The following is a 56,113-nucleotide window of genomic DNA, read 5'->3' as shown; positions in this document are numbered from 1 at the left end:
GCCGAGCGCGTCGAGCAGCGGACCGTAGAAGTCGACGACGTGGCCGCTCGCGTCGAGGCCGAGCACCTCGAGCTCGGCCCGGACCTGCTCTGGACCGGTCATCTCGGGCAGCCCGCTCGTCGCGGACAGCCGTGGCGTGTCGCCGAGGTCCAGCGTCAGCTGCGTCGCGATGTGCCCGGGCGCTCCCGCGGAGGCCTGGGACTGCGCGGCCGCGAGCGCCCGGATGTCGCCGGTGGCCGAGACGGACGTGACCCGCCCCCGTGTCGAGGCCGGTCCCGAGGACCGGCTCGCGGCCGAGACCCGCCGGGAGGACCGGCGCGACGAGCGCTGTGACGATGACCACCGGTCGAGCTCGGCGACGTGGAGCAGCAGGTCGCGCCGGGTGACCCGTCCGCGACGGCCGAGACCGCCCCGGGTGCGGCCCACGACGCCGGACCCGCTCTCGTCGAGCCGTGACGGCCCCCCGAGGTCGATGTCGTGCAGGGAGTCGAATCCCCCTGCCAGCACGAGCTTCTCGGCGATCGGGCGGGACACGTGAGCGCGCTGCCAGAAGTCGGAGAGGCTGGAGTAGGGCTGGCCGGCGACGATCTGCGCGACCTCGGCCTCGCTGATGCCGTGGACGTCCGCGAGCGAGAGCCGGATGGCCTCGCCGCCGTCGTCGGTGCGTTCGAAGCGGTAGGAGCCGGTCGAGACGTTGACGTCGAGGCCGAGGATCGCGATGCCGAAGGTACGGGCGTCGTCGAGGATGAGCCGCTTGGGGTACATCCCGGGATCGTGGGTCAGCACCCCGGCGAGGAAGGCGGCCGGGTGGTGCGTCTTGAGCCAGGCCGACTGGTAGGTCGGCAGGGCGAACGCTGCGGCGTGGGCCTTGCAGAAGCCGAACGACGCGAAGGCCTTGAGGACCTCCCAGATCTTGTCGGCGACGTCGGGGGCGTAGCCGCGGGCCCGGGCCGCTGGGCGCCACCACGCCTCGATCCGCTTCTGTCCGTCGGGGGTGCCGAGCGCACGGCGCACCTCGTCGGCCTGGGCCAGGGTCACGCCGGTCGTCTCGGCGACGATCATCAGCACCTGCTCGTGGAAGACGACGACACCCTCGGTCTCCTCGAGTGCGGGCACGAGCGTCGGGTGGAGGTAGGAGGGGTCCTTCCACCCCTGCCTCGCGTTGAGGAAGGGGATGATCATGTCGCTCTTGACCGGGCCGGGCCGGAAGAGCGAGATGTCGATGATGAGGTCGTCGAAGCTGCGCGGCCCGAACTTGCCGATGAGCTCGCGCTGCCCGGGGCTCTCGATCTGGAAGCAGCCGAGGGTCTTCGTCGACCGGACGAGCTCGAAGGTCGGCTCGTCGTCGAAGGGCACCTGCGACTCGTCGTCGAGGTCGATGTGGTCGCCGTCGACACGCTCGACCTCGTCGATCGCGTGGGCCATCGCCGACTGCATCCGGATGCCGAGGACGTCGAGCTTGAGCAGGCCCATCTCCTCGACGTCGTCCTTGTCGAACTGGCTCATCGGGAAGCCGAGCCAGCTCGCCTCGACCGGGGTGCGGTCGAGCAGGACGGAGTCGGACAGCACGACCCCGCAGGGGTGCAGGGCGATGTGCCGGGGCAGCCCGTCGAGCCGCTCGACGATGTCGAACATCAGCTGCAGGCGCGGCACGTCGAGACCGCTCGCCCGCAGCTCGGGCAGCTCGGCGAGGGCATGGCGCACGTTGCGTGCCGCGATGTGCGGGAAGGCCTTGGCCATGGCGTCGACCTCGGACGGCGGCAGCCCGAGCGCGGCGCCGGCGTCGCGGATCGCGTGCCGCACCCGGTAGGTGTCCATCATCGACACGCACGTGACGCGGTCGCCGCCGAAGTGGTCGAGGATGCGCTCGTAGATCTCGGTGCGGCGGGCGGACTCCACGTCGATGTCGATGTCGGGCAGCTCGGCGCGCAGCGGTGAGCAGAAGCGCTCCATGAGCAGGCCGTGCCGCATGGGGTCGACGCCGGAGATGCCGAGGAGGTAGTTGACGAGCGACCCTGCGCCTGACCCCCGGGCCGCGACCCGCACCCCCATCTCACGGATGAGGTCGCAGACCTGGGCGACGGTGAGGAAGTAGGTCGCGTAGCCGAGCGTCTCGATGACGCCGAGCTCGTCCTCGAGCCGGTCGCTGACCGCGACGAGCTCGCTCTCGGAGCGGCCGGGATAGCGGGTCGGGATGGACTCGCGGCACCGGCGCGCGAGGACGCGGTGCGGGTTGGTGCCGGGCCGGATGCCGAGGATGCCCGGCTCGGGCAGGTGCACCGAGCCGATGCCGAGGTCGGCTCGTGGGTCCTGGACGCACTCGGCGGCGAGCGCCGTGGTGCGGGCGAGCAGCTCGCGTGCCTGCTCGCGGGCACGTGACCCGCCGCCGACGAGACCGGGCCCGGAGACCTGCACGATGTCGAGGGCGAGGGCGTGCATCAGGGGGGTCGGCGAGAGGTGCCCGGCCGTCGTGACGCGGTCGAGGTGGCGGGCGTCGAGGGCGACGAGCCGGCGGGCGGCGTCGAGGACATCGACGATGGCGGCGTCCTGGGGGTCGGTGTGGCGCACCGCTGCCGTGATGACGCTCGGCACGCCGACCTCTCGGGCCAGCGCCAGCATGCGTGCAGCCTGGCCGAGGCTGCCGGGCTGGTGTTCCGGTCCGCCGTGGCACACGACCTCGACGACGACGGCGCCCCGCGGGAGCAGCGCCATCCAGCGTTCGAGGGCCGCTCGGGCGCGGTCCCGACGCTTGGCGAGCACCGCCCGACCGACGTCGGAGTCGGGTCCGAGGAGCACGACGAGGCGAGAGGGGCCGCCGTCCGCCACCGGTGACGTATGCCGTCTGCCACGGCCGCCGGGTCCGTCGTCCTCCGTCGTGGGCGACGTGGGCGAGGAGGGCGAGGAGGGCGACGTGCGCGCGTGCTCGGCGACGAGGCTCGCGGTCGTGACGGGGTTGCCGCGCTCACCGCGCAGGTGGGTCGCGGTGACGAGCCGGCAGAGCGCTGCCCATCCCGCGCCCGGCGCGAGGCCGCTGCCGCTGCCACGCGCCAGCACCGTGACGCGAGGCAGCCGCGGGTCGACGAGCGCGCCACCCCGCACCGGGGTGCGCGCGGGACGCTGGCGTTCAGGCTGCTCGGGCCCGATGGCGAGGTCGACACCGAGGATCGGGGCGATGTCGTGCTCCATGCACGCACGCACGAACTTGACCGCGCCGTAGAGTCCGTCGCGGTCGGTCAGGGCGAGAGCCGGCTGGCCGAAGGCGGCCGCCCGTTCGACGAGCTGGTGGGGCCTGGCCGTGCCGTAGCGCATGGAGTAGCCCGAGGCGACGTGCAGGTGCACGAAGCTCTCGCCCGCGGCGCCGCTGGTCATGGTGGTGGTCATGCTGGTGGTCATGCTGGTCGTCACGCCCCGCTCGCCCGGCTTCTCGAGACGGGCGTGATCGACTGCGGCAGGGGGACCGTGAGCGGGACACCGAGCAGGTCCTGCACGATCTCGAGGAACATCTCGGCCTGGCGCAGCAGGTCGTCGGACTCGCGCGCGCTGATGTGGCCGCCCCGGTCGATGACCGACCGGTGGGCCGAGCAGGCCGCGAAGAAGGCGGCCCACTCCCCCAGCTCGGGCGCGACGCCGGGCAGCACCTGCCAGACGCTGCGGGGGCGCGCTCGCGGCGTGGGGACGGTCCGGGCCGCGACGAGGGCGGCAGCGGCGCGCAGTGCACCGAGGTGGGCGTCGCGGTAGCGCTCGGAAGCCTCGGTGGTGCGGCACGCGGACTCGAGCGTCACACGGGCCCGCTCGAGCAGGTCGAGCACGGCGACCGAGATGGGTGGGCGGCGCAGGTGGGCGGCGGTCACGGTGGTCTCCTCTTTCTCCGAACCGGGAATGGTCAGTCGGCAACCCGGACGAGCGACCACCGGTCGCCGTGCGGGGACTCGTCATGGGCGAGGTCATAGACCCCGGGCGTGAACGACCAGCCGGGGCTCGCTTCGACGCGCCAGACGTGCTGCTCGCTCGCTGCTGCGACGAGCGTCTCGCCGGGACGCACCTGCGCCTCGTCGGCCTCGAGCGCGTCGCGCCACCACGCCCGTCGTTCGCGCCAGTGCGCCAGGACGCCACGCACGACGTAGAGGCGTCCGCGCCAGATGAACGCCTCGGGCGACGACTCGAGGGACCCGGCCTGGAGGGGTCCCGGGACCGACTCGGACCTCCCCGCAGTCCGAGCCTGCCGAACCGCCCCTGACTGAACCGCCCCTGACCGCTCCCGCTCGCGCACTCTCACCTGCACGGAGTCACTGAACCTACGCACCACGACACGTCTCCCTCGGACACGTCGAGGCCGACATCACGACCCGAACCACCCGCGCCCCACACGAGCGGTCCGACACCAACCGACGACTGAACTGACAACCTGACTGATCATTGCTGTTCGAACACTTGTTCGACACTCGAAGCCTAACCCCTGCCGCCGACAGGCTGTCAAGACGGTCCACGGGCCGTTGCCGACCTTGGCGCGAAGGCCCGCACCCGGGCCCGTTCCGTCACGATCCGGACCAATCTGAGTAGTTGTGCTCAGGTCCGCGCGTCTCGGCCGTCGGCAGAGTGGGGCCAGCGGGTCCGGTCCGCGAACGGAGAGGTGCAGGGGTCCTGTCCGCTCATGGATCGGGCCCCTTCCGCTGCCTGCCGGCTGCGCGCGTCCCGTTGCGCGGTCTTCGGGAATGCGGGAGCGTCGGGGACGTTGGACCTGTGCTCGGCCGTCCGGCCCAGCAGCAGACGCACCGGCGCACAGCGACCGGCGCACGACCGAAGGGGTGTCGTGGGCGCCGAGCTCATCCCCATGGCCTTCACCACCGGGTGGGGCAGCGGGATCAACGCGTACGCGGTCGTGCTCGTCCTCGGGCTCGCCGACAAGATCTGGGGTCTCAGCCAGATCCCCAACGCCCTCGCCCGCACCGACGTGCTCATCGGCGCGGGGATCCTCTTCGCGGTCGAGATGCTCGCCGACAAGATCCCCTACGTCGACTCCGTCTGGGACTCGGTGCACACGGTCGTCAGACCGGCGGTCGGGGCCACGATCGGCTACCTCATCGGCCACGACACGGCCTCCCTCGACGCGGCCGTCGGTGCCGCCACTGGCGGCGTCACCGCCCTCATCTCGCACGGCATCAAGGCCGGGCTGCGGGCCGCCGTCAACACCTCCCCCGAGCCCGCCAGCAACGTCCTCGTCAGCACCACCGAGGACGTCACGGTCACCGGGGTCACGGCCCTCGCCATCGCGCACCCGTGGTGGGCTGCGGCCATCGCCCTGCTCCTGCTCCTGCTCGGCGCCTTCCTCGTCTACAAGCTGGCCGCCCGCATCCGCCGCTACAAGCGTCGCTACGACGCCTGGGGTGAGCGGGTGGGGATCGCCGCGCCGTCCGAGCACCGAGGACGCGACGCACCGACGGTCCAACGGCGCGCCCTGCGTTCTCGAAGGACGCGCGCCGACGAACGGCTCGAGCAGCCCTTCGACCAGCAGACCTGACCCCGGCCCCCTTCGCGGTGGCCCCGGGGGCCGTGCCGTTCACAGGTCGGCGCCCGGCTCACAGGACGTCCCCACGCGGGCGAGGGGGTGACCACAGCGCTGCCGCCGACGGTGGACACAGCTGGCACGAGGCCAGCCCATCGAAGGAGTGGAACGGATGAAGAACAAGACCATCGCGCTGGCAGGCGCCGGGATCGTGGCCGCGTCAGCCCTCGCGCTCGGCGGGGCGGCTCTCGCCAGCGCGAACGAGACGGGCAGCACCGGCACCACGACGAGCGGCGCCTACGGGCAGGCCGGCGAGGGTGCACGCACCCCGGGCATGACCGGCAACGGCAACACCGACCCCAGCAAGCCCATGCGCTCGGACGAGAAGCTGCTCACGGGCGACACGGCCGCCAAGGTGACGGCGGCCGCCAAGGCCAAGGAGCCGACCGCGACGATCGAGCGGGTCGAGACCGACTCGGACGGGGTCTACGAGGCGCACATGGTGCGCGCCGACGGCACCCACATCACGGTGCAGGTCAACGCGTCCTTCGCGGTGACGGCCGTCCAGGAGGGCGGCCCGGGCGGGCCCGGCGGGCATGGCGGCGACCACGACGGCGACGGCCCCCAGGGCCAGCAGGGACTCCAGGGACTCCAGGGACTCCAGGGCGAGGTACCGGCATCCCCCGGCGGCACGGCGACGACCACCCCGTCCAGCAGCTGACCACCCGGCGCCACCGAACCGGACGGCCGGCCTTTCCGGGGGTCGGCCGTTCGGTCGTCCCCGGCCACCACCGGGCTCGCCCGGTGCCTCAGAGGTTGCCGAAGACCTCGAGCGTCGCTGACGAGCGGTTCATCGTGATGAAGTGGATGCCGGGTGCTCCCTCGTCGAGCAGCCGGCGTGACGACTCGGTCGCGATGGCCATGCCCTCGGCGCGCACGCCGGCGGCGTCGTCGCCGTGGCGCTCGAGGCGGTCGGTGACCGTGGCCGGCATCGGCTGGCCCGCGAGCTGCGCCATGCGCACCACCTGGCGCGCGTTGGTGATCGGCATGATCGCCGGGACGACGGGGAGCCGGGAGCCGCGTCGCGCGAGCTCGTCCCGCAGCCGGAGGTAGTTGTCGACGTCGAAGACCATCTGCGTGATGGCGAACTCCGCACCCGCGCGCTCCTTGCGGACGAGGGTCTCGGCGTCCTCACTGATGTCGCCCGACTCGGGGTGGCCGTCGGGGAAGGCCGCGACGCCCACGGTGAAGTCGCCGAGGCTGCGCACGAGGGAGACGAGCTCGTCGGCGTGGTCGAGGCCCTCGGGATGCGCGACCCAGGGCTGGCCGAGCCCGCCCTGGGGGTCACCGCGCAGGGCCAGGATGTTGCGGACCCCGGCGGCGGCATACGACCCGACGATGCTGCGCAGCTCGGCGACCGAGTGGCCGACACACGTCAGGTGAGCCATGGGCGTCAGCGAGGTCGCCTCGAGGACGCGCTGGGTGAGGCGCACGGTGCGGTCGCGTGTGCCGCCCCCGGCGCCGTAGGTGATCGAGACGAAGCTCGGCGAGACCTTCTCGAGGCGGCGGATGGCGTCCCAGAGCTGCGCCTCGGAGGCGTCGTCCTTGGGCGGGAAGAACTCGAAGCTGAACGTCGGGGTGTCGGCCTCGATCATCGCCGGGATGGATCGCGTGAACCGCTCCGCCCGCGCCATCGAGGATGCCGTGCCGTGTGCCATGCCGCACACCCTAGGCCGAGCGGGTCCAGGTCGTGTGGGCTGTTCACGGTGCGACCGGCGCGCCGCGTAGGCTGACCACCATTTCCGCGACTCGATGGAGGACCCCGTGCAGACCCCCACCGACCTCGACGTGCTGCGCCGTCGGGTGCAGCACGCGATCGACGGGCAGATCGCCGGGGCCACGCAGTCGCTCGCCGCGATCGGTGACGAGACGGCCCCGCTCGTGTCGGCCGTGTCCGGCCTGCTGACCGGCGGCAAGGGCCTGCGCGCCGGGTTCCTCTACTGGGGCTACCGCGCCGCCGGCGGAGCCGACTCCGACGCGCTCGTCCGCCTCGCCGCGAGCATGGAGTTCTTCCAGGGCGCCGCGCTGCTCCACGACGACGTCATGGACCGCAGCGACACGAGACGGGGTATGCCGTCCGCCCACCGCGCCGTCGCCTCGCTGCACCAGCAGCGCGGCTGGGCAGGTGACGCCGACCGGTTCGGCGAGGGCACCGCGATCCTGGCCGGTGACCTGTGCCTCACGTGGTGCGACGAGATGTATGCGACGTGCGGCCTGCCCGGCGAGGAGCTGGCACGCGGACGTCAGCTCTTCGACACGATGCGCACGCAGCTGATGGGCGGCCAGTTCCTCGACCTCCTCGAGTCGGCTCGAGGCTGGGACGGCCTCGACCTCGAGGCCCGGGTCGCCTCGGCCCGCCAGGTGATCCGTTTCAAGAGCGCGAAGTACACCATCGAGCACCCCCTCCTCATCGGTGCGCTCGTCGGCGGCGCTCCGGACGGCGCTCTCGCACCCCTGTCCGACTACGGCCTGGCGCTGGGCGAGGCGTTCCAGCTGCGTGACGACCTCCTGGGGGTCTTCGGCGACCCCGAGGCCACCGGCAAGCCGGCCGGCGACGACCTGCGTGAGGGCAAGCGCACGGTCCTCGTCGCGCACGCCCTCGACGCGGCGTCAGACTCCCAGCGCGAGATCGTCGAGGGCCTCCTCGGCCGTGACGACCTCGAGCTCGAGGGCGTCGAGGCCATCCGGCGGGTGCTCGTCGACACCGGCGCCGTCGACCGGGTCGAGGACCTCATCACCGCACTAGCCGACGACGCGTGCCGCGCCCTCGACCGGGCCCGCCACACCGGCTCCTACGACGCGCCCGCCCTCGACGTGCTCGAGGCCCTCGTCGCGGTCTCGACGGCCCGGCGGTCCTGACACCCGATCCGGCGCTCGCCCTGACGACCGCTGGGACCGCGCCACACGGCATACCCCATCGGTCGCCTGGCCCGGGTCACCCAGGCAGGGGCAGCGTCGTCGGAGGTCTCAGAAGGCGAGCTCCTGCGCGCGGCGCCGGATCTCGGTCTTGTGTCCGGCCATCATCGCGTCGATGGGCGCGCCCTCGACGGGCAGCGTCTCGTCCGGGGTGTGCAGCCACTCGATGATCTCGTCGTCGTTCATGCCGCCGTCGGCGAGGACGGTGAAGGTGCCGCGCAGCTCGGGGCGGGGGCCGGTCTCGCCGAAGAACTTGGCGGGGATGGCGACGACGCGGCGGTCGCCGATGCGTGCGGCGAGGACCTCCCGGTCCGCGATGAGCTGGCGCACGCGGGACAGCGGCACGCCGAGCCGCCCAGCGGCGTCGGGCACGGTCAACCACGCCCCGACGAGCGACTCGAGGTCGCGGGTGGAGGACTCGACGGGCTGCAATTCAGGGGTCTCGCTCACGGTGCAAGAGTCTGCCACCGTGGGCGCCCGGCTCGCGAACTCCCTCGATCACCCCGCGGGCATCCACCCGTCCGGAACCGCCGACGCAGGTGGGCGGGGAACGACCAGGACGACGAATTACACTGGTGTATTTACGCTTTAGTTCACAACCGTGCGCTATGGTCACAGACGCCACATGGCTCACAAGCGTCACATTCCGCCCTAGAGCAAGCCCGCGGCTCCCGTGGAACCAGACCATCCCCGCCCTCGAATGCACCCTTCCGACCGCCCCTCCACGTCTCTCACTCAGCTCGGGCCCCAGGAAAGGACTCCCCCTCATGCCCTTCGCCGACGTCGCCGCGCTCGCGCTGCCCGCCCACGCCACCGTCGCTCCCGTGGCCGCCACGCCGTGGGAGACCGTCACGGTCCGCCCGGGCGACACGCTCTGGGACCTCGCCATCGCCCACCGTTCGACGATCCAGGCGATCGTCGAGAAGAACCAGCTCAGCGGCGGCGGCGCCCTGATCCAGCCCGGGCAGAAGCTGCTCGTCCCCGGCCCCGCGTCCTCCGCGTCCACGACGACTCCCGGTCCCGCCAAGCCGTCCGCGGGGGACGCCACCTACGTCGTGCGCGCCGGTGACACGATGGGCGCGCTCGCGCAGCGCTACGGGGTCTCCCTGACGAAACTGCTCTCGGCCAACAAGCTGGGCAGCTCCTCCTTCATCTACGTCGGGCAGAAGATCACCGTCCCGGGTGCGGGGTCCTCGGCCGAGAACACCCCGGCCCCGACTCCCCCGTCGGGCTACCAGTACCCCAGCAAGACGGCGCAGGCCGTCGCGGAGAGCACCGCGAAGCTCGCCGCCATGGACGTCCCCGGCCGCAGCGACATCACGGCCATGATCCGGGCGACGGCGACTCGCCACGGCGTGGACCCCAAGCTGGCGCTCGCCATCGCCTCGCTCGAGTCCGGATGCTCCCAGCGCGCCGTGTCCTACACCGACGCCGTCGGCGTCATGCAGCTCATGCCCGTCGCCGAGACGTGGGCCTCCGAGCTCGCGGGTCGCTCGCTCGACCGCTACGACACGCAGGACAACATCACCGGCGGCGTCCTGATCATCCGGGCCCTCCAGGCCAGCGCCGACTCGCGAGAGCAGGCCATCGCCGGTTACTACCAGGGCATCTACTCGGTCCGCACCAAGGGCCTGTACGACGACACGAAGAGCTACGTGGCCAACGTGCTCGCCATCTACGACCGCCTCTGAGCAGCGCGACCGCGGGCTCCTGGCCGTCCCGCCGCGGCCGGCCTGCACGGGATGAGTTGCGTCTGCCCGTAAACTGCCCTCCGTGACGTCCAGCGTGGCGGACGCCCTCGTCGGTCGGGTGATCGACGGCAGGTACCGCATCCTCTCCCACCTCGCAGACGGAGGCATGGCCTCCGTCTACGTGGCGCTCGACGGGCGCCTGGACCGCGAGGTGGCCCTGAAGATCATGCGGCCGGGCCTGGCCACCGACGCCGTCTTCGTGGAGCGGTTCCGCGCCGAGGCCCGGTCCGCCGCCCGCCTCAACCACCCCAACGTGGTGGCGGTCTTCGACCAGGGGGAGGACGCCGGCGAGGTCTTCCTGGCGATGGAGCTCATCGAGGGCAAGACCCTGCGCGACGTCATCCACGAGGAGTCGCCGCTGACGGCCCGAGAGTCGCTCGCCATCCTCGAGCCGATCCTGCTGGCGCTGCGGGCCGCGCACGCGGCCGGCATGATCCACCGCGACGTCAAGCCCGAGAACGTCATCGTGCGCCGTGACGGCGAGGTCAAGGTCGCCGACTTCGGCCTGGCCCGTGCCATCACCAACCAGGCCACGACCAGCCAGACCGGCGTCCTGCTGGGCACCGTCTCCTACCTCTCCCCCGAGCAGGTCGAGCGTGGCGTGGCCGACACGCGAAGCGACGTGTATGCCGCGGGCCTGCTGCTCTTCGAGATGCTCACCGGGCGCAAGGCCGTCACCGGCGGGACGCCGATCCAGATCGCGTACAACCACGTCCACGGCGGGGTGGTCGCCCCGTCGACGCTCGTGCCCGAGATCCCGGCTGCGCTCGACGACCTCGTGGCACGCGCCACGGCCGTCGAACCCGACGACCGCTTCGAGTCGGCGACGGCCTTCGTCACGGCCCTGCGCGAGGTCCGGCGCGGCCTGTCCCCCTCCGAGCTCGACCACCGCGGCGCCGCGGTGCCCGACCCCGACAGCACCGCGGCGCTGGCGCCCACCTCCGCGACGACGCGGCTGTCGACCGCCGACCGGTCATCCCGCTCCGGCGCGGCCGATGCTCGCCCGGAGACCCACCGCACGCACCCCACCGAGCTCGGTCGTTCCGCACTTGCTGGTCTGTCCCTCCACGACGATGACGACGGCCCACTCCTCGAGCACACCGCAGCCATGCCGATCGACCGCCACCACGGCCACGGCGCTCGACGCCGCTTGCCACTGTGGATCGCGGCGGCCCTCGTCGTTGCGGGCGCCGCGTTCGGCGGCTGGTGGTTCACGGCCGGCCCGGGCGGCTCGACCGTCGTGCCGGCGGTCGTCGGCCAGCAGATCTCGCAGGCTGAAGGCGCGATGCGGCAGGCCTCCCTCTCGGTCGACACCACCGGCGAGTTCTCCGAGGTCAAGGCCAAGGGCGTCGTGCTGCGGGTCGAGCCGACCGCAGGCAGCGAGCTCGGCAAGCGCTCGACCGTGCGCCTCGTGGTGTCCAAGGGCCAGGAACGGTATGCCGTCCCCAACCTCGTCGGGCTCAAGGCCGGAGACCTCGGGTCTGCGCTCTCGCCACTGACGCTCCGGCTCGGGGAGCAGTCGCAGGCCTGGAGCGAGACGGTACCCGCAGGGGTCGTCGTCTCCCAGGACCCGCCCTCGAACGCGTCGGTCAAGCGCGCCACCGCCGTGTCCGTGGTCGTCTCCAAGGGACGAGAGCCGATCGAGGTGCCCACCGTCACCCGCACGGCATTGGACGCAGCGTCGGCGGCCATCACCAAGGCCGGCCTCACGGTCCAGCGCGGCCAGGACGTCAACAGCGACACCGTCCCCGCCGGGCAGGTCGTCTCGCAGTCACCCGAGAGCGGCACGCTGCACCGAGGCGACGCCGTGAAGCTCGTCGTGTCCAAGGGGCCGGTCATGGTGCAGGTGCCCAACGTCGTCGCCCGCTCGTCCGGAGACGCGGAGAAGGTGCTGACCGACCTCGGCTTCACGGTCAAGAGGGAGACGGGGCTGCTCGGAGCCGTTCTCGACCTCGTCCAGAGCCAGAGCGTCAAGGGCGGCCAGTCCGCGCCCAAGGGCAGCACGATCGTCCTGACCATCGTCTGAGCCCGCCTCGTGACACCGTCGGCGCGCACGCGTCTCGCCACGCTGCTGCTCGTAGCCCTGACGGCGGTCTGGGGCTCGACGTTCTTCCTCATCCGCGACCTCGTCCAGGCCGTCCCACCGGTCGACTTCCTCGCGGTCCGCTTCACCCTCTCCGCCGTCGTCATGCTGATGATCTTCTGGCGACCGGTTCGCGCCCTCAGTCGTCGGCAGGTCCTCGTCGGTATGGGACTCGGCGCTCTCTACGGACTGGCCCAGATCTTCCAGACCCAGGGACTCGCGACGACACCAGCCTCCGTGTCGGGCTTCGTCACGGGAACCTACGTCGTGCTCACACCCGTCTTCACCGCCGTGCTGCTGCGCGAGCGCGTGCCTGGGTCGACCTGGGCCGCGGTGGGACTCGCGACCGGGGGTCTCGCACTCCTGTCCCTCAACGGCCTGTCGGTCGGTGTCGGCGAGGCGATCACCCTCCTGGCGGCCGCCCTCTACGCGCTGCACATCGTGGGACTGGGCCGTCACAGCGCCTCCGAGATCGCGACCGGGCTGTCCGTCGTGCAGATGCTCGTCATCGCGGTGCTCTGCATCGTCGGGGCCCTCCCCGGCGGTGTCGTCCTGCCGAGCACCCCCGCACAGTGGGGCACGGTGCTCTACATGGTGGTCTTCGCGAGCATCCTCGCCCTGTGGGTGCAGACGTGGGCGCAGGCGCACATGCCGGCCACCCGGGCCGCGATCATCATGACGGTCGAACCGGTCTTCGCCGCGTCCTTCGCCGTGACGCTCGGCGACGAGACCGCAACCTTGCGCATGGTCCTCGGTGGAGCCCTCGTGCTCACGGCGATGTTTGCCGTCGAGCTCCTGGCTCGCAGACGCCCGGGCGAGCTGCCCGCCGAGGTCCTCCACCACGAGGTCTGACCGGCCCCACGCACAACAACTCCACCCGGGCGGAGCCAGCGCAGCCCGAACCTCCCCCTACCGCACCACAACTCCACCCGGGCGGAGCTGGCGTCGTGTGTTCAGGCGGCGGGTGCCGAACGCAGGAGCGCGGTGAGGACGTCGACCGCGACGTCGGTGCCGGCGTCGTCGACGTCGAGGTGCCAGACGAGGCGCACGGCACCCGGCCCCACGGCATACGTCCTCACCCCGGCGGCGAGGGCGGCGTCGACGAAAGCTGCGGCGGTCCAACCCACCGCGGCCACGTCGACGATGACGATGTTGGTCTCGACCGTCGCGAGGTCGACGGAGCCGGGAGCCGCCTCGGCCATCGCCTGGGCCGCCCGTCGGGCACGGGCGTGGTCGTCGGCGAGGCGGTCGACATTGTGGTCGAGCGCGAAAAGACCTGCGGCAGCAAGGATCCCGGCCTGGCGCATGCCACCGCCGAAGCGCTTGCGCCAGATCCGCGACTCGGCCATGGCGTCGGCCGAGCCGACGAGGACGCTCCCCACCGGGGCGCCGAGGCCCTTGCTGAGGCAGATCGAGACGGTGTCGAACTCCCGTCCGTAGTCGCTGACCGGCACGCCCGAGGCGACGTGGGCGTTGAAGAGCCGCGCACCGTCGAGGTGCATCGCGACGCCACGCTCACGCGTCAGCTCGCGCGCCCGACGGATCTCTTCGAGGGACTGCACCGTGCCGCCGCCGAAGTTGTGGGTGTTCTCGACGATCACGAGCGACGTGCACACCTGGTAGGGGCCGACGCCGGTGATCATGAGCGATGCGGCGTCATCGGCACGGAACCGCCCGCGCTCGGACACCCAGGTGCGCGACGAGATGCCCGAGAGGACGGCGGCCGCGCCGAGCTCGGCCCGGACGACATGGGCGAGGGAGTCGCCGATGAGCTCCTCCCCCGGCTTCACGTGCAGCCGCACCCCGAGCTGGTTGGCCATCGAGCCGGACGGGGTGAAGAGCCCGGCTTCGTGTCCGAGCATCGCGGCAACGCGTTCCTCGAGGGCGCGCAGCGTCGGGTCCTCACCGAAGACGTCGTCACCGACCTCGGCCCGCGCCATCGCCTCGCGCATGGCCTCGCTCGGCCGGGTCAGGGTGTCGCTGAGCAGGTCCGCCTTGAACGGGCTCGTCGCCACCACCGGTCAGGCCTGGCCGAGCATCTCGGCAACGAGGAAGGCGAGCTCGAGCGACTGCTGGTGGTTCAGCCGCGGGTCGCAGACCGACTCGTAGCGCTTCTCGAGGTCGGAGTCGATGATCTTCTCCGCGCCGCCGAGGCACTCGGTGACGTCGTTGCCGGTCAGCTCCACGTGGATGCCGCCGGGGATCGTGCCGAGTGACTGGTGCACCTCGAAGAAGCCACGGACCTCCTCGACGATGTCCTCGAAGTCACGCGTCTTGTAGCCCGAGGGGCTCTCGAACGTGTTGCCGTGCATGGGGTCGCAGATCCACGTGACCGTGGCACCGGAGGACGTGACCTTGTCGACGAGAGCCGGCAGGGCGTCCCGGATCGTGCCGGCCCCCATCCGCGTGATGAAGGTGAGGCGCCCCGGTGTGCGGTTGGGGTCGACCTTGTCGATGAGCCGCAGGACCTCGTCGATGTCGGCCTTGGGGCCGAGCTTCACACCGATCGGGTTGCTGATCCGCGAGACGAAGTCGACGTGCGCGCCGTCGAGCTGGCGGGTGCGCTCCCCGACCCACACGAAGTGGCCCGAGGTGTCGTAGAGGCGACCGGAACGGGAGTCGATGCGCGTCAGCGGGCGCTCGTAGTCGAGCAGCAGCGCCTCGTGCGCGGCGTAGAACTCCACCGTGCGCATGGCGTCGAAGTCGGCCCCACAGGCCCACATGAAGCGCATCGCCTTGTCGATGTCCTTGGCGATCTTCTCGTAGCGCTGGTTGGCCGAGTTCGCGACGAAGCCGCGGTTCCAGTCGTGGACGTGCCGCAGGTCGGCGAATCCACCTGTCGTGAAGGCACGCACGAGGTTCAGCGTCGCCGAGCTCGCGTGGTAGGCGCGGACGAGCCGCTGCGGGTCGGGGATGCGGGCGGTCTCGTGGAAGGCGAAGTCGTTGACCATGTCGCCACGGAAGGCGGGCAACGTGACGCCCTCACGGGTCTCGACGGTCGAGCTGCGGGGCTTGGCGTACTGCCCCGCCATGCGCCCGATCTTGATGACGGGCACGGACGCGCCGTAGGTCAGCACCGCGGCCATCTGCAAGATCGTCTTGATGCGGTCGCGGATGTTGTCGGCGGTGGCGGACGCGAAGGTCTCGGCGCAGTCGCCACCCTGGAGGACGAAGGCCTCGCCGACGGCGGCCTTGGCCATGCGGTCGGTGAGGATGTCGCACTCGCCCGCGAAGACGAGCGGCGGATACGAGGCGAGGGTCTCGATCACCTCGGCCAGGGCAGCCGTGTCGGGCCAGGCAGGCTGCTGCTGGGCCTCGAGCTCGGCGGCCGCGGCCGTGAGGGCAGCGAGGGCCTCGGACCCGTCATCGGGTTCGAGGCCGGCATCGGCGGAGACGGTCCTCGTGTTCACCCCGTCAGCGTAGACGTCGCTGTGGGGCGCCCCCGTCCGGGTCCGCATCCCGAAACCTTCCGCTCCCTGGGTGGTCACGTGGGAGATCACCGACGACGTATGCCGTCCGCCGCGGTCACGGGTCAGGTCGGGTCCGCGAGGTCGAGGCCACGCTCCATCGCGAAACGCACGAGCTCCACGCGGTTGTGCATCTGCAGCTTGCCGAAGATGTTCTGCACGTGGTTCTGCACGGTGCGGTGCGACAGGAAGAGCATCGCGGCGATCTCCTTGTAGCCCATGCCTGTCGCGACGTACTTGAGGATCTCGGTCTCGCGGTCGGTGAGCTGGGGAACCGGTCGCTCGGAGCCGCCACCGCCGGCGGCCTTGACGCGCCGGAACTCGCCGAGCACGAGTCCGGCCAGACCCGCGGCGAAGACCGGCTCGCCGGCGGCGGTCGCACGCACGGCTTCGAGGAACTCCTCGCGGCCGGCCGACTTCACGAGGTAGCCGAGGGCTCCCGCCTTGACCGCGTCGAGGACGTCCTGGTGGTCGCCGCTCGCCGAGAGGATGAGGATCCGCGTCGGGACCTGCGCGGCCGCGAGGGCCGCGCACACCTGGGCGCCGGTGAGCCCCGGCAAGTTGAGGTCGAGGACGAGCACGTCCGGTGCAGTGGCTCGGGTGCGGGCCACGGCCGAACGGCCGTCGTCTGCCGTCGCCAGGACCTCGAACCCGGCGTCGGCGAGGTCGCGCGCCACGGCGTCGCGCCACATCGGGTGGTCGTCCGCGACGACGACGCGGATGTGCTCGGGCGGCACGCCGGTCCCCCGCTGCGGCATGGCGTCCTGCTGCTCCGTCACGATGCTCCTCGTCCCTGGGTCCGGACGCCCGCATCGCTGGCGGCGCGAACCTCCGGTTGCCGACCATGGTGTCGGCTGGTCAGCCGCGCCACCCGGGGATGCGGGATCCTCAGCTCCACGGTCGTGCCGCCGCCGGGACCGGAAGCGACCGTCGCCGTGCCGCCGAGATCCGCGAGTCGACCGAGGATGCTCGACGAGACCCCGAGGCGACCCTGGGTGACCGCCTCGTCGAGGCGACCGGCCGGCACGCCCCGCCCGGAGTCGCGAATCGTCACCGCCACCTCGTCGCCGGCGTCGTCGAGCAGAACCCAGGCGCGGGCGTCGTCACCGGCGTGCTGGCGCACGTTGTCGAGGGCCGCCTCCACGGCGGCGACGACCTCGTCGGCCACCCGTCGCGGCAGGAGGACCGCGTCGGCGGGCGAGACGAGCTGCACCCCTTCGCCCTCGACATGGCGCAGCAGTCCCCGCAGGTCCGCGTCGCCGCTGATGGCGCGACCGACCTCCTCGAGGTCGGCCATGCTCACGAGCGTGCGCAGGATCCGCTCCTGCTCGCCGGCCATGGCGCCGAGCCGGGCCGTCTCACCCCCGAGGTCACTGGCCCGACGGTGGATGAACGCGAGCGTCTGCAGCACGCCGTCGTGGACGGTCCGGGCCAGACGGTCACGCTCGGCGCGAGCGGCGTCGAGCCGCATTGCCTCGGCGAGCGCCGCGTGGCTCGAGCGGGCGAGGTCGACGCAGTGGCCGATGCACCCACCGAGCAGGAGCCCGAAGATCGAGTTCGTGACCGTGTTGGGGGTCGGCTCGACCACCTCGACGAAGGAGCACGCCGCGACGATCGACGCAGCAGCGACTCCACCGCGCCAGCCGCGGAGCACCGCGAACCCGACAATGGCGGCCGTCGGCCAGATCGAGGGAATGGTCTTGGCGCCCGCCGTGATGACCCCGGGGTCGTCGACGAGGCGGGTGGCGAGAATCGCGGAACACCCGATGACGAGCTCGACCGTGTAGGCCCGGACCGTGCGCATCGGCCGGAGGGTCACCGTCAGGGTCCAGGCGGCCAGGACACCGAGGACCGCGACGCCCAGGGCGAGGTGCGCGATCTGGCCGTGGCGCTCCCACACCGACCATGCGGCATACGCGAGGGCGAGCCAGCGGAAGACGTCGATGCCACGCCACAGTCCGCGGACGATGACGTGCTCGTCGTCCAGGACCGCGTTCGTCGACGCGGGGACGGCCGCCATGACGTCAGGACGCCGCCACGACAGGCGCGTCGCCGTCGTCGTCCTCGTCGGTCCGTTCCGTGCCGACGGACCCGTCACCCTCGGCCGCGGCCGTCGACGAGCGGGCCCTGCCCTCGGCGGCGTCGAGCGCCGCCTCGAGCTCGGGTGCAGCGCTACCGGGCTTGGCTGCCTCCTGCAGCTCGCGGGCCTTGGCCCGAGCCGCGGAGACGAGACGGTCCTTCATCGAGGTGGCGTACATGTCGACGTACTCCTGGCCCGACAGGAGCATCAGCTCGTACATGATCTCGTCGGTGATCGACCGCAGGACGAACCGGTCGTCCTCCATGCCCTCGTAGCGGGAGAAGTCGAGCGGCTTGCCCATCCGGACACCGACCCGCATGACCCGCGGGATGACCTTGCCCGTCGGTTGGGCCTTGTCGGTGCCGATCATGGCGACCGGGATGACCTTCACCTTGCCCTCGAGGGCCATCCGGGCGACGCCGGTGCGGCCGCGGTAGAGGCGGCCGTCGGGCGAGCGCGTGCCCTCGGGGTAGATGCCGAGCAGGTCGCCGCGCCGGAGGACCTTGAGCCCGGAGCTCAGCGCGGCATTGCTCGCCTTGCCGCCCGACCGGTCGACGGGCAGCTGCCCGACCCCGCGGAAGAAGGCAGCAGTCAGCCGGCCCTTGATGCCACGTCCCGTGAAGTAGTCGCTCTTGGCGAGGAACGTGACGCGTCGGGAGACCACGAGCGGCAGGAAGATCGAGTCGGAGAAGGACAGGTGGTTGCTCGCGAAGATCGCGGCCCCCTCCTCGGGGATGTGCTCCTCGCCCTCCACCCACGGACGGAAGACGAGCCTGACGATCGGCCCGATGACGATCGTCTTGAGGAACCAGTAGAACAACCGTGTCCGCCTTCCGCTTGTGACGGCTCGAACTCTACGACACTCGCGCCCGCACAGCGGGGCATGCGAGGATCAAGGGATTCAGTCGCCTCCCGTGAGGAGCCCATCGTGACGGTCCTTCCCGGCGCCGCAGTCGGCTCCGGTCTGCGCGCGCGACGGACCCGGACGCCCCGGCCATGAGCGACCGCGACCTCGACGCGGAGTTCGCGCGCATCATCGCAGGCTGGGACGACGAGGCCCCCGACCCGCAGTCCCAGGGCGTCGGCGGCGCGGTGCGGACGGACAACCAGGAGCCGCCGGACGAGGCAGTCACGCCGCACGGTCCGGACGCCTCGTCGCCCGGTGCTGAACCAGAGGGCTCTCAGTCGGAGCGACCTGAACTCGACCCTGGGCTCGAGCGCCCTGAGCCCGAGCAGCCTCACCCTGAGCATTCCGAGCTTGAGCAGCCCGAGCGCCCGGAGGGCGTGACCGGCAGCGACCCCGCGGCGCCGCCCCAGCACCCCGCTGCCGGGGCAGCCGGGCCGTCCAGCGCGTCCGGCCTGCTGGAGGTGCCGATCGCGCCGACGACGTCACACGCCTGGCGTGGCAGCACTCCCCCGCGCGACGAGGTCCACGACGTGGCGGACGACGACCACTTCGTCCCGCCGTCGGAGATCGACCTCCCCTCGGCCGAGACCGACCCGATGTTCTGGGCCATCGTCGGCGGCCTCGCCGGCGGCCCGCTGCTGCTGCTCTACGTCCTCTTCTTCGACCGCGACGGCAGTGGCTGGTGGGTCGTGACCGCCGTGACGATGCTCGTCGTCGGCTTCGTGCTGCTCGTCCTGCGCGGCGGCAACGAGCGCGACCCCTTCGACGACGGCACCCGGGTCTAGGGCGGCGTCTTCCGGGGGCGGGTCAGCCGGCGCGTGGTGTCAGGTCGAGGTCGACCCAGACCGGGCGGTGGTCCGATCCCGCCCTGAGGTCGGCCTCGGCGACACGGACCTCGGGTCCCCGGGCGAGCCTGAGACCCCGTCCTGCGAATACCGCGTCCAGGGCGACGGTCGGGAGCCGAGCCGGGAAGGTCGGCACGCCGTTCGACGCCAGGGGCAGGCGGCCGGCGATGAGGTCGTAGGCCGCTGCCCCGGCCTCCTCGTTGAGGTCCCCTGCCACGATGGCCCGGTCGCCCAGACCCTCGAGCACCACCGATGCGTGGCGCAGCCGTTCAGGCGCCCGCAGTCCGAGGTGCACGCTGACGACGGTGACGGGAGGCAGGCCGGGGCCGTCGCCCGCGAGCGAGACGGTCGCGGCGGCATACCCCCGCGTCCGATCGGGGAAGCGGACCGGAAGGCGACACCGGTGCACGCCGTGGACGACCACTCTCGGCGCGGTCAGGACCGCCGTCCCGCCGGTGCCGAGACGGCCACGGTTCCAGCGCAGGCGACAGGCGCGGGCGAAGGGCGGCAGCCGGAACTCGGTCGTGAGCCGGCGCGGCACCTCCTGCAGGCACAGCACGTCGGGGTCCACGGCGCGCACCACCCTGGCGGCTGCGGCGCGGTCGTCCAGCAGGTCGTGCAGGTTGTACGTCATGACCCGCAGCACGTGCCGAGGGCGCGCCGCGCACACGACTCAGCGGCCGGCGCGCGCCAGCTCGGCGGCCCCGATGAGGCCGGCGTCACTGCCGAGCACGGCGCGCACGATGCGCGCCTCGGGGCGGTAGCCGCGGCCGGGCAGCTGGCGCCGGAAGGCCTCGCGGGCGGGGCCGATGAGCATCTCGTCGGCTGCGCTGACACCACCGCCGATGACGAAGAGGCCGGGGTCGAAGGCGGCGGCGAGGTTCGCCAGCCCGATGCCCAGCCACTCACCGATGTCGGCGAGCAGCTCACGCGCCGTGGGATCACCCTCACGGGCGGCCTCGGTGATGAACGGGCCCGTCAGGGCGTTGGCGTCGCCGCCGAGACGGACCAGCAGGTCGGCCACGACGGGCGACCCGGCCTCGATCATCGCCCGGGCCTCGCGCACGAGGGCATTGCCGCTGGCGTACTGCTCCCAGCAGCCGCGGTTGCCGCACTCGCAGCGGATGCCCGCGGGCATGATCTGCATGTGGCCGAACTCGCCGGCGATGCCGTGCCGCCCGCGCTGGACGTCGCCATCGATGATGAGCGCGCCACCGATGCCCGTGCCGAGGGTGATGACGACGACGTGCGACTCGCCGCGAGCAGCGCCGAAGCAGGCCTCGGCCCAGGCCGCCGCGTTGGCGTCGTTGTCGACGGTGATCGGCAGCTCGATGCGCTGCGACAGGGCGTCGCGCAGCGGCTCGTTGCGCCAGGACAGGTGCGGCGCGAAGACGACGGTGGCGCGGTCCTCCGCGACGAAACCGGCGGCGCCGATCCCCACGGCGACGACGTCGTCGGGATCGACCTGGCGCAGCAGCTCCTCCACCGACTCGACGATGGTGTTCTCGACGACGCTGGGCGACGTCGAGCGGTGCGGGGTGTCACGACGGGTGCGGTGGGTGATGGTGCCCGTCTCGTCGACGACGCCGCCGGCGACCTTGGTGCCGCCGATGTCGATGCCGATGGCGAGTCGCCTGCTCATGCGGGGTCTCCGGGTGGGGGCCTGTCGGTGCTGGTGTCGCTGGTGTCGGTGGTCTCGGTGGTGTCGGTGGTGTCGCTGCCGGTGTCCGCGCCGGTGCCGGGCTCGGCCCGTCGCTCGCGCTGCGCCGTGGCCAGGTCGCGGAGCGCGGTGGCTGCGAAGCCGACGAAGTCGGCGACCTTGTCGATGGTGTCCGGGTTGACCTGCTGCACGAACGCGATGAGCTGGCAGACCGGGCACACCCGGCACGCGGCAGGCGTGGTGCCTCCGCAGGTGCACGCCCCTGGTCGTCCCTCCGACCTGCTGTCCGACCTGCTGTCCGACCTGCTGTCCGCGGGTCCGCGCGACGGCATGTCCGAAGCGCCCGACCGGCTGCGTTGCGAGAGCAGGTCGATGAGCAGCGCGGCCTCTTCGGCGACGCTGCCGAGGCGCGCGGATCCGGTCCCGGCCGCCGGCTCGGGCTGATCTGGTGCCGTGTCAGGACCGTCGCTCAGGGTCACGTCGGTCAGGCCTCGACGCGCTTCTTCAGCTCCTTGAGCGCAGTGTCGACGATGACCTTCTCCGCCTTGCGCTTGAGCAGCCCGATCATGGGGATCTTGACGTCGACCGCGAGCCGGTAGGTCACCTTCGTGCCTGCGCCGTCGGACGCCAGGGTGTACGAGCCGTTCATCGCCTTGAGGACCTGCGCCGAGACGAGCGACCACGAGACGACGCCCGTGCCGTCCTCCACGACGTCCCACTCGTAGTCGAGGACGTAGGTGTCCTTGATGGCGCCGGCGTCGAGCGTGAACTGGACCTGGTCGGCCCAGCCGTCACCCTCCTCGGCGAGCACGGCGACCTCCTTCACCTCGCCCGCCCACTCGGGGTAGGCCTCGAAGTCCGCGATGACGTCGAGGACCTCGCCGGGAGGGGCGTCGATGACGATGGAGGACTCGGTGCGATCGGGCATGCGCCGAAGGCTATCGCGTCGGGTGTGCGCTGACGCTGCTTGTCCTGGGCGGCTGCTGTCGCGCGTGGGCTGCGTGCCACGATGGAGGGGGTGGCAGTCTTGCGCAGCAGGGACGCACCCCGACCCGGGGCACGCCCGGCGCCACGTTGAGGTGGTCGGAGCGGTTACCGCTCGGTAAGGTGCAGCCCAGGTACCACCCCGCGATCAGGAGTGACAGTGAAGGACAACGTCGTCGCACCACTTGCCCCCGTCACGACGGAGGGAAGCCTTGCGGACCTCCCCGTGCGCAACGCCAGGGAGAACGCGAGCGAGACCGCGTTCTCGCGCAAGACCCCCTCCGGCGGCTGGACGCACGTGACGTGGGCGCAGTTCGCCGACGACGTCGCGGCCGTGGCCCGTGGGCTCATGGCCGCGGGCCTCACGCCCGGCGACCGGGTGGCGCTCATGTCGCGCACGCGCTACGAGTGGACCCTCGTCGACTTCGCCGCGTGGAGTGCGGGCGCCGTCGTCGTGCCGATCTACGAGACCTCCTCGGCCGAGCAGGTGCAGTGGATCCTCTCCGACTCGGACGCGCACCTCGTCATCGTCGAGACCGATGCCCACCGCTCCACCGTCGACCAGGTCCGGGGCGACCTGTCGTCACTTCGCGACGTCATCACCATCAACGACGGTGGCCTCGACGCGCTGCGCGAGAAGGGCAGGGAGATCCCGGACGCCGACCTGGCCGCCCGCCGTGCCGGCCTCGACCGGGGGTCGGTGGCAACGATCATCTACACCTCGGGAACGACGGGACGGCCCAAGGGGTGCGAGCTGACCCACGGCAACTTCCTCGACCTCGCGGAGAACGCCATCGAGAAGCTCGGCCAGGTGGTGCTGACCGACAACGCATCGACGCTGCTCTTCCTCCCGCTGGCCCACGTCTTCGCGCGCTTCATCGAGGTGCTCTGCGTCGCGGGCAAGGCACGCATGGGCCACTCGGCGGACATCAAGACCCTCCTCGACGACTTCGCCGGCTTCCAGCCGACCTTCGTGCTCGCCGTCCCGCGCGTCTTCGAGAAGATCTTCAACTCGGCCGAGGCCAAGGCGTCCGCCGAGGGCAAGGGGAAGATCTTCCTCCGCGCCGCGACCGTCGCGATCGCCTACAGCGAGGCGCTCGACTCGGGAGGCCCCGGTCCGGGGCTCCGAATCCAGCACGCCGTCTTCGACCGTCTCGTCTACGGCAAGCTGCGCGCCGCCATGGGGGGGCACGTGCGCTACGCCGTGTCGGGCGGTGCGCCACTCGGCACGCGCCTCGGCCACTTCTACCGCGGCATCGGGGTCGTCATCCTCGAGGGCTACGGCCTCACGGAGACCACGGCTCCCGTGGCCGTGAACACCCCGGACAAGATCAAGATCGGCACGGTCGGGCCGCCGCTGCCCGGCACCGGCATCCGGATCGCCGACGACGGTGAGATCCTGCTCAAGGGCGTCGGCGTCTTCACCAGCTACCACGACAACCCGACGGCGACGGCCGACGCCATCGTCGACGGCTGGTTCCACACCGGCGACCTCGGCGAGATGGACGACGACGGCTACCTGCGGATCACCGGTCGCAAGAAGGAGATCCTCGTGACGGCGGGCGGCAAGAACGTCGCCCCCGCGGTGCTGGAGGACCGCCTGCGCGCGCATCCCCTCGTCTCGCAGTGCATCGTCGTCGGCGACCAGAAGCCCTTCGTCGCCGTCCTCGTGACTCTCGACGAGGAGATGTGGCCGCTCTGGGCCAAGACCCACGGCATCGAGGGCGTCTCGCTCGAGCAGGCCCGCACCCATCCGAAGGTGCTCGAAGCGCTCCAGGAGGCCGTTGACCGGGCCAACGACGCGGTCTCCAAGGCCGAGTCCATCCGGAAGTTCGTCGTGCTCTCCGGCGACTTCACCGAGGCGAACGGCTACCTCACGCCGTCCCTCAAGCTCAAGCGCAACGTCGTCATGAAGGACTTCGGCGACGAGGTGGAGAAGCTCTACGCCTGACGACTCAGGGCAGCAGGTCTCGGCGGATGCGCGCCTGCCATGCCTGCAGCAGTGCCGACCGCGTGGAGCCCATGACGGATCCCAACGCGTCGTCGACGGCGGCCTCGCGGTCGTCGAGCTGCGAGGTCGGCAGCACCAGCCCGCCCGCGGCCGCACGGTAGAGACGGACCACGGCCGGCGTCCCGTAGCGGTCTGCCAGGGTGCGCAGCGCCAGCAGTGAGAGGCCGTATGCCGCCGGGAGCGCGTGGGTGCCGGGGTCGAAGTCCGTGTCGGCGGGCAGAGTCTCCGGCAGACCCAACGACCGGACCCGGTCGAGCGCCGGGGCGACGATGGTCGCCTCGGGAAGATGGATGGGCTGGTACGCGACGAGCTCGGCGAAACCCTCGGACAGCCAGACGGGGACGCTGCGCGTCGTCGCAGCCCTGACCGTCACATGGGTCAGCTCGTGGGTCATGACGACGTCGCGGCCGTCGGGGCGTAGCGAGCTCCACGCTCCGGGAACGAGGACGATCCGGTCCGCCCCGGCATGCTCCCCGGGGGTCAGCGGTCCGTCCGTGGCGGCCGCCACCCCCGCAAGGTCGTCGGCGGAGCGACCAAGCAGTCGTGCGGCGTCGGCGTCGGTGGCGGGGGCGACCCAGACGGCCGGTCTGGCCTCGCCCCACACGGCAGCGACACGCGACTCGGCCGTGCGCGCGCGACGCACCACTTCTTCGACACGGTCCGCGGTGCCGACCGCGAGCACGAGCGACGTGGCTTCCCTGCGGACGACGAGTCCAGGCAGGTCCCAGGGTTGCGGGCGCCCTGACGGCGCCGAGGCGGTGATGACGAGATCGGTCGGCCGCGCCGGGTCAGCCTTGAAGGTGAGGTCGAGGTCGAAGGATCGGGGAGTCGTGTCGAAGCCGAGAAGCCTGTAGGTGAGGCTTGCCTTCACATCCCACTCGACCTGGGTGCCGCGCGGGGCGGGCACGGGAGGGGTCGTCTCGCGCACCATGACAAGGCGCAGATCACCGGCCCCCATCGCTCCCATGCGCTCGAAGACAGCGGCCTGGGTGGTGCGCAGGCGGCCTGACGCGGGCCCGCTGAGCGCTGCAAGCCAGCCGGTCTCGTCCCGGCGGCCGAGGTCGGCGACACGGGCCTCGAGCACCGCCGTCACCGCGCGGGCCCGGGCGTCGGCCCACACCCCGGGGTCGACATCGGTCGTCGCAGGCCGGGAGGAGTACGGGCTCGACGCAGCTGGAGCGACAGGGAGGGTGGCGGGAGCCAGGGGCGCCCCGCCAGCGGTGCAGGCACCAAGGCCCACGGCGGTCGCCGTCACGAGAACCACTGCAGCGGTCACCCGACGGGAGACACGATGGTTCGGGCTGCGCACCGCGACATCGTGTCATGGGCCCCCGTGAACGGCCTTCAATGACGACGCCGGTCAGACCGCCCGGCGGCCTCGGTGGTGCGACGCGTGCTCGGCCGGCTCGAGCTGGGCCCGGGCCGCGTTGGCCGTGCCTGTCGAGACGAGCCCGGCGGCGAGAAAGGCCGACACCGCCCGTCGCTCGGCACGGTCGAGCGGTGCTGTCACGGCCTCCCCCCGGTCGACGTCACGTCCGGACACAGCCGTCCGGAGTGGTATCTCGTTCAGGGCGGTCACCATGCAGTCAGCGCAGTGGACGTCCCGCACCGGGCAGGTCTGGCAGTCGACGAGCATCATCTCGGTCCAACCCTTCGTCTCTCATGCGATCTGTCGTGAAAGACGCTAGGTGCACCCACCGACAGCGTCGGGGGACGCCGCGCCTCCCCGGCGTTGTCGGCGCACCGGCATACCGTCAGGGTCGTGCAAGCCATCCAGTCCACGTTCGACGACCTCGGCACCCCCCTCGCCGGAGTCACGTTCGTCGTCGTGGACCTCGAGACGACCGGGGGCACCCCGGCACAGTGCGGCATCACCGAGATCGGCGCCGTCAAGGTGCGCGGCGGTGAGCTGCTCGGGGAGTTCCAGACCCTCGTCAACCCTGCTGAGCCCATCCCGGCGTTCATCTCCGTCCTCACCGGCATCACCGACTCCATGGTCCGCGACGCGCCGCGCATCGACAGCGCGCTGCCCGCCTTCCTCGAGTTCGCGGCCGGCAGCGTCCTCGTGGCGCACAACGCCGGCTTCGACATCGGGTTCCTCAAGGCGGCCGCCGCACGCACGGGTCTGAGGTGGCCGGGATTCCCGGTCCTGGACACCCTCCAGCTGGCGCGCCAGCTCGTGGTGCGGGACGAGTCGCCGAACCATCGGCTGTCCTCGCTCGCCCAGGTCTTCGGTTCACCGACCACCCCCGACCACCGGGCGCTGCACGATGCCCGCGCCACCGTCGACGTGCTGCACGGCCTCATGGAGCGCGTCGGCAATCTCGGAGTCCACACCCTCGAGGAGCTCTCGAGCTACAGCTCCCGGGTCACGCCGTCGCAGCGACGCAAGCGGTTCCTCGCCGACCCCCTGCCCAGTGCTCCCGGGGTCTATCTCTTCAAGGACGGCAGCGACCGCGTTCTCTACGTCGGCACGAGCCGTGACATCCGCACTCGCGTGCGCAGCTACTTCACCGCGTCCGAGCAGCGCAGCCGGATGGCCGAGATGGTGCGGCTCGCCCACGTGGTCCACCCGATCGTGTGCCAGACCTCGCTCGAGGCGCAGGTCCGTGAGCTGCGGCTCATCGACGAGCACAAGCCCCGCTTCAACCGGCGGTCGAAGAACGGCCGCAAGGTCATGTGGGTCAAGCTCACCCAGGAACGCTTCCCCCGACTGTCGATCGTCAAGCAGGTGAGGGACGACGACGCCCACTACATCGGGCCGTTCCGGTCCCGGGTCACCGCGCAGTCGGCCATCGACGCGGTCCACGAGGTCGTGCCGCTGCGCCAGTGCACCGGTCGCCTCACCGGACGCGGCACCGCCTGCGCGCTCGCCGACATGGGCCGCTGCGGCGCGCCGTGCACCGGGGCGCAGTCCGAGGGTGACTACGCCGTCGTCGTCGACGAGTGCCGCGCCATCTTCACCGGCAACGCCCGGCCGAGCGCAGACCTGCTCCGTGCGCGACTCGAGGAGCTCGCCTCGCAGGAGCGCTTCGAGGACGCGGCGCGGGTGCGCGACCGCTTCCTGCAGCTCGTGCGAGGTGCGGCGCGTGCCCAGCGGCTCGCGCCGCTCGTGCGCTCCCCCGAGATCGTCGGGGCCCGTCGCAGCGACCTCGGGGGCTGGGAGCTCGTCTCCATACGCCACGGTCGCCTGGCCGCCACCGCGGTGAGCCCGCGAGGAGCCGACCCGATGCAATACGTCCGCTCGATGCAGGCCACGGCAGAGGTTGTGCCGCCCTCCACTCCCGAGCGTCCGTCCGCGCTCACCGAGGAGACCGAGATCCTGCTGCGCTGGCTCGAGGCTCCGGGCGTGCGCATCGTCGAGCTCGACGGGACGTGGACCTGCCCAGTGGGTGGCGCCGGCTCGGTGCGCAGCGAGCTCGAACCCGCCGTCGCATCGGCCCACGACGTCGTCGGCTTCGACAACGACGTGCCCCACTCGCGACCCGGTCCCGGACGCGGGGGCGCCGCTGGTCACGGCGGCGGCCTGCGCCGCGTCGGATGAGGCCCGGCTAAGGTGTCACCGTGATCACCGCCATCGTCATGATCAGCTGCGAGGTCGACCGCATCCCGGAGGTGGCGGAGGCCGTCGCCGACATCCCGGCCGTGTCCGAGGTCTATTCGGTGACCGGGGACACCGACCTCATCGCCATGGTGCGGGTCAAGGCGCACGAGGAGTTCGCCGACGTCATCGCCGACCAGCTGAACAAGGTGGAGGGCATCGTCGGCACGTCGACGCACATCGCCTTCCGCACCTACTCCTCGCACGACCTCGAGGCAGCCTTCAGCCTGGGCCTCGAGGGCGACTGACCCTCATCCCGGCGGCGCCGCGACGCTTCAGCGGCGCGTCGCGGTCACCCAGCGTTCGACGAGGCCCGTGGCCGCGCCGCTGTCGATGGCCTCTGCCGCAACCGCCATGCCAGCGCGCAGGTCGGCGTCGAAGTCCGCCTCCGACGGTCCGGAGTCCGGCCGGGTCAGAGCGAGGGCGATGCCGGCGTTGAGCAGCACGGCGTCGCGCACCGCGCCCGTGGCCCCCGCAAAGACGTCACGCACGACGTCGGCGTTGTGCGCGGCGTCGCCGCCGCGCAGGTCCTCGACGGGGTGCAGCCGGAGACCGAGCCGCTCCGGGTCGACGGAACGCTCCCTGACGGCCCCGCCCCGGACCCACCACACGTGCGTCGTCGTCGACACCGTGACCTCGTCGAGGCCGTCGTCGCCACGGAAGACCGCGGCATCCTTGCCCCGGTCGGCGAAGACGCCCGCCAGGAGCGGGGCCATGCGGGCGTCCGCACAACCCACGGCGGCATACGTCGGCTGGGCCGGGTTGGTCAGCGGGCCGAGGAAGTTGAATGCCGTCCCGACGCCGAGGTCACGACGTGGCACGGCGGTGTGGCGGAAGGACGGATGGAAGGTCTGGGCGAAGCAGAACGTGATGCCGGCCTCCGAGGCCACCTCCACGACGCGCTCGGGCGGCAGCGACAGGTCGACACCCAGGGCCTCGAGCACGTCGGCAGAGCCCGACGACGACGAGGCGGCACGGTTGCCGTGCTTGACCAGGCGGACTCCCGCAGCCGCAGCCACCATCGCGGACATCGTCGAGATGTTCACGGTGTGGGCGCGGTCGCCCCCCGTACCGACGATGTCGAGACTGGGGCCCGGGACCTCGATCCGCCGCGCATGCGCGAGCATCTGCTCCGCCAGGCCCCGCATCTCGTCGATGCTCTCGCCCTTGGCGCGCAGCCCGATGAGAAACCCCGCCACCTGGGAGGGCGTGGCCTCTCCGTCCATGATCTGGGCCATGGCCCACTCGGCCGTCGCCCGGTCGAGGTCACGGCCGGCGATGAGGTCGCTGAGCAGTGCAGGCCAGGTCGTCGTGTCCGGCGCCATGCGTCAGGCCGTCGGCACGCCCGAACGCGCGAGCGTGGCGACGGCCGACGTCAGCGCGATCGGGTCGAGCGGGTGCGGGACGGCCAGGTCGGCCTGGGACCAGGCGGCGAGCCAGCTGTCCTGCGGGCGACCGGTGAGCACGATGATCGGGGGGCACTCGAAGATCTCGTTCTTCAGCTGGCGGGCCAGTCCCAGGCCGCCGACCTTGGCCGCCTCTCCGTCGAGGACGAGGATGTCGAAGCGCTCGGACTCGACCGAGCTGATCACGGCGTCAGCCGTCGCGCACTCGTGCCAGCGGACCACCTCGACGTCGCGCGCGGGCCGGCGACCGACCGCTGCGCGCACCGCGTCGCGGGTCGTGAAGTCGTCGCTGTAGAGCAGCACGCTCACCTTAGCCACCGGCCGCTGCGACCCGCTCGCCGTCGCGATGTCGGTCGAGGTGCCCTGCGCTGCGCTGTCGTTCGAGGCGGTCATGCGCCCGATGCTACCGGGCCGTGGGAGGCTCGCCGCACGGACCTCCCCACCCGCGAGCGGGCCGTGGAGGGCACCGTGGGAAGGTGGTTCCGGACGGCCTGCAGCACGGCTGTTCAGGGTTCGTGTCGGAATGGTCACGAATCCTCTACACCCGCGCGAGAAACGGCCTTGCAGCGGGGGGTCCCTCGCGCAGCCGGACAGGAATGTGGGAATAATGTCCAACGTGGCGACAGCATCGGCAGTTCCTTCAAGCGCAGTAGCGAGCCCGGCCCATCACGGTCCGGCGACCCGCCCGAACATGGTTGCCGTCGGCACCATCGTGTGGCTCTCCAGCGAGCTCATGTTCTTCGCGGGGCTCTTCGCGATCTACTTCCAGCTCCGCTCGGTCCGCGGAGACCTCTGGGCGACGCACACCGAGAAGCTGAACCTGCCGTTCGCGAGCGTCAACTGCCTCGTGCTCGTCATCTCCTCCGTGTGGTGCCAGCTCGGCGTCTGGAAGGCCGAGCGCGGCCAGAAGGCACGGACCGGTCGGCTCTTCGACCTCAAGAGCTGGGGCATGCGCGAGTGGTACGTCCTCACCTACCTCTTCGGCGCCTTCTTCATCTCCGGCCAGGTCATGGAGTACTCCGAGCTCACCCGCGACAACATCACCTTGAGCTCCGACGCGTACGGCTCCATCTTCTACATGGCGACCGGCTTCCACGGCCTCCACGTGACGGGTGGCCTCATCGCCTTCCTGCTCATCATCGCGCGCACGTTCACGACGCGTCGCTACACCCACGCGAACGCCACCGGCGCCGTCGTGACGTCGTACTACTGGCACTTCGTCGACGTCGTGTGGATCGCGCTCTTCGCGACCATCTACATCCTGCGCTGACTTCCGGCATGAGCGCGCGCCAGAACCGAAACACACCCCAAATGGACGACAGGAACCCACAGTGAACGCCTTGGCCGCCCGACGCCGACACCCCGCCGCGATCGCGGTGCTGCTGCTGCTCGGCCTTCTCGTGACCGGTGGCGCCTACTCGTTCCTCGCCCCCAAGGACGCCAACGCCGCCGCGCCCACCGCCGCGGCCGACGCCGTCGCCCAGGGCAAGGACCTCTTCATCGCCAATTGCGCCACCTGCCACGGCGTCGCTGCGCAGGGCACCAAGTCCGGCCCCTCGCTCGTCGGCGTCGGCGCAGCCTCCGTCGACTTCCAGGTCGGCACGGGTCGTATGCCGCTCGCCGGGCCGAACGTCCAGGCGCCTCAGAACAAGGTGAAGTTCGACGACACGCAGATCGCCGCCCTCGCGGCCTACGTCGCCTCCCTCGGCCCCGGCCCGGCCGTCCCCGAGGACAAGTACACGACGGTCATCCAGCCGGGCACGCCCGAGAACAACAAGGCGATCGCCGAGGGTGGCCAGATCTTCCGCGTCAACTGCGCGATGTGCCACAACTTCGCCGGTGCCGGTGGCGCCCTGACCCGCGGCAAGTACGCCCCCGCCCTCGAGGGCACGACGCCCAAGCACATCTACGAGGCCATGGTGTCCGGCCCGCAGTCGATGCCCGTCTTCAACGACATGAACATCTCGCCCGAGGCGAAGCAGAAGGTCATCTCCTACCTCAAGGCACAGGAGGACGCGACCAACGTCGGTGGCCTCACGCTGGGCAACCTCGGGCCGGTGTCCGAGGGGCTCTTCGCCTGGGTGTTCGCGCTCGGCATCCTCATCGGCTGTGCCGTCTGGCTCGGCAAGAAGGCCGCATGACCCCGCGCTGCATCGCCTCGATCACGAACGACGACAGGACCACGACCCGATGAACGACAACGAGACCACGGACCACGGGACGAGCACGTCACTCGTCCCGGCGTCCGGCGACAGCCACGACCTGCTGCCGGCGTCGCTGATCAGGGGCGTGGACCAGTTCGAGAACCCCGGCCTTCCGCCGCACGTCCACCGTGCCGCCGACGACGACCCCGCTGCCGCCAAGCGCGCCGAGCGCCAGGTCGCGACGATGTTCGGCCTGTCGATGCTCGCGACGCTCGTCTTCCTCGTCAGCTACTTCGCGATCCCCGACGAGGCCACCTTCTTCTTCCCCGGCATCGGCATCGCGAAGACGCAGAACGTCGTGCTCGGCCTCTCGCTCGGCTTCGCCATCTTCCTCATCGGCATCGGTGCCGTGCACTGGGCCAAGACGCTGATGTCCGACGAGGAGATCGCCGAGGAGCGCCACGAGCAGGCCTCGACCCCCGAGCAGCGTGCCAAGGCCGTCGCCGTCGTCAACGAGGGAGTCGCCTCCACCCAGCTCAACCGTCGCCCGCTGCTGAAGTACTCCCTCGGCGGCGCGCTCGGGCTCTTCATCCTCCCCCTCGGCCTGCAGGTCGCCGGTTCGCTCGGCCCGGTCAACGTCGAGGAGCTCAAGCACACCATCTGGGACCCGAAGGACAACGGCGGCAAGCCGATCCGGCTCATGCGTGACCCGGAGATGACGCCCATCCGCCTCGACGAGGTCACCACCGGCTCGGTGTTCCACGTCATGCCCGAGACGCTCCAGAAGTACATCGACGAGGGCAAGGGCGTCCTCGAGGCGAAGGCCAAGGCAGCGGTCATCCTCATCCGCCTCGACCCCGACCTGATCAAGGTGCAGAAGGCCAAGGACTGGGGTGTCGACGGTGCCGTCGCCTACTCCAAGATCTGCACCCACGTCGGCTGCGCGGTCGGCCTGTACGAGCAGCAGACGCACCACCTGCTCTGCCCGTGCCACCAGTCGACCTTCGACCTCACCGAGGACTGCGCCGTCATCTTCGGCCCGGCCAAGCGGCCGCTGCCGCAACTCAAGATCACCGTCGACGACGCGGGATACCTCGTCGCCCCCCAGGGCTTCGCCGAGCCCGTGGGACCGAGCTTCTGGGAGCGTGCGCGATGAGCACCATCAACGAGAGCCGGCCCGCCGACGCGCTTCGCGCCGGCGACCGGCAGGCCGACGAACGGGCCACCGCCGCCAAGCCGCTCGGCGGTATCGCCGGGTGGATGGACGACCGCCTGGGCGCGGCCAAGGGTGTCTCCTTCCTCGCCAAGAAGGTCTTCCCCGACCACTGGTCGTTCATGCTCGGCGAGATCGCGATGTACTCGATGATCGTCTGCCTGCTGACCGGGGCGTTCCTCACGTTCTGGTTCGTCCCCAGCGCCAGCCAGGTCGTCTACGACGGCTCGTACGTCCCGCTCCAGGGCGTCACGATGTCGGACGCCTACCGCTCGACCCTCGGAATCTCCTTCGACATCCGCGGCGGTCTGCTCATCCGGCAGATCCACCACTGGGCGGCCCTGATCTTCGTCGTCTCGGTGTTCGTGCACATGGCTCGGGTCTTCTTCACCGGCGCGTTCCGCAAGCCGCGCGAGATCAACTGGGTGTTCGGCACGATCCTGTCGCTGCTCGCCTGCATCGAGGGCTTCGCCGGCTACTCGCTCCCCGACGACCTGCTCTCCGGCACGGGCATCCGCGCGATGAACGGCTTCATGCAGTCGGCACCGGTGATCGGCTCCTACCTGTCGTACTTCGTCTTCGGTGGCGCCTTCCCCGGAGAGGCGATCATCCCGCGTCTCTACTCCGCGCACGTGCTGCTCATCCCGGCCATCCTCGTCGGCCTCTTCACAGCGCACATCCTGCTGGTCTTCGTGCACAAGCACACGCAGTTCCCCGGACCGGGCCGCACGAACAAGAACGTCGTCGGCTACCCGCTCCTGCCGGTGTACATCGCCAAGGCCGGCGGCTTCTTCTTCATCGTCTTCGGCGTCATCGCGCTCATCTCGGCGGTCGTCACGATCAACCCGATCTGGGCCTACGGCCCCTACGACCCGTCCCCCATCACCGCGGGCTCGCAGCCTGACTGGTACATGGGGTTCGCCGACGGTGCGCTTCGCCTCCTGCCCGGCTTCCTCGAGTTCGAGGCGTTCGGCTTCACCTTCAGCATGAACATCTTCCCGGGGTCGCTCGTGCTGCTCCCGGTGATGTGGACGATCATCGGCGTCTACCCGTTCGTCGAGGCGTGGGTGACCGGTGACAAGCGCGAGCACCACCTGCTCGACCGCCCGCGCAACGCCCCCACCCGGACCGCCATCGGCATCGCCGGTATCACCATGTACATCGTGCTCTTCCTCGCGGCGGGCAACGACCTCATGGCGATCAAGCTGCACCTGTCGATCAACGACATCACCCAGACCCTGCGGGTGCTGTTCTTCGTGGCTCCGCCCGTGGCGTTCTGGATCACCAAGCGCATCTGCCTCAGCCTGCAGCGCGCTGACCGTCAGAAGGTCCTCCACGGCCGCGAGACGGGCACCATCTGGCGCCACGCCGACGGTCGGTTCGAGGAGATCCACGCGCCGCTCACGCCCAACGAGCGGTGGGTCCTGGTCCAGCACGAGTCCCACGAGCCGCTTCAGCTCACGGCAGGCAAGGACGCCAACGGCGTCGACAGCCCGATCGCCCGCAAGGAGCGACTGCGCGCGAAGTTCTCGAACTTCTACTTCCGTGACCGCGTGGCTCCGCCGACTCCGTCCGAGCTCGAGGCGGCCCACCACGAGCACGACGACCACGGCGCCGCCGTCGACGGTGGGCACGAGGCCATCGAGCAGGCTGGGGCCGCCCGCGAACGCGAGACGATCAAGGCGGACAAGCACCGACACTGAACGTCGAGCACGGTTCGGCAGCACGCAGACGAGAGGGACCTTCCGGGCAACCGGGAGGTCCCTCTCGGCGTCTCCGGGGTCTCACGCCAGCGTCGGTCCCCTGAGTCCCCAAAGTCCCCTGGGTCCCCTGGGTCCCCCACCCCGACCCTCTCCCCGGACCCGCGTGACAGACTCGGCCCATGCAGCACCTGTCCGACACCGAGTTCGAGGAGGCCGTGGGTGAGGCGCTCGACACCATCCCGCCCGAGCTCGCACAGGCCATGGACAACGTCGTCGTGCTCGTCGAGCACGAGCCGCCGTCGGAGGACCCTGAGCTGCTCGGGGTCTACGAGGGCACCCCACTGACCGAGCGAGACGGGTGGTGGGATGCCGGGGCACTGCCGGACCGCATCACGATCTTCCAAGGGCCCCTGGAGCGCCTCTGCAGCACCGCGGAGGAGCTGCGTGCGGAGATCGCCATCACCGTCGTGCACGAGGTGGCGCACCACTTCGGGATCGACGACGCCCACCTGCACGAGCTGGGCTGGGGCTGAACCCCTGGCGGCGTCTCACATTCGGGACGGTTTGTCGGGTACGCAGAGAGCGCCTCTTTACCTCGCCCCAGGTCGGGGTTAATGTCGACATACCGTACAACCGATCGGATGGAGGTGCGCCAGGATGTTCTCTCCCACACGATCGCACTGCGAGCCGCACGGACCGTGAAGGTCCGGGTCGGATAGAAGGGGAAGGCCTACGGCCTTCCCCTTCGCGCTGTCCGGGACGCGTCCGGCCCTTCTCCGGCCCCTTGGGCTTGCCCAGAGGCTGCCTCGCAGGCCCCGCGGCTAGGGTGCTTGCATGACGACCACACCCGCGCACATCGTCGTGACCGGCGCCGCCGGCAAGGCCGGCAGAGCCGCCGTCGCCGACCTGCTGGAGCACGGCTACCGCGTGCTCGCCACCGACCTCACACCACCACCGGACGGGATCGACACGGCCTACCTCAGGGCTGACCTGACCGACCACGGACAGGTCGTCGACGTGCTCGACGGAGCCGACGCCGTCGTGCACCTGGCCAACATCCCGGCGCCGGGGCTGCGTCCTGCCGCGCGCACCCTCACCGAGAACACCACGATGAACGCGCATGTCTTCCTGGCCGCTCGGACGCTCGGACTGCGCAAGGTCGTCTGGGCCTCGAGCGAGACCACGCTGGGCCTCGCCTTCGGCCCCGAGGCTCCCCCGCGGTACGCACCGGTCGACGAGGACCACTACCCCCACCCCGAGTCGACGTATGCCCTGTCCAAGGTGCTGAGCGAGACGATGGCCGAGCACATCAGCACGTGGAGCGGCATCCCCTTCGTGGGTCTGCGCTTCTCGAACATCTTCACCGACGAGGACTACCGGCGGGTGCCGTCGTTCCAGGCAGATGCCACGAGCCGGATGTGGAACCTGTGGGGCTACATCGACGTGCGCGACGCCGCCGCCTCGTGCCGCAACGCCCTGGAGGCCGACACGACCGGGTCCGTCAACCTCATCATCGCGGGCGACGACACCATCATGGAGCGGCCGAGCGCCGAGCTGATGGCCGACGTCTTTCCCGACGTCGAGATCCGTGGTGACCTCACGGGTCATGCGACCCTGCTGTCGAACGCCCGCGCCCGCCGGCTCATCGGCTTCGAGCCGCGACACGGCTGGCGTCGAGGGGTACCTGCCTGACCCTGGCACCCGCACCCCTCACCCAGCACCCAGCACCCAGCACCCAGCCGGCATGACGAAGGGCCCCGGTCGTCGACCGGGGCCCTTCGTGGGTTCGAACGAGCGGGTTCAGATGGAGTACTCGCCCGAGAAGGACTCGAAGACCCAGAGGCACACGGCGACGATCCCGAAGGCCGCCCCGATGATGAAGAGCCACCAGCCGATCGCGAGCCCGGCGAACATGATGGCGCCGGAGCCGGCCAGCCACAGCGGCGTCCACGAGCTGGCGACGAAGTAGCCGTAGTTGCCCTCGGCGTCCTCGATCTCACCGGACGCGTTGTCCTCGGGACGCAGCGGCAGCTTCTTGCCCGTCATCCAGAGGTAGAAGCCGCTGAGCGCGAAGAGCAGGGCCGTGAGGACCAGCGCGGTGAGGCCGATCGGCTCCTCCCACTTGGACCAGAAGCCGTACATCAGGGTGACGGGGACGAAGAAGGCGAACAGGTACAGGAAGAGCTTGGTCTCGACACGCATCGGGGTCAGTCCTCACGCTTCTCGGAGCTGGCGGTGGCCTTCTCGGGTCCGGCCACGTCGGCCGAGCCCATGACCTGGACGAGGGTGCCCCGGTCGGCGACGGGGGCGACGCCCACGGCCGTCTCGGGGTGGTGCAGGTCGAAGGCGGGGCGCTCGGAGCGGATCCGCGGCAGCGAGGTGAAGTTGTGCCGCGGCGGGGGGCACGAGGTGGCCCACTCCAGCGAGGCGCCGTAGCCCCACGGGTCGTCGGACTCCACCAGCGGAGCCGTGCGCCAGGTCTTCCACACGTTCCAGACGAACGGGATCATCGAGGCGCCGAGCAGGAACGCACCGAGGCTCGAGACGATGTTCGCCGCCTGGAAGCCCTCCTCGGGCAGGTAGTCGGCGTACCGGCGGGCCATGCCCTCGACCCCGAGCCAGTGCTGGATCAGGAACGTGGTGTGGAAGCCGATGAAGAGCATCCAGAAGTGGATCTTTCCGAGCTTCTCGTCGAGCATCCGACCGGTCAGCTTGGGCCACCAGAAGTAGTACCCGGAGAACATCGCGAAGACCACGGTGCCGAAGACGGTGTAGTGGAAGTGCGCGACGACGAAGTAGCTGTCGGACAGGTGGAAGTCGAGTGCCGGGCTGGACAGGATGATGCCGGTCAGGCCGCCGAAGAGGAAGGTGACGAGGAAGCCCATCGCCCACAGCATCGGGGTGGCCATGACGACCTTGCCGCCCCACATCGTGCCGATCCAGTTGAAGAACTTCACCCCGGTCGGCACGGCGATGAGCATCGTCATCACCGAGAAGAACGGCAGCAGCACCTGTCCGGTGACGTACATGTGGTGCGCCCAGACGCTCGCCGACAGGGCCGCGATGGCGATCGTGGCGAAGACGAGGGTCTTGTACCCGAAGATCGGCTTGCGTGAGAAGACCGGCAGCACCTCGCTGATGATGCCGAAGAACGGCAGCGCGATGATGTAGACCTCCGGGTGGCCGAAGAACCAGAACATGTGCTGCCACAGCATCGCCCCGTTGTTCTGCGGGTCGAAGATGTGCATGTCGAAGCGCCGGTCACCGCCGAGGGCGAAGAGCGCCGCCGCGAGGATCGGGAACGCCATGATCACCAGCAGCGAGGTCACGAGGACGGTCCAGGTGAACATCGGCATCCGGAACATCGTCATTCCCGGAGCGCGCAGGCAGATGATCGTGGTGATGAAGTTGACGGCGCCCAGGATCGTGCCGAAACCGGCGAGCGCGAGACCGAAGACCCACAGGTCACCACCGACACCGGGCGAGTAGCTGGCGTCGGACAGCGGGGCGTAGGCGAACCAGCCGAAGGCGGCCGCGCCCTGCGGCGTGATGAAGCCGGCGGAGGCGATCAGCCCACCGAAGAGGTAGAGCCAGTACGCGAACATGTTGAGGCGCGGGAACGCCACGTCCGGCGCGCCGATCTGCAGCGGCATCACAGCGTTGGCGAAACCGGCGAAGAGCGGCGTCGCGAACAGCAGCAGCATGATCGTGCCGTGCATCGTGAAGAGCTGGTTGTACTGCTCGGGGTTGTCCACGATCTGCAGACCCGGCGCCATCAGCTCCGCGCGGATCAGCAGCGCCATCACCCCGCCGAGCAGGAAGAAGACGAACGAGGTGATGAAGTAGAGGTTGCCGATGACCTTGTGGTCGGTCGTCGTCACCCACTTGACGAACGTCTGCCCCTTGGCCAGGCGCGGCCGCGCGGCCGTCATGCCCGGGGCCTGGGCCTCACGGTTGAGCGTTGCGGATGTCATTGGTTGCTCCCAGAGCGGACCGGTGCGGGGATTTTCTGGATGTCGCCGGTGACCATGTGCTCACGGCTGGCGTCGACGGGGATGAGGCCTTCGTTGCCGATGGACTTCAGGCGAGCCATCTCCTGGTCGTACTCGGCCTGCGGGACGACCTTGACCATGAAGAGCATCTGCGAGTGGTAGGCGCCGCAGAGCTCGGCGCACTTGCCCTGGAAGGTGCCGACCTGGGTCGGCGTGAGCTGGAACTTGTTCGTCTTGCCCGGGATGATGTCCATCTTCATCATGAACGCCGGCACCCAGAAGCTGTGGATGACGTCACGGGAGTTGAGGACGAACTCGACGCGCTTGTTGACCGGGAGGTAGAGCACGGGCATCTGGGCCCGCTTGCCCTCGGTGCCGTCGAGCTCGGTGTGGACGCCCGTCTCGTGGACGTTGGAGTCGACGTAGTTGAAGTCCCAGCTCCACTGCTTGGCGACGACGCTGACCGTGAGGTCCTGCTTCGTGCTCGTCTCGACGAGGGCGGCCTCGTCGCGCGCGGTGTAGTAGAAGAACACGGCCACCATGAACACCGGGATGACGGTGTAGAGCATCTCCATCGGCACGTTGTAGCGCAGCTGGACGGGCAGCGTCTCGTCGCCCTTGCGCTTGCGGAAGCGGATCGCGGCGTAGAGCATCAGCCCCCACGTCACGGCGCCGACGGCGAGGACAGCGATCCAGCTGGGGATCCACAGGTCGGTGACCCGCTGTCCGCTGTCGGAAACCACGGGCGGGAGGTATCCGTTGGACACCCGTCCCTGGCAACCGCTGAGGGCCACGGCCGCGAGCGCAGCGATGCCGGCGAGGCGGAGTCCCGTGCGTCGCCGCCCGGTGTCCCCCCCCACCGTCGTCACCGCCGGCGACGCCGCTGGGGTGTCTTCGAGCTCAGGCACCAGGTGCACCTTTCGTTCCGTACGTGGGCGCGCAGGGCGCGCATACAACGTGTTCGCGTCAAACCGTCTGGGCAGCAGAGGCCCACGGCGCAACCCTACCGTCCCACTTGTCACGGTGTCCGCAGGGGGCGGCTAACGTTGCGGAGTGGTCAGTCACGATCCGGGCACGAACGTTGGACCCGCCCCGTCGCCCCCGTCAGGTGGCTCCCAGCGCCCCCCGGGCGGACTCCCGGACGACCATCAGCGCCGCCCTGCAGCCCCCCTCGCGCCGGGGACGCGTCGCCTGCTCGACGCGGCGTCCGGCCCCCTGCACCCCGTCGCCCGGGACACCCTGCGTGCCGCGGTCGAGGTGGGTTGGGCCGACCCGGCCGCCCTCCACACGGAGGGCCGTCGGGCACGAGCGCTGCTCGACCGCTCCCGGGAGGTCGTCGCGGCGGCCCTCGGCGTGCGACCCGCTGAGGTGAGCTTCCTGCCCAGCGGCCCGACCGCCCTGGCCCGGGCCGTCGACGGGGTGGCGTATGCCGCCCGCCGCCGTGGGGCGCGCACGGTCGCCTCCGCGGTGGAGCACTCCGCGGTCCTCGTGCCCGGCCGGGCCCGCGCGGCGGCTGCCGACGACCCGTCCCTGCTCGCGGAGGTGCGCGTCGACGGGACGGGCCGGCTCGACCTCGAGGCCTGGCGTGACGCCCTGGCCGTGCCGCGCAGCGTCGTGGCCGTGCTGCAGGCCGCCAACGGTGAGGTCGGCACCCGCCAGCCCCTCGCCGAGGCCCGGGCCGCGGCCGGTGCCCACGGCATACCCCTCGTCGTCGACGCCATGGCCTCGCTGGGACGCGACGACGTGCCGTCGGACTGGGACCTCCTCGTCGGCGATGCTCGCTCGTGGGGCGGTCCTCCCCTTGGCGTCCTCGTCGTGCGCGAAGGGGTTCGGTGGCAGTGGCCCGACGCCCGCGCAGACGTCGAGCACGGTCGCACCGACGTCCTCCCCTGGGTGCCGCTCGCGCTGGCTGCTGCCGAGGCCTGGCAGCAGACGGCGACGACGCGGCCCGAGGACGACCGGGTGGCCCGCGCCCTCGTCGACGACATCCGCGCTGTCGCGTCCGTCGTTCCCGATACCGAGGTCGTCGGCGATCCTGACGACCGACTCCCGCACGTCGTCACCTTCTCGAGCCTCTACGTCGACGGGGAGGCCGTCGTGGGGGCGTTCGACGCCCTGGGCTTCGCGGTCGCGAGCGGGTCGGCCTGCACGTCGAGCACGCTCGAGCCCAGCCACGTTCTCGCCGCCATGGGGGTCCTGACGCACGGGAACGTGCGCGTCACCCTCCCCCTGCCCGCGGTCTCACCCGGCCTTGTCGACGACGTCGCGGCCTTCGCTGCCGCGATCGCGCCGACGGTCCGGAGCGTCCGCGACCAGCTCGGGGTCGGCGACCTGTGAGGGGCGCCGTGGCTGACGCCGGTGACCCGGGTGACGCGGGTGACATGGGTGACGAGGCCGTCGTGGACGCCCGGGGCGAGCGTTGCCCCCTGCCCGTGATCCGGCTCGCTCGCGCCGTGAGCGAGGGACCGGGCCTGCGAGTCGTCACCGTGCTCGCCACGGACCCCGCTGCCGCACACGACGTCCCCGCGTGGTGCCGGATGCGCGGCCACCGCTTCGTCGAGGCGCGTGCGGAGGCCGACCACACGGCATACGTCGTCGAGGTGGTCAGGACCAGCACGCCGGAAGCGGCGCGCTGAGCACGGTCGGCAGGATCGCGAGGTACTCGTCGCGCGGGACCTCGCGCACACCCAGGGTGGCCAGGTGCGGCGTCTGCCACTGGACGTCGACGAGCCGACGTGGGTCGCCGTCGGTGATGAGCAGGTCACGGAGACCGACGAGGGCGACCTTCGACGCGTCCCGGGCATGGTGGAACATCGACTCGCCTGCGAAGAGGCCACCGATCGCGACGCCGTAGAGGCCGCCGACCAGCTCGCCGTCCTGCCACGTCTCGACCGAGTGCGCCCACCCCGCGCGGTGCAGGCGCAGGTAGGCGTCGACGATCTCCGGAGTGATCCAGCGGCCCTCCCGGTCGGGCGCGGCACACGCCTCGACGACCGACTGGAAGTCGGTGTCGACGCGCACCTCGAAATGGGCCACGGCCTTGCGCAGCGACCGGCTCACGTTCAGCTCACGGGGCCGCAGGATGCCGCGCGGGTCCGGTGACCACCACCCGATCGGCTCGGACCCGTGGTCGCCGATGCCCATCGGGAACACCCCCACGGAGTACGCCTCGAAGAGGGTCGAGACATCGAGGTCGGCGCCGATGCCGATGAGGTCCTCGCCCGCCGGCACGCGGTCGAGGGCGAAGTCCCAGGGCGTGGGCGGCGGCGGCGTGGGCACGACGGGATCCGGGTGGGCGGCAGCCGTCAGCGGCCGGTCGGTGAGGGCGTCATGGCCGCGGGCACGTGACGTGGGGCCCGATCTCGGCGGCCGACTCGGGGCCGTAGGCCTCGGCGAGGCGCTCGAGGAAGCGCTCCTTGCCCAGGACGTACTCCTGGGTGCCCACGGTCTCGATGACGTAGGTGGCGAGCATCGAACCGAGCTCGGCGCAGCGACGCACGGACAGGCCCACCGCGAGACCCGTGAGGAAACCGGCACGGAAGGCATCGCCCACCCCGGTCGGGTCCGCCTTGCGCACCTCGCGGGCGACGCCGACCTCGACAGGGTCCTCTCCGCGGACGCGGACGGTGACGCCGTCCTTGCCACGCGTCTTGACCTGCACGCGGACCCGGTCGGCGAGCTCGTCCTCGGTCCAGCCCGTCTTCTGGCAGGCGAGGTGGCTCTCGTACTCGTTGGTGAAGAGGTACTCGGCGCCGTCGATGAGGCGCGCGATGGTCGGCCCGTCGCAGAAGGCGAGCTGCTGCGAGGGGTCGGCTGCGAACGGGATGCCTCGCGACCGGCACTCGTCGGAGTGGCGCAGCATGGCCTCGGGGTCGTTGGCCCCGACGACGACGAGGTCGAGACCGCCGACCCGCTGGGCGACCGGCGCGAGCTCGATGTCGCGGGCCTCGGTCATGGCCCCGGCGTAGAAGGTGGCGATCTGGGCCATGTCGCGGTCGGTCGTGCAGATGAAGCGCGCGGTGTGCTGGGACTCGGAGTAGTGCACTCCCCCGCAGTCGACCCCGTGGCGCTCGAGCCAGCTGCGGTAGTCGGTGAAGTCCTCACCGACCGCGCCGACGAGCAGCGGCCGCTGGCCGAGGTTGGCCATGCCGAACGCGATGTTGGCGGCCACCCCACCCCGGCGCACCTGCAGGTCCGAGGTGAGGAACGACAGCGAGATCTTGTCGAGCTGCTCGACGACGAGCGAGTCGGCGAAGAGTCCGTCGAAGGTCATGAGGTGGTCGGTCGCGATGGAACCGGTGATGGCTATCTGCACGGGACGAACCTACCCGGCATCGGCGTACGGTCCACGGCCTGCCTCCGCCGCCGGCTCGACACCGACCCGACGGGGACGACGAAGGGCCCGACCGTGGCGGTCGGGCCCTCGCGTCAGTGCGTCGTGCGGCTCAGCTGAAGGAGTCGCCGCAGGCGCAGCTGCTGCCTGCGTTGGGGTTGTCGATGGTGAAGCCCTGCTTCTCGATGGTGTCGGCGAAGTCGATCGTGGCGCCCTCGAGGTACGGGGAGCTCATCCGGTCGACGACGACCTCGACACCGTCGAAGTCGCGGACGAGGTCACCGTCGAGGCTGCGCTCGTCGAAGTAGAGCTGGTAGATCAGGCCGGAGCAGCCGCCGGGCTGGACACCGACGCGGAGGCGGAGGTCGTCGCGACCCTCCTGCTCGAGCAGGCTCTTGACCTTCGTCGCCGCGACGTCCGTCAGGACGACACCGTGGGCGGGAGCCTCGGTCTGAACCTCGGCGGGAGATGCGTTCGTCTCGACACTCATGTGTTGGTCCTTCACGTCGTGGAACATGGGTCAAAGGAGAGAACCCATGCCGGGCCGGAAGTGTTCCCGGCGTTCCCAAGGATACGACCGCGTCCGCCTGAACGGTGCATCCGGCCCCGGTGGGTGGGTCAGGACGCGGTCGGGGACCACGTCCGCGCCACCCGGGCCGTGCGGTCGGCGAGGCGCGCAGCCGGCTCGGCCAGCGAGGCGGCGACCTGGTCGGGCCGCTCCGCAACGGCATACACCCCCGAGAGGCCTGCCGTCATCGCCTCCCGCCGCCCGACCAGGGACCGGCCCGGCACCGCGATGACGGGAACACCGACGCGGGCGGCCGCCTCGGCGACCCCCACGACGACCTTGCCGCGCAGGGACTGCCAGTCGAACGATCCCTCCCCGGTGACCACGAGGTCGGCGGAGGCCACGAGGTCGACGAAACCGACCGCGTCGAGCACGGCCTCGACGCCCGACACCCGGCGGGCCCCGAGCAGGTGCAGGGCATAGCCGAGACCGCCGGCGGCGCCGGCCCCGGGCTCGCGCTCGGGTTTGAGGAGGGCACCCGTGAGCAGGTCCCGGGCAGGCGGGCGTACGCGGGCCACGACGCTCGCGAAGTGACCCAGCGCGTTCTCCAGCCGCTGCGCGTCCTCCTCCGAGGCCCCCTTCTGGGGGCCGAAGACGGCGCTGGCGCCCTTGAGCCCCAGCAAGGGCGAGTCGACGTCGCTCGCGATGACGAGGTCGACGCCCCGGAGCCGGTCGCGGGCGGCATCGAGGCCGGCGACGTCGTCCGGGGTCGTCGCTCCCAGCGCCAGTCCACCTCGGCCGAGTCGCGCCGTCGGCCCCACACCGAGGGCGGCGAGCAGGCCCGCCCCGGCGTCGTTGGTGCCGGAGCCGCCGAGACCGATGACGACGCGCCGGGCACCGGCGTCGAGCGCCGCAAGGACGAGGGTGCCGACACCCGTCGTCGTCGTCCGCGTGGGGTCGCGCTCGTCGGGGGCGAGCAGGTGCAGCCCGGCCGCCTGGGCCGACTCCACGTATGCCGTGCGCCCGCCTGCCCCGGTCGTGAGCAGGATCGTGCCCGGCACCTCACGCCCCAGCGGGTCGGTGGTCACCACGGCGTGCACCTCGCCGTCGAGGTTCTCGGCGAGGACGTCGACGAAGCCGGGGCCGCCGTCCGATAGTGGAAGGCAGGTGAGGCGGTCGCCCGGAGCCGTCCGGCCCCAGCCCGCGGCCATCGCGGCCGCGGCCTGGGAGGCGGTGAGGGTGCCGGTGTAGCAGTCGGGGGCGATGATCACGTGCACGTCCGGAATCCTGCCACTGCCACGGCCGGCCGGTGGCGCTCGGAGCGCGGCGACCGGCATACGATCTGGGCATGACGACGGCACCTGCACCACTCCCCCTGCTGGTCCTGGGGACGGGCACCGACCTGCACACCGAGCGCGGCGTCGAGTGCCCGGGCGACCTGCCGGCGCCGTCCGACCCCGGTCTCGTCGAGCGCGCCCGCGCCGCCAAGGCCGCGCTCGGGGACCGCGTCTTCGTCCTGGGGCACCACTACCAGCGCGACGAGGTCATCGAGTTCGCCGACGTGACGGGCGACTCGTTCAAGCTCGCTCGCGACGCCGCAGCCCGGCCCGACGCGCCGCACATCGTCTTCTGCGGAGTGCACTTCATGGCGGAGTCCGCCGACATCCTGACGAGCGACGAGCAGACCGTCATCCTGCCCGACCTCGCCGCGGGCTGCTCGATGGCCGACATGGCGGCGATCGCGCAGGTCGAGGACTGCTGGGACCAGCTGACCGCCGCCGGCGTCGCCGACCGGACGATCCCGGTCACCTACATGAACTCCTCCGCCGCGATCAAGGCCTTCACCGGCCGGCACGGCGGCACCATCTGCACGAGCTCCAACGCCCGCACCGCCCTCGACTGGGCCTTCGACCAGGTCGGCGGACTCGGCCTGGACGGCGGCGGCACCGGCAAGGTGCTCTTCCTGCCCGACCAGCACCTCGGCCGCAACACCGCCGTGCGCGAGCTCGGCCTCTCCCTCGACGACTGCGTCGTCTGGGACCCGCACCGCCCGAACGGCGGCCTGACGCAGGCGCAGCTCGAGAACGCGCGGATGATCCTCTGGCGCGGGCACTGCTCCGTGCACGGCCGCTTCTCGGTCGACGCCGTCGAGGCCGCGCGCCGAGAGATCCCGGGTGTCAAGGTCATCGTGCACCCGGAGTGCCAGTACGACGTCGTCGAGCTGGCAGACGAGGTGGGGTCGACGGAGAAGATCATCCAGACGATCGCCGCGGCCCCGGCCGGCACGTCGTGGGTCGTCGGCACCGAGCTCAACCTCGTGCGCCGACTTGCCGAGCAGTTCCCCGAGCAGCGGATCGCCTTCCTGGAGAAGAACGTCTGCTACTGCTCGACGATGAACCGGATCGACCTGCCGCACCTGGTGTGGGCGCTCGAGTCGCTCGTCGAGGGGCGTGTCGTCAACCCGATCCGCGTCGACCCGACCGTTGCTGCCGAGGCCCGCGCCGCGCTCGACCGGATGCTCGCCCTACCCGGCAAGACCCACAAGGACTGAGCCCGTGGCGCTGCCGCTCGACCGCATCGCCGTCATCTCCGACGTCCACGGCAACGTCACGGCCCTCGAGGCGGTCCTCGCCGACATCGAGGCGCGCGGCATCACCCGGGTGCTCAACCTCGGCGACGTCGTCGGCAAGGGCCCCCGTGGCGCCGAGGCGATCAAGCGCACCCGTGACACGTGCGAGGTCACGGTCCGTGGGAACTGGGACTCACTGATCGGCGACTGGGAGGGCTTCGTCGCACGCGGCGACGTGCCGCGCTTCGAAGGCGGCCAGTGGACCCGCGACGAGCTCACCGACGAGGACGCCGCCTGGCTCGTGTCGCTGCCCAACGCGTACGACCTCGTCATGAGCGGCAAGCGCATCCGCCTGTTCCACGCGTCGCAGACGAGCGAGTTCGTGCGGGTGCGCTGGCAGCACACGATGGACGAGTTCCGCGGCATGTTCACCAACTCCGACTTCACCGGTCCCTGGGCCCCGGCCCTGCCCGGTCACCCGTCCGACGCGTGGCCCGAGAGCACGACACCCGACGTCGTCGGCTACGGCGACATCCACGGCGCCTACCTCGAAGCCGACGAAGGGCTGCTGCTCTTCAACGCCGGAGCCGTCGGCAACCACCTCGACGGACCCACCGCGCCCTACTGCATCCTCGAGGGCGTGAGCGACTCCCTTGTGCCGCAGAGCTTCTCGGTCAACTTCGTCCGCGTGCCCTACGACATCGAGGCCGAGGTCGCCGCGGCCCACGACCTCGGGATGCCCGACGTCGACGCGTACGCCCTCGAGCTGCGCGAGCAGCGCTACCGCGGCGCCGGCAAGCCCGCCTCCTGACGAGGCGGGCCGGGCCGGTGGCGACGCGCGTCAGCCTCTGGGCAGCGCTCCCAGGCGGGCGAGGAAGACCGCCTCGGCCACACAGACCTTCTCGAACTCCGCGAGATGCAGCGACTCGTTGGCGCCGTGCGCACGCGTGTCAGGGTCCTCGACGCCCGTGACGATGATCGACGCGTTCGGGAACCGCGCCGAGAAGTCGGAGATGAACGGGATCGAGCCACCGACGCCCATGTCGACCGGTTCGGCGCCCCACGCGTCGGCGAACGACGCACGCGCCTGGTCGTAGACGGGGCCGTCGGCGTCGGCCGCGAAGCCGGACCCGTGCTCCTCGAGCTCGACGGTGAGGCGCGCCCCCCACGGGGCGTGGGCCTCGAGGTGCTCACGCACCCGGTCGAAGGCCACGAGCGGGTCCTGGGTCGGTGCGAGACGGACCGAGATCTTGGCGGCAGCCTTGGCGGACAAGGTGTTCGACGCCTTGTCGATCGGCGTCGCGTCGATGCCGATGGTCGTGATCGAGGGCTTGTTCCACAGTCGGCTGAGGATCGACCCGGACCCGATGAGCGAGACGCCGTCGAGCAGGCCTGACTCGGCGCGGAAGCGCTTCTCGTCGTAGTCGATGTCGGCGGCCTCGCCCGCGTCGAGGCCCGCCACGGCCACATTGCCGTCGGCGTCGTGGAGCGAGGAGAGCAGGCGCACGAGCGCGGTCACGGCGTCCGGGGCTGCACCGCCGAACATGCCGGAGTGCACGGAGTGATCGAGGGTCTGGACGTTCACGACGACGCGGATGCCGCCGCGAAGTGTCGTCGTGAGGGCAGGCGTCCCGATGTCCCAGTTGCCGGAGTCGGCGATGACGATGGCGTCGGCGGCCAGCCGGTCGCCATGCTTCTCGAGGATGGTCCCGAGCGACGGCGAGCCGGACTCCTCCTCCCCTTCGACGAAGACGGTGACGCCGACCGGCAGGTTGCCGGCGTGCGCACGGAGCGCAGCGACGTGCGCCATGACTCCCGCCTTGTCGTCGGCGGCACCACGTCCGTAGAGGCGCCCACCTCGCTCCTCGGGCTCGAAGGGCGAGCTGTCCCAGTCGGTTTCGTCGCCGGGTGGCTGCACGTCGTGGTGCGCGTAGAGCGTCACCGTCGGAGTGCCCTCGGGACCTGCGAGGTGGCCGATGACGGCTGGCCGGCCGCCCTCGACGACGACCTCGACCTCGAGGCCCTCGCGGCGGAGCAGCTCGGCCACGGCGTCGGCGCTGCGGGCCACCTGGCTCTGGTCGAAGGACGAGGCCGAGACGCTCGGGATGCGCACGAGGTCCTCGAGGTCGGCCCGGACCTGCGGCATGAGGTCGGCCACGCGGTCGCGGATCTGCTGGATCTGGTCAGGGGTGAGGGCGTCGTCAGTCACGAGCCCGACCCTACCCACGCACTGTCGTCCTCCGTGGGTAGGTTCGGTGGGATGGGAGACAACACCTTCGTCGCCGGGCAGGGGCCCTGGCTCGAGCGGCTCGGCAACCTGCGCAACGTCGTGCGCCAGGAGATGGTCACCCGCCAGCTGGCCACGCACCTGCCGAGTGGACGGCTTCGCGTCCTCGACGTCGGCGCGGGCCAGGGCACGCAGGCGCTCAGGCTGGCCCGCCTCGGCCACTCGATCACGGCCGTCGAGCCCGACGAGCGCATGCGCGCCGCGTTCGCGGAGGCTGCCACCGGTCTGACGCCGGCCGAGGCTCGACGCGTGAACCTCGTGGCCACCGACCTCGACGGTCTGGCCGGCGTCGCGGGGCCGACGGCATACGACGTCGTCATGTGTCACGGCGTGCTGATGTATCTCCCTGACAGCCGGAGCGCGGTGGACGCCCTCGCTCGTCGTGCGGCGCCGGCCGGCATCGTGTCGATCGTGGCCCGGAACGGTGACGCCATGGCGTGGCGGCCGGCGCGGCGTCACGCCTGGGCGGCCGCCCTGGCGATGCTCGACGAGGTGCAGCTCGCGGGCGATGAGGGCCGAGATCCCCGCTACCACAACGAGATCGGCGTCGACGCCCGTGCCGACACCCTCGCCTCGCTCACGCGGGACTGCGAGGCTGCGGGCCTCGAGATCTTCGCGTGGTACGGCATCCGCGTCGCCAGCGACGACGTCCCTGTCGACGAGCCGGCACCGGAGCGCGCCGAGCTGGACGTCCTGCTGGAGGTCGAGCAACGGCTCGGCATGACCGACCCGTACCGCGCGCTCGGCACCCTCCTGCACGTCATCGCCCGCCGCACTCCCTGAGGACGACTCCCCGGGCTGGCGCGTGACACTGACGTCGGGACCGTCGCGTGCTTGGCTGGAGACATGGACGACGCGGTGCGCGCGGCCCTCGCCGCAGTGCCTCGTGCGGGGTTCCTCCCCCGCACCGAGCGCTGGCGTGCGGACTTCGACGGCCCGATCCCCATCGGCCACGGCCAGACCAACTCCCAACCACGTACCGTCGCAACCATGCTCACTCTGCTCGACGTCCGGCCGGGCCAGCGCGTGCTCGACGTCGGCTCCGGATCTGGATGGACGACGGCCCTGCTCGGTCATCTCGTCGGCCCGACGGGCACGGTGCTAGGGATCGAGCTGGAGCCCGAGCTCGCCGCCTGGGGCGCCGAGAACCTCTCCCGCGCCGGTGCACCCCATGCCTCGATCCGCGTCGCCGAGCGGGGCGTCCTCGGCGCGCCCGCAGAGGGGCCGTGGGACCGGATCCTCGTCTCGGCCAACGCCAAGACGCTGCCGCAGACCCTCGTCGACCAGCTGACCCCCGAGGGGGTCATGGTGATCCCGGTGCGCGGGCGGATGACCCGCGTGGTCCTCGAGGCCGGTGCGGCTCGGACAACCCAGCACGGGCCGTACCTGTTCGTCCCGCTGCGGTGACGGCCGGCAACGGCCAGTGAGTTCTCGCGGTGCTCGCCGACGTGGGCCGAGCTGCCCAAACCGGGGTGAACGTGACTCTGCGCCTTCTGGATTCGTCGGCGCATCCACAGGAATACCCTGATTCTCAGGTGAATCTCAGGTGCCGACTACAGGGGTTGGTTGTATGAGCGTCGTCGTGGCCTCAGCCCCGAGGTGTGTGCTTGTGGATGGCCGCGCTACAGACGGCCCGTCGCAGGCACTCGATCGACGACGCCCAGCCGCAGTGCACACCGACAGGAGGTCGGCAGGATGAACCACGTCCCGGACTCGCGAGCGATGGGCCAGGCCGAGATACTTGCGGCCGAGGATCTGCGAAAGACCTACGGAGACAGAGTGGCCCTGAAGGGCCTCACCTTCTCACTCAACGCCGGCAGGGTCCTCGGGTTCCTGGGTCCCAACGGCGCCGGCAAGACCACCTCGATCCGGATCCTCACCACGATCCTCCGGCCGTCATCCGGTCGCTTCGTCGTCGACGGCATCAGCTCGGAGCATCCGGTGGCGATCCGTCGCCGAATCGGCGTCCTGCCCGAAGGGCTGGGATTCCCCAAGCAGATGACAGCGCACGGGTACCTGACCTACTTCGCACAGCTCTACGGCCGGCCGGCCGTCGGGGCCCGACGCATCGCCTCGAACCTGCTCGAGGACGTGGGCCTGCAGAACCGGGCGGACTCGAGCATCGGCTCCTTCAGCCACGGCATGCGGCAGCGGCTCGGCATCGCACGGGCACTCGTCAACGACCCGGCCGTCGTCTTCCTCGACGAACCGACCCTGGGGCTGGACCCGCGTGGTCAGCGGGAGCTGCTGAGGCTGGTGCAGAGGATTGCCAGGGAGCGGAACAAGGGGGTCGTGCTCAGCAGCCACCTCCTGTCGGAGATCGAGGGTGTCTGCGACGACGTCGTGATCATGAACGCCGGGGTCGTCGTCGCCAAGGGCACCGTTGCCGAGGTCGTCGGGCAGTCCCATCCGGAGCTCGACCACGTCGTGCGACTCCGTGTCCCGCCCGCGTCGCTCGCCAACGCCCAGGCGCTCCTGGCGGTGCTACCCGGCGTCGAGAGCGCAGTGCTCGCCGAGGAGTCGCCCGGGTGGCTGGACGTGAAGCTCCATGCCTCCAACGGGTCCGATCCGACGGAGTCGCAGGTCAGGAACGACCTTCTCGAGACGCTCATCCGCGCGGACGTGCCCATCCTGGGCTTCGACACCGGTGGGGGGCGGCTGGAGGACGTGTTCCTCCGGCTGACCGCAGAGGCGATCCGATGAGCCAGGACCTCCGCCGTCCCGGCAGCGGGAGCGTGGCCCCGCCGGGTCGGAGCAGCCCTCCGTGGTGGCTGATCTTCAAGCAGGAGTCCTCGGAGATGTGGGCGAGTGGACGCGTCCTCAGATTCCTCACGCTCTACGCGATCCTGATGTCGGTCACGGCCTATCTGCTGGCCACGAACAACGACCTGAAGCTGGTCACCATGAAGGCGTCGGTCGTGGTTGCAGTCACGTCGACCATCACCTTCGGACTGTTCATCGGTCTCGTCATCGGCGCGGAGAGCATCAGTGGCGAGCGGGAACGGGCCACGCTGGAACCGCTGCTCCTCACGCCGACGGGCCACCGGCAGATCGTGCTGGGCAAGTTCCTCGCAGCGCTCTCCGCCTGGCCGGCAGCGTTCCTCCTGTCGGTGCCCTACGTGGCGACCCTGTCGCACGGCGACCCTGTGGTGTGGACCGCCCTCTTCTGGGGCGGGTTGCTGGGCAGCCTGCTGGCCGTCGCGTTCGTGGGGTTCGGCATGCTCGTGAGCATCTGGTCCGACTCCAGCAGGATCAGCCTCTTCGTGTGCCTGCTCGTGTATGCCGGCCTGCTCATCCCCGCACAGCTCCCCACGGAGTTCCTCAACTCATCCGGTGGCGTTCTCGTGTCGGCCATCGATCCCCTGGAGTCCGCGAGCCAGCTGCTGACCAAGGTGGTCGACGAGGGCAGGTCGCTCGGCGAGGCATGGGTCTACTTCGTCGCCCCGGCCGTGATGACCGCCCTCATCACCGGGGTGCTCTTCCTCTACTCTGCGCCGCGCGTGCGTCTCGCGGCGGAGTGACACGGCCGGCGTCTCGGTCGACGAACACGCATCAGGGACCAGCCAGAGAGGCATTGTCATGAGCGTCGCACAGCAGCAGCGCAGTGAGCGGGTCGAGGTGGCGGAGCGCCACGGGGTCTCCGCGCCGGTGTGGTGGTTGGTGTTCAGACGGGAGTTCATCGACCTGTGGACCGGTGGGCGGGTGCTGCTGCTGCTGATCCTCTTCAGTCTCGTGATGTCCGTGACCTCGGCCCTTCGAGAGCTGGAGAGCAGCCTGAGCCTGATCCCGCCGGTGGAGATGGCGTTCCTGACGATCCTCAGCGGCATCTCCTTCGGGCTCTTCGTCGGGATGGTCATCGGGGCGGACAGCATCAGCGGTGAACGGGAGCGCGCGACCCTGGAGCCGCTGCTGCTGACTCCGGCGAAACCGCGACAGATCGTGTTCGGGAAGTTCCTCGCCGCCATGTCCCCGTGGCCGGTGACGTTCCTGCTGACGATCCCGTACGTCGTCGTCCTCGCACACGGGGACAACGTCGTGCAGGAGGGGCTGCTCCTCGGGGCCCTGCTCGGTGGCCTCCTCGCCATCGCGTTCACGGGATTCGGGATGCTCGTCAGCATCTGGGCCAAGTCGAACCGGGCCAGCCTGTTTGCCAGCCTGGTCGTCTACCTGGTCTTCCTCATCCCGACCCAGTGGCCCGGCAGCGCCCAGAAGGGTGACCTGGGCTACCTCATCCAGCAGTTCAACCCCCTCCAGGCCTCGAGCGAGTTCCTGGAGAAGGTGCTCGTCAACAACCGGACCGTCGCGGAGAAGATGCCCTACATGCTGGCCGCGATCTTCGCCGCCGTCGGCGTGGTGGCCGTGCTCTTCCTGTATGCCGCGCCCCGGCTTCGCCTGGACCGTGACGCCTCACGGTCCAGGCTCCCGAGACCGGGGCGGGTGGCGAGCGTCCTTCTCGTCGCCGGTGCCACGCTGGCCCTGGTGGCGACGCCGGCAACGCGGGCACAGGCGGCGGTGGCCACGGCTCCCGTGCATGGGCTGCAGATCTCGGTCGACCTGGAATACAAGACGGTCAGTGCGGGCGACGAGGTGGAGTTCACCACGGTCGTGACGAACGCGGGTGCGGCAGCGTCACCGCCGATGAACGTCGCGATGAACATCGTGAAGACCGGGAAGGGTGAGCCGGTCGACCCTGAGGACTGGTCACCGGAGCGGACCCAGCAGGTCGCCTCACTGGCTCCGGGTGAGACCAGTGAGCTGACGTGGACGGTCGAGGCGATTCTCGAGGGCGACTACATGGTGTACATGACCGTCCTTCCCCAGCCCACCGGCCCGAACGCGACCTCGCAACCCGTCTCCAGCTCTGGCATCCACCTGACCGTGAAGTCCTTCGCCAAGAGCAACCCGGGGGGCGTGCTCCCCGTGGCGATCGGCACACCGGTCGCCCTGATGGCGATTGCCCTCGTCCCGATCGTGCGCCGCCGACGGGCCAAGGACCAGGCGCCTCAGGACGAGAGCTGACTCCGCTGACGTGCGCAGGCCGCTGTTTCCATCGGCCCTTCCAAGGAGAGGAAGCCCAGATGCCCACTGCAAGCTGTTCGAGTCTGACGCGACGACGACTTCAACTGATGACGGGCATCGCGGCCTGCAGCGTCCTGCTGACGGCCTGCAGCGGAGCCGCGGACCCGGCGGCAGCGCCCTCCGCGGCCTCGACGGGCGGGACCGCGACAGTCGCGTCCTCGATGACGTCGACCCGTCCGGACCCGGACGAGGTCGGCACGGCGACGCAGGACCCGGGTGCCACCAAGCCGGTCACCGCAGGCACGGTCACGGTGGAGGTCGGCTCTGCGAGCGGAGCCAAGGAGTTCCACTACGACAAGGTGACGCTCGCAGAGCCTGCGGGCTCCAAGATCAAGCTGAAGTTCGTCAACCACACGGACTCCAAGGACGAGGTCGGCCACAACTGGGTGCTGGTCAAGCCCGGCCAGGAGGCCGAGGTGATCGCCAGCAGCAAGGCGGCCGGTGACGACAAGGACTGGTTGAACGTCGACGACCCGGCCATCGTCGCGCACACCCGACTCATCGAGGGCGGGCAGAGCAACACGATCACCTTCACCGCCGCACCGGGCACCTACACGTACCTGTGCACCTTCCCGGGACACTATGCGGCGGGCGAGAAGGGCACGCTCGTCATCAAGTAGCCCTCGGGCGCGATGCAGGGCTCGGGCCGGGTTCGGCTTAGAGTGTCTTCGTGTTCGGACGCAAGAAGACCCTCAACGACGAGCTCGCCCCGACGACGACGGACGAGTCGGCGCGCCCCGGTGCGAAGAACCGCCCCACCCCGAAGCGGCGCGAGCAGGAGGCCCTCAACAAGCGTCCGCTCATCGTCACCGACCGCAAGGCGGCCGGCGCCCAGGACAAGGCGGCCCGCCGTGAGGCGATGGCCAAGCAGCGGGCCGGCATGGCGACCGGGGACGAGAGGTACCTCCCGGTCCGCGACAAGGGTCCCCGCCGCCGCTTCATCCGCGACACGGTCGACGCCCGCTGGAACATCGGCGAGTTCATGCTTCCGATCATGCTCATCGTGCTGCTGCTCAGTTTCGTCCGCACGAACTGGGCCCTGCTGCTCGTCTTCGTGCTCGTCTACGGCCTGATCCTCGTGGCCATCGTCGACGCCCTGCTGATGTGGCGCCGCACGCGTCGCAAGGTCGAGGACAAGTTCGGCGGGGCCCAGAAGGGTGACGCGTGGTACGCCATCATGCGCGCCTTCCAGATGCGCCGCACCCGCATGCCGAAGCCGCAGGTCGGCCGCGGCGAGCACCCGGCCTGAGCCACACCCCTGCCCGGTCCCGCGGTCTCCCAGACCGTCAGTGCTGCAGCTCGGCGAACGCGAGCGGCGCCCGCGTGACGGCATACGTCGCGAAGTAGAGCTTGTCGACCGACCCGTCCGTCGCGCGCACGACCTCGAGGAGCTCCCCGCGCTCCCGGCCCGCGGCCGCCCGGAAGCGGTCCGTGCCTTCAGCGGCATACCGCGTCTCGGAGAGCGGCTCGTCGTCGGCGAGCCGCGACCACAGCGCGCCGTCCCGGACGAAGAACGTGATCGGCGACCCCTCGGACCACCACAGGCCGAGCAGCTCGGTGAGGCCCGGCTGCTCGGTCTCGGGTGTCCACGGGGCGGGCAGGGACGGCTCGGCGTCGACCACGGCCTCGACGAGGTCGGTGGCAAGGGCGAGCGTCAGCGCCCCGGACGTGGCGTTGGCGAAGACGACGGCGCCGACGCCGTCCGTACGACGCACCCGCAGGCCCGTCAGGAAGCCCGGCATCGCGCCGCCGTGCCCGATGTAGACCCGGTCACCGCGGCGGCCCATGCCGAAGCCGAGCCCGTAGGCGCCGCTCCAGCTGTCGACGTCGGTCATGATGATGGGCCGGCACATCTCCTCGACGGTCTCGGGCCGGACGACGCGGGCATCGGGGCGTGCCACGTAGGCGGCGTAGCGCGCCAGGTCGGCCACCGTCGACCACAGCCCGCCGACCGGGGCCGTCGCGCCGAGGCTGAAGAGTGGTTCCTCGCTCGCGGTCCCGGCGTAGGGGTCGACCTGGTAGCCCACGGCGCGGTCGTCGGCGGGTGCCAGCCCGGTGCGCGTCATCCCGAGCGGGTCCAGGACGCGCTCGCGGACGACCCGCTCCCAGTCCTGGCCGGTCACACGCTCGACGACCTGGCCGAGCAGGGCGTAGGCGAGGTTCGAGTAGTGGAAGACGTGGTGGGCCGGGAGCACCTGCTCGGCGTCCTCGACACCGGCGAGGAACTCCTCGCGCTCAGGTGCCACCAAGGTCTCCCAGATGTTGCCGACGGGCTCGCGCTGGAGGCCAGAGGCGTGGGCGAGCATCTGTCGCAACGGAACTCGCGCATGCTTGGTGGCCGGGAGGTACGTCTCGAGCGTGTCGTCGAGCGAGAGCAGTCCTTCGTCACGCAGCGACATGACCGCGAGCGCCGTGAACGTCTTCGTCACCGAGCCGATCATGAACTGGGTGTCGTCGGTCGCCGGCGTGGCGTCGACTCCGAGGCGGGCCGAGCCGACGTGCGCCGACCAGGCGAGGTGTCCGTCGCGCACGACGCCGACGCTGACCCCGGGCGAGCGCCACGACCGTTGGGCCGTGACGACCCGGGCCAGCAGGTCCTGCTCGAGCCCGGGCGACAGGACCGGGTCGGACGAGCCGCGACCGCCCGAGGGCGCGCTCACTCCGCCGCCCGCAGGCTCATCGGGCCGTAGACGACGGCGTCGTGCTCGCGCAGCGTGACCGCCTCGACGCCCGCGTCGAGCAGCTCGCGCCACGACTCGCCGAGGTAGCTCTCGGCGTCGCTCTGGGTGGGGAAGCCGGTCGTGGCCAGGCCCTCCCCCTCCATCGGGTTGCCGTGGGCGTCGAGGAACAGCCAGGACCAGTCAGCGCTCATGCCGACACCCTAGACGGCGGCCCGTTTGACGGGCGGCAACCCCGCGTGCGACGGTTCGCCTACCGAAGGACGATGGGGCAAGCCGGTGTGACTCCGGCGCTGACCCGCAACCGTGACACCACCTCCGCCGCCAGCCGGC

56 protein-coding genes and 1 riboswitch (2 of these 57 only partly in view) are annotated in these 56,113 nt (G+C 70.9%); of the genes, 28 read left to right on the top strand and 28 right to left on the bottom strand.

The window, feature by feature from the left end; translation table 11 throughout:
- The 3 genes in view from AC1DIW_RS10385 to AC1DIW_RS10375 are tightly spaced (at most 32 nt apart) and all read right to left on the bottom strand, a layout consistent with a single transcriptional unit that may run on beyond the window.
- Positions 1-3,381, bottom strand: the 5' portion of a protein-coding gene (locus tag AC1DIW_RS10385; protein WP_478107973.1) for a DNA polymerase III subunit alpha. Its footprint begins 603 nt before the window's first position; 3,381 of the gene's 3,984 nt are visible here — the first part of the coding sequence; its start codon is at positions 3,379-3,381; the stop codon falls past the left edge of the window.
- Positions 3,382-3,401: 20 nt separating this feature from the next.
- The gene (locus AC1DIW_RS10380) at positions 3,402-3,851 is read right to left on the bottom strand and encodes an SAV_6107 family HEPN domain-containing protein (protein ID WP_442278258.1); all 450 of its coding nucleotides are present in this window, start codon (positions 3,849-3,851) and stop codon (positions 3,402-3,404) included.
- A 32-nt stretch (positions 3,852-3,883) separates the two neighbouring features.
- Positions 3,884-4,303 carry a DUF6504 family protein gene (locus tag AC1DIW_RS10375; RefSeq protein WP_478108219.1) on the bottom strand — a complete coding sequence of 140 codons (420 nt, stop codon included), beginning with the start codon at positions 4,301-4,303 and terminating at the stop codon, positions 3,884-3,886.
- A 507-nt stretch (positions 4,304-4,810) separates the two neighbouring features.
- On the opposite strand from AC1DIW_RS10375, the gene AC1DIW_RS10370 reads away from it, so the two are divergent.
- The gene (locus tag AC1DIW_RS10370; protein ID WP_478107971.1) at positions 4,811-5,518 is read left to right on the top strand and encodes a DUF4126 domain-containing protein; all 708 of its coding nucleotides are present in this window, start codon (positions 4,811-4,813) and stop codon (positions 5,516-5,518) included.
- Between the two features lie 157 nt (positions 5,519-5,675).
- Positions 5,676-6,224 carry a hypothetical protein gene (locus tag AC1DIW_RS10365; protein WP_478107969.1) on the top strand — a complete coding sequence of 183 codons (549 nt, stop codon included), beginning with the start codon at positions 5,676-5,678 and terminating at the stop codon, positions 6,222-6,224.
- 88 nt (positions 6,225-6,312) lie between these two features.
- On the opposite strand, the gene metF is transcribed toward AC1DIW_RS10365, so the two are convergent.
- Positions 6,313-7,221 carry a methylenetetrahydrofolate reductase [NAD(P)H] gene (gene metF / locus AC1DIW_RS10360; protein ID WP_478107967.1) on the bottom strand — a complete coding sequence of 303 codons (909 nt, stop codon included), beginning with the start codon at positions 7,219-7,221 and terminating at the stop codon, positions 6,313-6,315.
- Between the two features lie 106 nt (positions 7,222-7,327).
- Between metF and AC1DIW_RS10355 the strand changes: the two genes are divergently transcribed.
- Positions 7,328-8,422, top strand: coding sequence for a polyprenyl synthetase family protein (locus AC1DIW_RS10355; protein ID WP_478107966.1), 1,095 nt, complete (start codon positions 7,328-7,330; stop codon positions 8,420-8,422).
- 108 nt (positions 8,423-8,530) lie between these two features.
- Here AC1DIW_RS10355 and AC1DIW_RS10350 read toward each other — a convergent pair whose 3' ends face one another.
- Positions 8,531-8,929 carry an Rv2175c family DNA-binding protein gene (locus tag AC1DIW_RS10350; protein WP_478107964.1) on the bottom strand — a complete coding sequence of 133 codons (399 nt, stop codon included), beginning with the start codon at positions 8,927-8,929 and terminating at the stop codon, positions 8,531-8,533.
- Between the two features lie 317 nt (positions 8,930-9,246).
- Between AC1DIW_RS10350 and AC1DIW_RS10345 the strand changes: the two genes are divergently transcribed.
- From AC1DIW_RS10345 to AC1DIW_RS10335, 3 genes are all read left to right on the top strand, one after another.
- The gene (locus AC1DIW_RS10345) at positions 9,247-10,170 is read left to right on the top strand and encodes a LysM peptidoglycan-binding domain-containing protein (protein ID WP_442278265.1); all 924 of its coding nucleotides are present in this window, start codon (positions 9,247-9,249) and stop codon (positions 10,168-10,170) included.
- An 82-nt stretch (positions 10,171-10,252) separates the two neighbouring features.
- Positions 10,253-12,256: a Stk1 family PASTA domain-containing Ser/Thr kinase gene (gene pknB, locus AC1DIW_RS10340; RefSeq protein ID WP_478107962.1), complete on the top strand. Its 2,004-nt coding sequence runs from the start codon at positions 10,253-10,255 to the stop codon at positions 12,254-12,256.
- Positions 12,257-12,265: 9 nt separating this feature from the next.
- Entirely contained in the window at positions 12,266-13,165 is a 900-nt protein-coding gene (locus tag AC1DIW_RS10335) for a DMT family transporter (protein ID WP_442278267.1), read from the top strand.
- A gap of 101 nt (positions 13,166-13,266) precedes the next feature.
- On the opposite strand, the gene AC1DIW_RS10330 is transcribed toward AC1DIW_RS10335, so the two are convergent.
- The 5 genes from AC1DIW_RS10330 to AC1DIW_RS10310 form a co-directional block, all read right to left on the bottom strand.
- Entirely contained in the window at positions 13,267-14,331 is a 1,065-nt protein-coding gene (locus AC1DIW_RS10330) for a threonine aldolase family protein (RefSeq protein WP_478107960.1), read from the bottom strand.
- Positions 14,332-14,334: 3 nt separating this feature from the next.
- Positions 14,335-15,771, bottom strand: coding sequence for a class II 3-deoxy-7-phosphoheptulonate synthase (locus AC1DIW_RS10325; RefSeq protein WP_478107958.1), 1,437 nt, complete (start codon positions 15,769-15,771; stop codon positions 14,335-14,337).
- A gap of 74 nt (positions 15,772-15,845) precedes the next feature.
- The gene (locus AC1DIW_RS10320) at positions 15,846-16,559 is read right to left on the bottom strand and encodes a response regulator (protein ID WP_478107956.1); all 714 of its coding nucleotides are present in this window, start codon (positions 16,557-16,559) and stop codon (positions 15,846-15,848) included.
- The gene (gene macS / locus AC1DIW_RS10315) at positions 16,556-17,800 is read right to left on the bottom strand and encodes a MacS family sensor histidine kinase (protein ID WP_478107954.1); all 1,245 of its coding nucleotides are present in this window, start codon (positions 17,798-17,800) and stop codon (positions 16,556-16,558) included. Before macS ends, AC1DIW_RS10320 begins: the two co-directional genes overlap by 4 nt.
- A 4-nt stretch (positions 17,801-17,804) precedes the next feature.
- On the bottom strand, positions 17,805-18,680 hold the full coding sequence (locus AC1DIW_RS10310) for a lysophospholipid acyltransferase family protein (protein WP_442278272.1): 876 nt from the start codon (positions 18,678-18,680) through the stop codon (positions 17,805-17,807).
- Positions 18,681-18,856: 176 nt separating this feature from the next.
- Here AC1DIW_RS10310 and AC1DIW_RS10305 point away from each other — a divergent pair, with 176 nt between their 5' ends.
- Entirely contained in the window at positions 18,857-19,552 is a 696-nt protein-coding gene (locus AC1DIW_RS10305) for a hypothetical protein (protein WP_478107952.1), read from the top strand.
- A gap of 22 nt (positions 19,553-19,574) precedes the next feature.
- Here AC1DIW_RS10305 and AC1DIW_RS10300 read toward each other — a convergent pair whose 3' ends face one another.
- The 3 genes from AC1DIW_RS10300 to AC1DIW_RS10290 are packed head-to-tail and all read right to left on the bottom strand — an operon-like array spanning position 19,575 to position 21,463.
- Entirely contained in the window at positions 19,575-20,246 is a 672-nt protein-coding gene (locus AC1DIW_RS10300) for an endonuclease/exonuclease/phosphatase family protein (RefSeq protein ID WP_478107950.1), read from the bottom strand.
- A gap of 39 nt (positions 20,247-20,285) precedes the next feature.
- Entirely contained in the window at positions 20,286-21,254 is a 969-nt protein-coding gene (locus AC1DIW_RS10295) for an ROK family glucokinase (RefSeq protein ID WP_478107948.1), read from the bottom strand.
- Positions 21,251-21,463: a hypothetical protein gene (locus AC1DIW_RS10290; RefSeq protein ID WP_478107946.1), complete on the bottom strand. Its 213-nt coding sequence runs from the start codon at positions 21,461-21,463 to the stop codon at positions 21,251-21,253. Before AC1DIW_RS10290 ends, AC1DIW_RS10295 begins: the two co-directional genes overlap by 4 nt.
- 7 nt (positions 21,464-21,470) lie before the next feature.
- Between AC1DIW_RS10290 and AC1DIW_RS10285 the strand changes: the two genes are divergently transcribed.
- Positions 21,471-21,716, top strand: a complete 246-nt coding sequence (locus AC1DIW_RS10285; protein WP_478107944.1) for a hypothetical protein — start codon at positions 21,471-21,473, stop codon at positions 21,714-21,716.
- Positions 21,717-21,756: 40 nt separating this feature from the next.
- Here AC1DIW_RS10285 and AC1DIW_RS10280 read toward each other — a convergent pair whose 3' ends face one another.
- Positions 21,757-22,200, bottom strand: a complete 444-nt coding sequence (locus AC1DIW_RS10280) for an SRPBCC family protein (RefSeq protein ID WP_442278278.1) — start codon at positions 22,198-22,200, stop codon at positions 21,757-21,759.
- 216 nt (positions 22,201-22,416) lie between these two features.
- On the opposite strand from AC1DIW_RS10280, the gene AC1DIW_RS10275 reads away from it, so the two are divergent.
- Entirely contained in the window at positions 22,417-24,207 is a 1,791-nt protein-coding gene (locus AC1DIW_RS10275) for an AMP-dependent synthetase/ligase (protein ID WP_478107941.1), read from the top strand.
- Between the two features lie 4 nt (positions 24,208-24,211).
- Here AC1DIW_RS10275 and AC1DIW_RS10270 read toward each other — a convergent pair whose 3' ends face one another.
- Together AC1DIW_RS10270 and AC1DIW_RS10265 are read right to left on the bottom strand one after the other, a co-directional pair.
- Complete coding sequence (locus AC1DIW_RS10270; RefSeq protein WP_478107939.1) at positions 24,212-25,522, bottom strand: hypothetical protein; 1,311 nt, start codon at positions 25,520-25,522, stop codon at positions 24,212-24,214.
- A gap of 105 nt (positions 25,523-25,627) precedes the next feature.
- Positions 25,628-25,849 carry a hypothetical protein gene (locus AC1DIW_RS10265; RefSeq protein ID WP_478107938.1) on the bottom strand — a complete coding sequence of 74 codons (222 nt, stop codon included), beginning with the start codon at positions 25,847-25,849 and terminating at the stop codon, positions 25,628-25,630.
- Positions 25,850-25,999: 150 nt separating this feature from the next.
- Here AC1DIW_RS10265 and AC1DIW_RS10260 point away from each other — a divergent pair, with 150 nt between their 5' ends.
- Positions 26,000-27,811: a DEDD exonuclease domain-containing protein gene (locus AC1DIW_RS10260; protein ID WP_478107936.1), complete on the top strand. Its 1,812-nt coding sequence runs from the start codon at positions 26,000-26,002 to the stop codon at positions 27,809-27,811.
- A 20-nt stretch (positions 27,812-27,831) separates the two neighbouring features.
- The gene (locus tag AC1DIW_RS10255; RefSeq protein ID WP_442278283.1) at positions 27,832-28,116 is read left to right on the top strand and encodes an Lrp/AsnC family transcriptional regulator; all 285 of its coding nucleotides are present in this window, start codon (positions 27,832-27,834) and stop codon (positions 28,114-28,116) included.
- Between the two features lie 27 nt (positions 28,117-28,143).
- On the opposite strand, the gene trpD is transcribed toward AC1DIW_RS10255, so the two are convergent.
- Entirely contained in the window at positions 28,144-29,193 is a 1,050-nt protein-coding gene (gene trpD, locus AC1DIW_RS10250) for an anthranilate phosphoribosyltransferase (RefSeq protein WP_442278284.1), read from the bottom strand.
- A 3-nt stretch (positions 29,194-29,196) separates the two neighbouring features.
- Positions 29,197-29,667, bottom strand: coding sequence for a PleD family two-component system response regulator (locus tag AC1DIW_RS10245; protein WP_442278285.1), 471 nt, complete (start codon positions 29,665-29,667; stop codon positions 29,197-29,199).
- Between the two features lie 214 nt (positions 29,668-29,881).
- Between AC1DIW_RS10245 and ctaE the strand changes: the two genes are divergently transcribed.
- From ctaE to AC1DIW_RS10215, 6 genes are all read left to right on the top strand, one after another.
- Complete coding sequence (gene ctaE / locus AC1DIW_RS10240) at positions 29,882-30,544, top strand: aa3-type cytochrome oxidase subunit III (protein ID WP_442278286.1); 663 nt, start codon at positions 29,882-29,884, stop codon at positions 30,542-30,544.
- 61 nt (positions 30,545-30,605) lie between these two features.
- Complete coding sequence (qcrC, locus tag AC1DIW_RS10235) at positions 30,606-31,415, top strand: cytochrome bc1 complex diheme cytochrome c subunit (protein ID WP_442278287.1); 810 nt, start codon at positions 30,606-30,608, stop codon at positions 31,413-31,415.
- Between the two features lie 49 nt (positions 31,416-31,464).
- Positions 31,465-32,574, top strand: a complete 1,110-nt coding sequence (gene qcrA / locus AC1DIW_RS10230) for a cytochrome bc1 complex Rieske iron-sulfur subunit (protein ID WP_442278288.1) — start codon at positions 31,465-31,467, stop codon at positions 32,572-32,574.
- Positions 32,571-34,334, top strand: coding sequence for a cytochrome bc1 complex cytochrome b subunit (gene qcrB, locus AC1DIW_RS10225; protein ID WP_478107932.1), 1,764 nt, complete (start codon positions 32,571-32,573; stop codon positions 34,332-34,334). The genes qcrA and qcrB overlap by 4 nt, the downstream gene beginning before the upstream one ends.
- Positions 34,335-34,513: 179 nt before the next feature.
- Positions 34,514-34,867, top strand: a complete 354-nt coding sequence (locus AC1DIW_RS10220; protein ID WP_478107931.1) for a metallopeptidase family protein — start codon at positions 34,514-34,516, stop codon at positions 34,865-34,867.
- A gap of 301 nt (positions 34,868-35,168) precedes the next feature.
- Positions 35,169-36,026, top strand: a complete 858-nt coding sequence (locus AC1DIW_RS10215; RefSeq protein ID WP_478107929.1) for an NAD-dependent epimerase/dehydratase family protein — start codon at positions 35,169-35,171, stop codon at positions 36,024-36,026.
- A 108-nt stretch (positions 36,027-36,134) separates the two neighbouring features.
- Here AC1DIW_RS10215 and AC1DIW_RS10210 read toward each other — a convergent pair whose 3' ends face one another.
- Genes AC1DIW_RS10210 through ctaC form a run of 3 tightly spaced genes read right to left on the bottom strand, consistent with a single transcriptional unit; the run spans position 36,135 to position 39,234 of the window.
- A complete protein-coding gene (locus AC1DIW_RS10210; protein WP_478107927.1) occupies positions 36,135-36,536 on the bottom strand; it encodes a cytochrome c oxidase subunit 4 in 402 nt (133 codons plus the stop codon).
- A gap of 5 nt (positions 36,537-36,541) precedes the next feature.
- A complete protein-coding gene (gene ctaD / locus AC1DIW_RS10205) occupies positions 36,542-38,308 on the bottom strand; it encodes an aa3-type cytochrome oxidase subunit I (RefSeq protein WP_478107925.1) in 1,767 nt (588 codons plus the stop codon).
- Entirely contained in the window at positions 38,305-39,234 is a 930-nt protein-coding gene (ctaC, locus tag AC1DIW_RS10200; RefSeq protein WP_442278294.1) for an aa3-type cytochrome oxidase subunit II, read from the bottom strand. Before ctaC ends, ctaD begins: the two co-directional genes overlap by 4 nt.
- A gap of 145 nt (positions 39,235-39,379) precedes the next feature.
- Between ctaC and AC1DIW_RS10195 the strand changes: the two genes are divergently transcribed.
- Both AC1DIW_RS10195 and AC1DIW_RS10190 read left to right on the top strand, forming a co-directional pair.
- Positions 39,380-40,663 carry a cysteine desulfurase family protein gene (locus AC1DIW_RS10195; protein WP_478107924.1) on the top strand — a complete coding sequence of 428 codons (1,284 nt, stop codon included), beginning with the start codon at positions 39,380-39,382 and terminating at the stop codon, positions 40,661-40,663.
- Positions 40,664-40,707: 44 nt separating this feature from the next.
- The gene (locus AC1DIW_RS10190) at positions 40,708-40,962 is read left to right on the top strand and encodes a sulfurtransferase TusA family protein (RefSeq protein WP_478108217.1); all 255 of its coding nucleotides are present in this window, start codon (positions 40,708-40,710) and stop codon (positions 40,960-40,962) included.
- Here the strand turns inward: AC1DIW_RS10190 and aat are convergent.
- From aat to AC1DIW_RS10170, 4 genes are all read right to left on the bottom strand, one after another.
- Entirely contained in the window at positions 40,931-41,605 is a 675-nt protein-coding gene (gene aat / locus AC1DIW_RS10185) for a leucyl/phenylalanyl-tRNA--protein transferase (RefSeq protein WP_442278297.1), read from the bottom strand. The two genes, AC1DIW_RS10190 and aat, sit on opposite strands and share 32 nt — an antisense overlap.
- Before the next feature lie 49 nt (positions 41,606-41,654).
- A complete protein-coding gene (locus tag AC1DIW_RS10180; RefSeq protein WP_442278298.1) occupies positions 41,655-42,641 on the bottom strand; it encodes a carbohydrate kinase family protein in 987 nt (328 codons plus the stop codon).
- A 130-nt stretch (positions 42,642-42,771) separates the two neighbouring features.
- Positions 42,772-43,149, bottom strand: a complete 378-nt coding sequence (gene erpA, locus AC1DIW_RS10175; RefSeq protein ID WP_020145450.1) for an iron-sulfur cluster insertion protein ErpA — start codon at positions 43,147-43,149, stop codon at positions 42,772-42,774.
- A 128-nt stretch (positions 43,150-43,277) separates the two neighbouring features.
- Positions 43,278-44,444, bottom strand: coding sequence for a glycerate kinase family protein (locus AC1DIW_RS10170; protein ID WP_478107921.1), 1,167 nt, complete (start codon positions 44,442-44,444; stop codon positions 43,278-43,280).
- Between the two features lie 71 nt (positions 44,445-44,515).
- Here AC1DIW_RS10170 and nadA point away from each other — a divergent pair, with 71 nt between their 5' ends.
- Entirely contained in the window at positions 44,516-45,718 is a 1,203-nt protein-coding gene (gene nadA / locus AC1DIW_RS10165; protein WP_442278300.1) for a quinolinate synthase NadA, read from the top strand.
- Between the two features lie 4 nt (positions 45,719-45,722).
- Entirely contained in the window at positions 45,723-46,547 is an 825-nt protein-coding gene (locus AC1DIW_RS10160) for a metallophosphoesterase family protein (protein ID WP_478107919.1), read from the top strand.
- Between the two features lie 30 nt (positions 46,548-46,577).
- Here the strand turns inward: AC1DIW_RS10160 and AC1DIW_RS10155 are convergent, their stop codons facing one another.
- Positions 46,578-47,945 carry a M20/M25/M40 family metallo-hydrolase gene (locus AC1DIW_RS10155; RefSeq protein ID WP_478107918.1) on the bottom strand — a complete coding sequence of 456 codons (1,368 nt, stop codon included), beginning with the start codon at positions 47,943-47,945 and terminating at the stop codon, positions 46,578-46,580.
- Positions 47,946-47,996: 51 nt separating this feature from the next.
- On the opposite strand from AC1DIW_RS10155, the gene AC1DIW_RS10150 reads away from it, so the two are divergent.
- The 7 genes from AC1DIW_RS10150 to AC1DIW_RS10120 all read left to right on the top strand — a co-directional run bounded on the left by AC1DIW_RS10150 (position 47,997) and on the right by AC1DIW_RS10120 (position 54,351).
- Positions 47,997-48,806: a methyltransferase gene (locus AC1DIW_RS10150; RefSeq protein WP_478107916.1), complete on the top strand. Its 810-nt coding sequence runs from the start codon at positions 47,997-47,999 to the stop codon at positions 48,804-48,806.
- Between the two features lie 63 nt (positions 48,807-48,869).
- On the top strand, positions 48,870-49,430 hold the full coding sequence (locus AC1DIW_RS10145) for a protein-L-isoaspartate O-methyltransferase family protein (protein ID WP_478107915.1): 561 nt from the start codon (positions 48,870-48,872) through the stop codon (positions 49,428-49,430).
- A 288-nt stretch (positions 49,431-49,718) separates the two neighbouring features.
- Positions 49,719-50,726 (top strand): ABC transporter ATP-binding protein, encoded by a 1,008-nt coding sequence (locus AC1DIW_RS10140; protein ID WP_478107913.1) that lies wholly within the window; start codon positions 49,719-49,721, stop codon positions 50,724-50,726.
- Complete coding sequence (locus tag AC1DIW_RS10135) at positions 50,723-51,544, top strand: ABC transporter permease (RefSeq protein WP_478107911.1); 822 nt, start codon at positions 50,723-50,725, stop codon at positions 51,542-51,544. Before AC1DIW_RS10140 ends, AC1DIW_RS10135 begins: the two co-directional genes overlap by 4 nt.
- A 58-nt stretch (positions 51,545-51,602) precedes the next feature.
- Positions 51,603-53,042 carry an ABC transporter permease subunit gene (locus AC1DIW_RS10130; protein WP_478107909.1) on the top strand — a complete coding sequence of 480 codons (1,440 nt, stop codon included), beginning with the start codon at positions 51,603-51,605 and terminating at the stop codon, positions 53,040-53,042.
- A 107-nt stretch (positions 53,043-53,149) separates the two neighbouring features.
- Positions 53,150-53,722, top strand: a complete 573-nt coding sequence (locus AC1DIW_RS10125; protein WP_478107907.1) for a plastocyanin/azurin family copper-binding protein — start codon at positions 53,150-53,152, stop codon at positions 53,720-53,722.
- Positions 53,723-53,772: 50 nt separating this feature from the next.
- Positions 53,773-54,351, top strand: a complete 579-nt coding sequence (locus AC1DIW_RS10120; protein WP_442278309.1) for a DUF3043 domain-containing protein — start codon at positions 53,773-53,775, stop codon at positions 54,349-54,351.
- A 37-nt stretch (positions 54,352-54,388) separates the two neighbouring features.
- Here the strand turns inward: AC1DIW_RS10120 and AC1DIW_RS10115 are convergent, their stop codons facing one another.
- Entirely contained in the window at positions 54,389-55,762 is a 1,374-nt protein-coding gene (locus AC1DIW_RS10115; RefSeq protein WP_478107905.1) for a serine hydrolase domain-containing protein, read from the bottom strand.
- Positions 55,759-55,974: a hypothetical protein gene (locus tag AC1DIW_RS10110; RefSeq protein WP_442278311.1), complete on the bottom strand. Its 216-nt coding sequence runs from the start codon at positions 55,972-55,974 to the stop codon at positions 55,759-55,761. Before AC1DIW_RS10110 ends, AC1DIW_RS10115 begins: the two co-directional genes overlap by 4 nt.
- A 34-nt stretch (positions 55,975-56,008) precedes the next feature.
- Positions 56,009-56,113, top strand: a riboswitch (cobalamin riboswitch) (it continues 42 nt past the right edge of the window).

The sequence above is a fragment of the Terrabacter sp. 01T434 genome, assembly GCF_056398545.1.
The sequence above is the reverse complement of the archived record's forward strand: the minus strand, read 5'-3'. Positions and strand labels throughout refer to the sequence as shown.

Coding starts and splice junctions, on each gene's coding strand:
- AC1DIW_RS10365 (WP_478107969.1), top strand. CDS start 5,676: ATGAAGAACAAGACCATCGCGCTGGCAGGCGCCGGGATCGTGGCCGCG.
- metF (WP_478107967.1), bottom strand. CDS start 7,221: ATGGCACACGGCACGGCATCCTCGATGGCGCGGGCGGAGCGGTTCACG.
- AC1DIW_RS10345 (WP_442278265.1), top strand. CDS start 9,247: ATGCCCTTCGCCGACGTCGCCGCGCTCGCGCTGCCCGCCCACGCCACC.
- AC1DIW_RS10325 (WP_478107958.1), bottom strand. CDS start 15,771: ATGCGGACCCGGACGGGGGCGCCCCACAGCGACGTCTACGCTGACGGG.
- macS (WP_478107954.1), bottom strand. CDS start 17,800: ATGGCGGCCGTCCCCGCGTCGACGAACGCGGTCCTGGACGACGAGCAC.
- AC1DIW_RS10305 (WP_478107952.1), top strand. CDS start 18,857: ATGAGCGACCGCGACCTCGACGCGGAGTTCGCGCGCATCATCGCAGGC.
- AC1DIW_RS10300 (WP_478107950.1), bottom strand. CDS start 20,246: ATGACGTACAACCTGCACGACCTGCTGGACGACCGCGCCGCAGCCGCC.
- AC1DIW_RS10295 (WP_478107948.1), bottom strand. CDS start 21,254: ATGAGCAGGCGACTCGCCATCGGCATCGACATCGGCGGCACCAAGGTC.
- AC1DIW_RS10285 (WP_478107944.1), top strand. CDS start 21,471: ATGAGCTGGCAGACCGGGCACACCCGGCACGCGGCAGGCGTGGTGCCT.
- AC1DIW_RS10280 (WP_442278278.1), bottom strand. CDS start 22,200: ATGCCCGATCGCACCGAGTCCTCCATCGTCATCGACGCCCCTCCCGGC.
- AC1DIW_RS10265 (WP_478107938.1), bottom strand. CDS start 25,849: ATGGTGACCGCCCTGAACGAGATACCACTCCGGACGGCTGTGTCCGGA.
- trpD (WP_442278284.1), bottom strand. CDS start 29,193: ATGGCGCCGGACACGACGACCTGGCCTGCACTGCTCAGCGACCTCATC.
- AC1DIW_RS10245 (WP_442278285.1), bottom strand. CDS start 29,667: ATGACCGCCTCGAACGACAGCGCAGCGCAGGGCACCTCGACCGACATC.
- ctaE (WP_442278286.1), top strand. CDS start 29,882: ATGTCCAACGTGGCGACAGCATCGGCAGTTCCTTCAAGCGCAGTAGCG.
- qcrA (WP_442278288.1), top strand. CDS start 31,465: ATGAACGACAACGAGACCACGGACCACGGGACGAGCACGTCACTCGTC.
- qcrB (WP_478107932.1), top strand. CDS start 32,571: ATGAGCACCATCAACGAGAGCCGGCCCGCCGACGCGCTTCGCGCCGGC.
- AC1DIW_RS10220 (WP_478107931.1), top strand. CDS start 34,514: ATGCAGCACCTGTCCGACACCGAGTTCGAGGAGGCCGTGGGTGAGGCG.
- AC1DIW_RS10215 (WP_478107929.1), top strand. CDS start 35,169: ATGACGACCACACCCGCGCACATCGTCGTGACCGGCGCCGCCGGCAAG.
- AC1DIW_RS10210 (WP_478107927.1), bottom strand. CDS start 36,536: ATGCGTGTCGAGACCAAGCTCTTCCTGTACCTGTTCGCCTTCTTCGTC.
- ctaD (WP_478107925.1), bottom strand. CDS start 38,308: ATGACATCCGCAACGCTCAACCGTGAGGCCCAGGCCCCGGGCATGACG.
- AC1DIW_RS10190 (WP_478108217.1), top strand. CDS start 40,708: ATGGGTGACGAGGCCGTCGTGGACGCCCGGGGCGAGCGTTGCCCCCTG.
- erpA (WP_020145450.1), bottom strand. CDS start 43,149: ATGAGTGTCGAGACGAACGCATCTCCCGCCGAGGTTCAGACCGAGGCT.
- nadA (WP_442278300.1), top strand. CDS start 44,516: ATGACGACGGCACCTGCACCACTCCCCCTGCTGGTCCTGGGGACGGGC.
- AC1DIW_RS10150 (WP_478107916.1), top strand. CDS start 47,997: ATGGGAGACAACACCTTCGTCGCCGGGCAGGGGCCCTGGCTCGAGCGG.
- AC1DIW_RS10145 (WP_478107915.1), top strand. CDS start 48,870: ATGGACGACGCGGTGCGCGCGGCCCTCGCCGCAGTGCCTCGTGCGGGG.
- AC1DIW_RS10140 (WP_478107913.1), top strand. CDS start 49,719: ATGAACCACGTCCCGGACTCGCGAGCGATGGGCCAGGCCGAGATACTT.
- AC1DIW_RS10135 (WP_478107911.1), top strand. CDS start 50,723: ATGAGCCAGGACCTCCGCCGTCCCGGCAGCGGGAGCGTGGCCCCGCCG.
- AC1DIW_RS10130 (WP_478107909.1), top strand. CDS start 51,603: ATGAGCGTCGCACAGCAGCAGCGCAGTGAGCGGGTCGAGGTGGCGGAG.
- AC1DIW_RS10125 (WP_478107907.1), top strand. CDS start 53,150: ATGACGGGCATCGCGGCCTGCAGCGTCCTGCTGACGGCCTGCAGCGGA.
- AC1DIW_RS10110 (WP_442278311.1), bottom strand. CDS start 55,974: ATGAGCGCTGACTGGTCCTGGCTGTTCCTCGACGCCCACGGCAACCCG.